We start from the raw sequence: 44,277 nt of genomic DNA on the forward strand, positions 1-44,277 counted from the left end.
CTTTCGCAACGTTGAAGGTTGCGAAAGTGGCTTTCGCAACCTCTGCGGCAGGCGGCACGAACGGCTGTCCCGATCCTGACGACGCTTGGCCCACCGGAGCCTCGCCGAAAGTACGACGCTCGCCGAACAATGGACCCATGCGAGCGATCAGCCAAAACCGCCTCGGCGGCCCCGAAGTCCTCGAACTCGTCGACGTCGAAAGACCCGTCGCCGGCCCGACCCAGATCCTGGTCCGGGTGCACGCCGCCGGCGTCAACCCGGTCGACTGGAAGACCCGCGAGACCGGCGGCATCGGCCCGATGGGCGATCCGCCGTTCATCCTCGGCTGGGACGTGTCCGGCGTCGTCGAGGAGGTCGGCGCGGGCGCGTCCCTGTTCTCGCCCGGCGACGAGGTCTTCGGCATGCCGTCGTTCCCGTTCCAGGCCGGCGCGTATTCCGAGTACGTCGCCGCGCCGAGCCGCCACTTCGCGCGTAAACCGTCCACTTTGGACCACGTGCACGCGGCCGCCGTCCCGCTCGCGGGGCTGACCGTCTGGCAGAGCCTCGTCGACACGGCGGATATCCGGCCGGGGCAACGGGTCCTGATCCACGCGGCCGCGGGCGGGGTCGGGCATCTCGCGGTCCAGATCGCCAAGGCACGCGGCGCGTACGTGATCGGGACGGCCAGCGCGGCCAAGCACGAGTTCCTCCGCGATCTCGGCGCGGACGAACTCGTCGACTATCGCACGACGGACTTCGCCGAGGAGGTCCGTGACGTCGACGTCGTCCTCGACACGATCGGCCAGGAGTACGGACCGCGGTCACTCAAGACGCTTCGCCGTGGCGGCAGGCTCATCCAGCTCACCCGCACGAACGACGAGCGGATGCCGGAACTGGCCGACGCCGCCGGAGTCACCGCCGGGTTCACCCTCGCCGAGCCGGACCGCACCGGACTGCTCGCGCTGGCCGAACTCGTCGACAGCGGGCGCCTCAAGCCGACCATCGACACGGTGTTCCCGCTGGAAGAGGCCGCGAAGGCCCAAGAACTCGTGGCCGCGGGCAAGACCACGGGGAAGGTCGTGCTGTCCGTCGCGGAGTGACGGTGGGGCGACCTCAGGCGGGGAGGTCGAATTCGCCGTCCCGCACGCCTTTCACGAACGCGTCCCATTCCGTCGGCGTGAACACGAGGATATGGCCGTCCGGATCCGACGCCTGGCGCATCGCGGTATAGGTGACGCCGTCGGTGTGCGTGACCAGCGCGTACTCGGCGCGGTCTTCGAGGTTCGCGCCCTCCGGTTCCGCCCGGATCCACACCGCGTCGCTCAGGTCCAGATCGGGCCTGACCTGAGCCTTGTCGTCCACCGGCTGCTCACTCATGGTGTCCACGCTATCGCTTTCCGATACGCAAAACGAAGGGGCCCTTCGCGATGAAGGGCCCCTTCGTGGTGACAACTAGGCGGTCTCGGTGATCGGCCGGTCCACCCACGACATCAGGTCGCGCAGCTTCTTGCCGGTCTCCTCGATCGGGTGCTGGTTGCCCTGCTCCTCGAGCTTGGTGAAGTTCGGCCGCCCGGCCTCGTCCTCGGCGACCCACTCGCGGGCGAAGGTGCCGTCCTGGATCTCACCGAGGATCTTCTTCATCTCCTCCTTGACCGCCGGCGAGATGACGCGCGGGCCGCGGGTCAGGTCGCCGTACTCGGCGGTGTCGGAGATCGAGTAGCGCTGACGCGCGATGCCGCCCTCGTACATGAGGTCGACGATCAGCTTCAGCTCGTGCAGCACCTCGAAGTAGGCGATCTCCGGGGCGTAGCCGGCCTCGGTGAGCACCTCGAAACCGGTCTGCACCAGCGCGGAGGCGCCACCGCAGAGGACGGCCTGCTCGCCGAAGAGGTCGGTCTCGGTCTCCTCGGTGAAGGTCGTCTTGATGACACCGGCGCGGGCGCCACCGATCGCGGCCGCGTAGGAGAGCGCGAGCGCCTGCGCGTTGCCGGAGGCGTCCTGCTCGACCGCGATGAGCGCCGGGACGCCCTTGCCGTCGACGAACTGGCGGCGGACGAGATGGCCAGGGCCCTTCGGCGCGACCATGGCGACGTCGACGTTCGACGGCGGCTTGATCAGGTCGTAGCGGATGTTGAAGCCGTGGCCGAAGAACAGCGCGTCGCCGTCCTTGAGGTTCGGCGCGATGTCCTGCTCGTAGATGAAGCGCTGCTTGGTGTCCGGCGCGAGGATCATGATCAGGTCGGCTTCGGCGCTGGCCTCGGCCGGGGTGAGCACGCGGAGACCCTGCTCCTCGGCCTTGGCCCGCGACTTCGAGCCCTCGGGCAGACCGATGCGGACATCGACGCCGGAGTCGCGCAGGCTCAGCGAGTGCGCGTGACCCTGGCTGCCGTAGCCGATCACGGCGACCTTGCGACCCTGGATGATCGAAAGGTCCGCGTCGTCGTCGTAAAAGATTTCCACTGCCATGAGGGGTACTACTTCCTTTCCTGACTTACAGACAAAGATTTCTATCGAGCGGAGGTGGCGGTGATGGACCGGGCGCCCCGGCCGACCGCGACCATTCCGGACTGGACCAGTTCGCGGATGCCATAGGGCTCCAGCATCCGCAGCAGGGCACCGATCTTGTCCGAGGTCCCGGTGGCTTCGACGGTGAGCGCCTCCGGCGACACGTCCACCACTTTCGCGCGGAAAAGCTGGACTGTCTCGAGGACCTGGCTGCGCACGGTGGCGTCGGCCCGGACCTTGACCAGCAGCAGTTCACGCTGCACGGCTGTGGACTTTTCCAATTCCACGATCTTGATGACGTTGACCAGCTTGTTGAGCTGTTTGGTCACCTGTTCGAGCGGTAGCTCCTCAACGGCGACCACGATCGTCATCCGGGACACCTCGGGATTCTCCGTGGGCCCGACGGCGAGGGATTCGATGTTGAAACCACGCCGGGAGAACAGTCCGGAAACCCGCGCGAGGACACCGGGCTTGTTCTCGACCAGAACGCTCAGGGTGTGCACGCTCATCGGGCGTCTCCTTCTGCCGCCGCCGCGATCTCCGCCTCGGCGGCGACTTCGTCGTCGTCGAAGAGCGGGCGGATCCCGCGCACGGCCATGATTTCGTCGTTACCGGTGCCCGCGGCCACCATGGGCCACACCTGGGCATCCTTCCCCACCACGAAATCGATCACGACGGGGCGGTCGTTGATCTCCATGGCGCGCCGGATCGTGGCGTCGACGTCCTCCTTGGTCTCGCAGCGGAGCCCGGCGCAGCCGAGCGCCTCCGCGAGGAGGGTGAAGTCGGGGATGCGGTGCTTGTGCGTACCGAGATCGGTGTTGGAGTACCGCTCGGAGTAGAAGAGGTTCTGCCACTGGCGGACCATGCCCAGGTTGCCGTTGTTGATGACGGCGACCTTGATCGGCGCGCCTTCGATCGCGCAGGTGGCCAGTTCCTGGTTCGTCATCTGGAAACAGCCGTCGCCGTCGATGGCCCAGACCTGCTTGTCCGGCACGCCGAACTTGGCACCCATCGCGGCGGGGACGGCGAAGCCCATCGTGCCGAGCCCGCCGGAGTTGATCCAGGTGCGCGGGTTCTCGTACTTCACGAACTGCGCGGCCCACATCTGGTGCTGACCGACGCCCGCGGTGTAGACCGCGTCCGGGCCGACGAGCGAACCGATGCGCTCGATGACGTACTGCGGGGAAAGCGTCCCGTCGTCGGGCCACTCGTAACCGGCCGGATAGTCGTCACGCCAGGCGCTCGCCTGCGTCCACCAGTCCTTCAAGTCCGGCTTCGCGGACTTGTCGGTCTCGGCGCGGACGGCCTCGATCAGCTCGGTGATGATCTCCGCGCAGTCGCCCACGATCGGCACGTCCGCCTTGCGGTTCTTGGAGATCTCGGCCGGGTCGATGTCGGCGTGGACGATGGCGGCGTCCGGCGCGAACGAGGACAGCTGCCCGGTGACGCGGTCGTCGAAGCGGGCGCCGAGGGCGATCAGCAGATCCGCCCGCTGCATCGCGGCGACCGCGGCGACCGAACCGTGCATGCCGGGCATACCGAGGTGCTGCGGGTGCGAGTCGGGGAACGCGCCGCGCGCCATCAGCGTGGTGACGACGGGGATCCCGGTCAGCTCGGCCAGTTCCATCAGCTGGCGCGACGCGTCGGCCTTGATCACGCCACCGCCGACGTAGAGGACCGGGCGGCGCGACTTGCTGATCAGCCTGGCGGCCTCGCGGACCTGCTTGCCGTGCGGGCGCAGCGTGGGCCGGTAGCCCGGCAGCCGCAGCTCCGTCGGCCAGGAGAAGGAGGTCATCTCCTGCAGGACGTCCTTGGGGATGTCCACCAGGACCGGGCCGGGGCGGCCGGTCGAGGCGAGATGGAAGGCCTCCGCGATGGTGCGCGGGATGTCGGCCGGGTCGGTGACCAGGAAGTTGTGCTTGGTGATCGGCATCGTGATGCCGCAGATGTCGGCTTCCTGGAAGGCGTCCGTGCCGATCAGCGCGCGGGACTGCTGCCCGGTGATGGCGACGACCGGGACCGAGTCCATGTTCGCGTCGGCCAGCGGGGTGACCAGGTTGGTCGCGCCGGGACCCGAGGTGGCCATGCACACCCCGACCTTGCCGGTGGCCTGCGCGTACCCGGTGGCGGCGTGGCCCGCGCCCTGTTCGTGGCGGACCAGGACGTGGCGGACCTTCGTCGAGTCGAGCAGCGGGTCGTACGCCGGGAGAATGGTGCCGCCCGGAATACCGAACACGACCTCCGCGCCCACCGACTCGAGCGAGCGGACGAGCGACTGCGCGCCCGTGACCCGCACCGGGGTCCCGGCGGGCGGCGCCGGCTTGGGTCGGGCACCGGAGGTACCGGAGTTCGCTTCAGCTCGCGAGGTGGCACTAGTCATCGCTGTTTGCCTCGTCTTGTCTAGTCACTCGTTCGGGTATTCATCGACTGGTCGGGCTGGTGAAACTCTATCCAGGCAACAAAAAACCCCCGCCGACCGGAGTGGTCGCACGAGGGTCGCGCGTCGACGCAGCGGAGACTTCCCTAAGCGTCGACGCGCTTGGGAAGTACGAGGCCGGTCTGCGTTGTCACGAGTGTGAAGCTAGCCGGTCGCCGTCAAGAGTGTCAACTCTGCGGGATGGCGATTCCGCATGCTGGACACCATCGGTGCGTCGCGCGACCCGCGTTCGGGGCCTCCGGGGCGGCGGTGCACCATCTTTGACGTGGCAGAAGAAAAGCAGCAGGAACAGGCGAACGAGGACCGCAAGGCCGTCTTCAAAATCCCGAACACGGCGTTGCTGGCGATCGCTTTCCTCGTCGTTTGTGTGACGCCTGTCGCGTTCGGCGACGTGCCGTATCTCCAGTGGCTCTACCTCTTCCCGATCGCGCTGGCGGTGTTCGTCATCCGGACCCGCACGACGGCGACGGCCAAGGGGCTGGAGGTCCGCACGATGTTCGGGCGGCGGGACCTGCCGTGGAACTCGCTCAAGGGCCTCGCCATCACCGACAAGGCGAAGGTGCAGGCGGTGCTGAAGGACGAGACCAAGATCCCCCTTCCCGCCGTGCGCACCCGTCATCTGCCGGTGATTTCCCTGGTCAGCGCGGGCCACATGGCCGATCCCTCCGGGCTGACCGACGACGTGGCCAAGGCTCCGGAAAAGCGTGACGATTCCGGGGAGTAGGATTGGTAGGACCAGTTTGGCGCTCGTTCGCCCTGGTCCCCATCCCGAACCTTGGAGTCAGCCGTGCCTCAACTCCGTTCCCGGACCACCACCCACGGCCGCAACGCGGCGGGCGCCCGCTCGCTCTGGCGCGCCACCGGAATGACCGACAGCGACTTCGGCAAGCCGATCGTCGCCATCGCGAACTCCTACACCCAGTTCGTGCCGGGGCACGTGCACCTCAAGGATCTCGGCGAGATCGTGGCCGGCGCGGTGAAGGAGGCGGGCGGGGTCGCCCGAGAGTTCCACACGATCGCCGTCGACGACGGGATCGCGATGGGGCACAGCGGAATGCTGTACTCGCTGCCCTCGCGCGAGATCATCGCCGACTCCGTCGAGTACATGGTGAACGCGCACCAGGCCGACGCGCTGGTCTGCATCTCCAACTGCGACAAGATCACCCCCGGCATGCTGAACGCCGCCATGCGGCTGAACATCCCGGTGGTGTTCGTCTCCGGCGGTCCGATGGAGGCCGGGAAGGCCGTGGTCGTCGGCGGGGTCGCGCAGGCTCCGACCGATCTGATCACCGCGATCGCCGCGTCGGCCAGCAGTGAGGTCGACGAGGACGGGCTGTCCATTGTGGAGCGTTCAGCCTGCCCGACATGTGGCTCGTGCTCGGGCATGTTCACCGCGAACTCGATGAACTGTCTCACCGAGGCGCTCGGGCTCTCCCTGCCGGGCAACGGTTCCACCCTCGCCACGCACGCCGCCCGCAAGGCGCTCTTCGAGGACGCCGGGCGCACGGTGGTCGAGCTGTGCAAGCGCTGGTACGAGCAGGACGACGAGTCCGCGCTCCCGCGCTCGATCGCGTCGAAGAAGGCGTTCGAAAACGCGATGGCCCTCGACATGGCGATGGGCGGCTCGACCAACACGGTGCTGCACATCCTCGCCGCCGCGCAGGAGGGCGAGGTCGACTTCACCATCGACGACATCGACGCCATCGGCCGCCGCGTGCCGTGCCTGTCGAAGGTCGCGCCGAACTCGGACTACCACATGGAGGACGTCCACCGCGCCGGCGGTATCCCGGCCATCCTGGGCGAACTGCACCGCGGCGGGCTGCTGAACACCGACGTCCACTCCGTGCACTCGCCGGATCTCGAGTCGTGGCTGTCCACTTGGGACATCCGCGCGAAGGAACCGTCGGCGCGGGCGATCGAGCTGTTCCACGCGGCGCCCGGCGGGGTCCGCACCACGGAGGCGTTCTCCACCGAGAACCGGTGGTCCTCTTTGGACACCGACGCCGCGGACGGCTGCATCCACGACGTCGAGCACGCGTACACCAAGGACGGCGGGCTCGCGATCCTGCGCGGCAACCTCGCCGAGAACGGCGCCGTCATCAAGTCCGCGGGCATCGACGAGGAACTGTGGCATTTCGAAGGCCCGGCCCGGGTGCTGGAAAGCCAGGAGGAGGCGGTTTCCGCCATCCTCAAGAAGGAGATCCAGCCCGGTGAGGTGCTGGTGATCCGTTACGAGGGTCCGGCTGGCGGCCCCGGTATGCAGGAGATGCTGCACCCGACGGCGTTCCTCAAGGGCTCGGGCCTCGGCAAGAAGTGCGCGCTGATCACCGACGGCCGGTTCTCCGGTGGCTCGTCGGGCATCTCGGTCGGGCACATCTCGCCCGAGGCCGCCGCGGGCGGGACGATCGGCCTGGTCCAGAACGGCGACCGGATCCTGCTCGACGTCCACGAACGCCGTCTCGAACTGCTCGTCGACGCGGACGTCCTCGCCGAGCGGCGCGCGAAGATGGAGGCGAGCGAGCGGCCGTGGCAGCCGGTCTCGCGGGACCGGCCGATCACCGCCGCGCTGCGGGCCTACGCGCGGATGGCGACTTCGGCCGACACCGGCGCCGTCCGGGACCCCAGCAAGTAGCACGCATTCAGAGGACTAAATGCGCTCGTTGCGCATTTAGTCCTCTAAATGCGAGACCTCAGCGGCAGAGGACGATCACCACGACCGAAGCGGCGGCCGCCAGCAGCAGCCCGATCAGCCCGAACGAAAGCGGCCGCTTCCGCCACGGGGTGTTGACGTCCAGCGCGATCCGCCCGGAGCCCGCGAGCAGCACCGTCAGCGAAGCCGCGCCCAGCAGGAGTTCGAACTCGAAGCCCTGCCCCTGCCGCTGGAAGAACCCACCGCCGAACTTGACGTAGACGATGTTCGCGCAGACCCCGAGGAGCGCCGCGGCACCGATCGGGGTGAACAGGCCCACCAGCACGAGCGCGCCGCCGACCACCTCGCTGATCCCGGTGATCCACGAAAGCAGCGTGGTCTGGCTGGTGTAGCCGAAGCCGCCGAGCACCTTGGCGAAACCGCCGACCCCGGGCCCGCCGAAGGCGCCGAAGAGGTGCTGGAGCCCGTGCGCGCCCATGGTCACGCCGAGCACCACTCGCAGGACGAGCAGACCGAGGTCGATCCCGCCCCTGGTCTCCACCGGAGCCGGACCGTTGTCGGGCTCGGCCACGTCCGAGATCATGCTGGTCTGGTAGTCATCGCTCACGCGCGAAGGGTAGGCGAAACCGGCCCGTCAGGCGACCGAACCGCCGGACCGGCTCAGAACAGGGTCGCGGGTTCGACCGGTTCGGGCTCGGGCAGCGCGTCGAGGCCGGGCACCAGGGCGCGCACGTCGTCGTGGAACCGCCGGGCGAGCGCCGGGGCGTCGTCGTTGTCGGGGGTGTGCACGAAGATCGTCGGCGACCGGCCCTCCCGCAGCCATCCGGCGACCACCTCGGTCCACGGTTCCCATCCCCGCGCGGTCTCCTCGGCCGAATCCCGGCCGAGGTACCGCACGATCGGCCGGTCGGTCAGCGCCCGCGTCCGCCGCGGCAGCCGGGGTTTCTTGGCCCAGGCGTCCTGTTCGGCCTCGCTGACCGGCGGGCTCCCGAAGAAGACCGTGGTGTCGAACGGCACCCACTCGGCGTCCGCGATGGCGAGGGCCCTCTCCAGCAGCGACGTCGCGTGGGTATCGGTGTAGAACGCCGGGTGGCGCACCTCCACGGCGCGCCGGAGTCCCGCGGGAAGACGGCGGAGGAAGCGGCCGAGGGCGTCGGCGTCCGGCGGGCCGAACGAGCCGGGGAGCTGAGTCCACAGGACCGCCCGGTCGCCGAGGGGTTCGATCGCGTCCAGGAACGCCCGCATCTCGGTCTCGACACCGGTGAGCCGTCGCTCGTGCGTGACGACCTTGGGCAGCTTCACCACGAACCGGAAGCCGGGATCGGTCTGTCGCGCCCAAGTCGCGACGGTGTCCCTGGTCGGGGTCGCGTAAAAGGTCGTGTTGCCCTCGACCGCGTTGCACCAGCCGGCGTAGGCCCGCAGGCGCTCCCCCGCGGGCAGCGACCGCGGCACGAACCGCCCGGCCCACGCCTTGTGCGTCCACATCGCACAGCCGACATGAAGATTCGCCACGCTGCTCAGTATTCGCCGTGGACCAGGTTCTTCGGCAGCTCCCCACCCAGATAGTGGCTCAACTCCCGGACCACCACCGCGTAGGCGCGCTGCCGCCTCCCGCTCACGGAGCCCGCGACGTGCGGTGTCAGCAGCAGTCCCGGACAGTCCCACAACGCGTGCCCGTCGGGCAACGGCTCCGGATCGGTCACGTCGAGCGCGGCCCGCAGCCGCCCCGACGCGAGTTCCGCGACGAGCGCGTCGGTGACCACGACCGCGCCCCGCGAGACGTTCACCAGGATCGCGTCGTCCGGCATCGCCGCCAGGAACTCCGCGTCGACCATGCCCCGCGTGTGCGGCGTGAGCGGCACCATGAGCACCGTGACGTCGTGCTCGGGCAGCAGGACGGGGAGTTCGTCGGTGCCGTGGACACCTTCGCGGGCGTTCGCGCCCACCATCGTGCAGCGCACGTCGAACGTCTCCAGCCGGCGGCGCAGATGCCTGCCGAGGTCGCCCGCGCCGATGATGAGGACCCGCTTGCCCTGCAGGGTGTCGGTGGTCCGCCGTTCCCAGTGCTTCCGCCGCAGTCCTTCGGCGAAGCCGTCGAGACCGCGGTAGATCGCCAGCAGTACCGCGACGACCCACTCGGCCGAACTTCCGCCGTGCGCGCCGCGGCAGGTCGAGAGCAGGACACCGTCCGGCACCTTGCCGACCCAGTCCTCGGCACCCGCCACCAGCAGCTGCACGAGTTTGACGTTCGGCAGTTCGCGCCAGAGTTCGTCGCTGGGCCGGTCACCGGTCACAAGGACCTCTGCCTCGGCGGCTTCGGGCGGCGCCGGCTCGCCGTGGCGGTACACCACGGGACGCACGCCGTCGATCTCCGAAAGCGCGGCCACTCCCTCTTCGTCGGGCACGAGAACGGTCACAGTCATGATCACCACGGTATCCAGTGCCTCTTACCCGTGGCTCACGTACGCCCACCTAGGCTTGCCCCGTGCGTACCCGGTACCGGCGGAAATGGACCGCGCCGCTGGCCATACTGGCCTGCGGCGCGCTGATGCTCTCCGGGTGCGCCGAATTCGACAACACCGCCGCCGGGCAGAAGTTCACCCCGGTCAACCCGCCGTCCCCCGAGGTCCCGCCGCATGTCGGGCCCGGCGGTGAAGCGGGCGACTCCGGTCCCGGCCGCGGCAACGGGCGGAACCAGACGCCGACGCCCGTCCCGCCGCCGCAGGGATGCAAGGACTTCGACAAGGCCGTCATCGCGACCTGTCTGGACACCGTCGCCGCCGTCGCCGCGATCCCCGGTGACGGCACCGCGCCCAGCGCGCTCGCGGGGGAACGCAAGAGCGGCCGGATCGTGCTCGCCGCCGCGGAGAAGGACCCGGCCGACTGGGCGACCGTCCCCGTGGACGGCTCCGGCGACGGCGGCCTCACCTCGCTCGCCCTCTCCCCCGGCTTCGCCGAAGACCAGCTCGTCTTCGCCTACATCACCACCCCGAACGACAACCGGGTCGTCCGGCTGGCGAAGGGCCAGGCGCCGAAACCGGTGCTGACCGGCATTCCCAAGGGCGCCACCGGCAATCGCGGCGCGATCACCGCCGACGCCAAGGGCGCGCTCCTGGTCGCCACCGGCGACGCGGGTAATCCCGGACTCGCCGCGGATCCCGCGTCACTCGCCGGGAAGGTGCTGCGCATCGACACTTCCGGCAAACCGGCCGCGGGAAACCCCACCCCGGGTTCGGCGGTCTTCTCGACCGGCGTGCACTCCCCCGGCGGGATCTGCCGCGACCAGACCGGTTCCCGCGTGTGGCTGACCGACAGGCTGGCCGACAAGGACGTCCTGTACCGGCTTCGGGGCGGCCAGCCGCTGACCACCCCGGCCTGGAGCTGGACCGACAAACCCGGGGTGGCGGGCTGCGCGGATTTCGTCGGCGCCACCGGCTATCTCTCGATCTCCACGTCGATCGCGGGCAACCTGCAGAACCTGCCGGTCACACCGGACGGAGCGGTGACCGGCAAGCCCAACGTCTTCATGGACGGCAAGGTCGGCAAGCCGCCGAAGACCTTCGGCAGGTTGTCCGCGATGAGCATGGTCAATCCGCAGATCGCGCTCGCCGGAACGGTCAACAAGGACGGCGGCACCCCGGTTTCGAGCGACGACCGCGTCGTCATCATCACGCCGTCGGCCAGCTCCGGCGGGGGCGGCAAGGACTGAGCGGCCCTTACCTCGACGGCCTCGGGTGAGCAGGCGGGGTGAACCGGGTGAACAGCGGCGCCATGGCCTTTTCCTTACCCTGCGGGTCGAACAGGTCCAGCACGAGCCGATACGCGGGGCCGAGATCGGTCGCGGCGGCGGTGAGCCGGCGCGGATCGGTGGACGGCCAGTGGCCGGAGTCCGCCCGGGACAGCAGGGTGCGCAGCAGGACGATCTCCTCGGCCGCGTTGAACGAGCAGTGGCCGCCTCGGCTGACGTAGGTCTGCCGCAGCAGACCGGGATCGCCGTTCCGCCGGACCTGGTCGCCGTACCACCGGGCCTGCCCCGCGACGGCGCCGCCGTCACCGGTGGTGTGCGCGGTCAGCACGGGTGACGGCGTGGTTCCGCGCGCCACCATGTAGCGGTGCATGTAGGCCTGCGCCTTCGGATCCGCCGAGATCCGCGGTGCCGCGGCGAGCCGGTCGAGATCGGCTTCCAGATCCACACCTCCGGCGCGGTAGGCGTGCCGGACCAGGTCGAGCCCGCTGGAACGGGCGAGCTGACGCCGATAGTCGATCCCGGTGTTCGAGGACGGGTTCCCGCCTGCCCGGCCTTCGATTTCGGGGCGTGCGGACGGTCCGTAGCCGTACACGTAGGCCGTGGTGATCCACAACGCCTGCTGCGCGAGACGGTCGGCGAGCAGCGTCGGCTCCGGTTCGTGCGCGAGCGCCCAGCCCGGGATGGTGCCCAGTGCCCCGGCCAGCGCGATCCGGGCCCGGCCGGCCTCGGTCTTCTGCGCTTCGGCGACGACGGCCTGGAGCGCCGCCTGCGCGGCCTGCGGATCGCGAGGCCGGACCAGGTCGATGTCCGCGTGCGGAGCCAGCAGGGTCTTGAGCGCGAAAAGGATGTCCAGAGCGCTGTTCCACGTGCCGTTCGCGTCGTACTCGCCGCACTGAGTCAGGACGCCGTCGAACCGGCCCGGGTTGTTCTCGGCCAGCTTCAGGGAGATCACGGCGCCCATGGACATCCCGCTGGTGATGGTCCGCCGCGGTTTCCCCACCTTGGCCTCGAACCAGTCCAGCAGCGCGATCTGGTCGGTCAAGGCCTCCTCGATCGCGTGGCCGAAGACGCCCTTGTAGTTCGACGCGGCCAGCGCGTAACCCTGATCGAGCAGCCATTCCTCGGTCTCGGGTCTGGTGGCCAGCATGATCTGCTCCGGCTTCCCCCACTCCTTCACATAGAGCCCGTGGCTGTAGAGCACCAGCGTGCCGTTCCAGCGTTTCGGCACTTTGACCAGGAAGTCCGCGCCGTCGATCGTCCCTTCATGGACGTGCGGGCGTTCGTCGGCGGCCGCCGGCGTGGCGGTGAACAGTGCCCCGAAGAGGAGCGCGACGAGAACGATGACGAGTGTCCTGCGTGGCTGGGTCATACGAGAAAAATAGGTGACCATATGGTCACATGTCAAGGGAGTACTCCGTCCGGCGGCCGCACATGCCGTAACCGTCCTCCTTGACCGGAGCCGCGACCCGGACACCCGATCGCTCGAGATGACTCGCGTCGCCGTTCGCGAGCGCCTTCAACTGCTCCCCGGTCAGCTCGGCGGCGGCCAGCGCCCCGGATCGCCAGCGCGACACCCACGCGCCGACCTTCGGCGCGACCAACGCGACGGCGGCGCGATGGAAATCCCTCAGCGGACCGGGATCTCCCGCGACGAGCGCGTCCCGGATCGGGAGGTAGCCCTCGATCGCGAGATCACGGCGACGGCGGGCCGCCTCGTCGTCCGAGGGCATCGCGGCGGCCTCCGCGTACGCGGCCGGATCGGCGAGGATCGGCGGCGGGAAGGTGAAGACGGCGTCACCCGCTTCGGGCAATCCGCTGTTCTGCATGAGCACGGTGATCCGCAGGTCTTCGCGTTGCACCATCCGATGGACCGTGCCGGGCGCGAACCACGCGACGACACCGGGTTCGAGTTCGGTTTCGCGGTAGCCGCCGACGTCGAGCGTCTGCACCGCGCCGCGTCCGCCGGTGACGACGTAGGCCTCGGTGCACGCGAGGTGCAGATGCGGGCTGCCGCCGCACACCCCGTCCGCTGCTTCCCATTCGTAGGCGCACAGATGGGAGAGGCCGATGCCTCCGGGTAGGGGGAACACGGGGACCTCCTCGAAAGAAAGCGCTTTCTCGTCGCATTCAGAGGACTAAATGCGAAAAGGGGGCTCAGGGGCGCCGGGTGCGGGTCTCGGCGCGGAGGAGGCGGACGTCGAAGAACGCGACGACCGCGGAGACGACAGCGGCGAGCAGGCCGAGGTAGCGGCCGAGCCCGGTCCCGATCTCGATGCCGGCGGCGGAGAAGATCCCGCGCTGGTCGGCGTCGAACTGCCAGTCGAGGGTGGTCCAGCCGAGCACCATCAGCAGCAGCGCGCCGACGGCCGCCATCAGCCACAGATGCGGCAGTCCCGCGCGGCGGACGGCGTCGACGCGGCCGAACAGCACGACGGCCACGCCGGGCAGGAACAGGAGGAAGAGCGGCGCCCAGGCGAGGAAGCCCGAACGCCACGCGTCGCGCGTGACGTCGTCGGCGGGCAACGTCGTCAGCGCGTCCTCGATCTCCGGGCGCGAGGCGGTCAGCGTCGTCCACGGAAGGAACAAGGCCACCAGCGCGAGCAGCCCGGCCGCGAGGCCGAGCCACTCACGCCAGGTGACCTTCTTCAGAGCGAGATCAGGCACCGACTCGCTCGACGATCAGTTCGCGCACGCGTTTGGCGTCGGCCTGGCCCTTGGTGGCCTTCATGACCGCGCCGACGATCGCCCCGGCCGCGGCCACCTTGCCGCCGCGGATCTTCTCGGCGACGTCGGGCTGCGCGGCCAGCGCCTCGTCGACCGCCGCGATGAGCGCGGAGTCGTCGGAGACGACCTTCAGGCCGCGCTTCTCGACGACCTCGGACGGCGAACCCTCGCCGGCGAGCACGCCCTGCACGACCTCCTTGGCCAGCTTGTTGGTCAGCTCGCCGGCGTTGACCAGCGCGATGACCTCGGCCAGCTGCGCCGGGGTGATCGCCAGCTCCGCCAGTTCGATCTCGCGGGAGTTGGCCTCCTGCGCCAGCGTGTTGACCCACCAGCTGCGGGCCTCGTCCGGGGTCGCGCCCGCCTCGACGGTGGCGGCGACCAGATCGACTGCGCCTACGTTGAGCAGGTCGCGCAGCGCCTCGTCGGTCAGGTTCCACTCGCGCTGGATGCGCTTGCGGCGTTCCGACGGCATCTCCGGCAGCGTCTTGCGCAGCTCCTCGACCCATTCGCGCGACGGCGCGATCGGGACCAGGTCGGGCTCCGGGAAGTACCGGTAGTCCTCGGCGGTCTCCTTGGTGCGCCCCGGCGACGTGGTGCCGTCGGCCTCCTGGAAGTGCCGCGTCTCCTGCTTGATCGTGCCGCCCTCGGCGAGGATCGCCGCCTGGCGGGTCATTTCGTAGCGCACGGCGCGCTCGACGCTGCGCAGCGAGTTGACGTTCTTGGTCTCGGTACGCGTGCCGAACTCGGTCGCGTCCTTGGCCATCAGCGAGACGTTCGCGTCGCAACGCAGGGAACCCTGGTCCATGCGGACGTCGGAGACATCCAGCGCGCGCAGCAGATCCCGCAGGGCGCTCACGTACGCGCGGGCGACCTCGGGGGCACGGCCGCCGGTGTGCTCGATCGTCTTGGTGACGATCTCGATCAGCGGCACGCCGGCGCGGTTGTAGTCGAGCAGCGAGTGCTCGGCGCCGTGGATCCGCCCGGTGGCGCCGCCGACGTGCAGCGACTTGCCGGTGTCCTCCTCCATGTGCGCGCGCTCGATCTCGACGCGCACGACCTCGCCGTCGTCCAGCGTCACGTCGAGGTAGCCGTTGAAGGCGATCGGCTCGTCGTACTGCGAGGTCTGGAAGTTCTTCGGCATGTCCGGGTAGAAGTAGTTCTTCCGGGCGAACCGGCACCATTCGGCGATCTCGCAGTTGAGCGCGAGACCGATGCGGATCGCGCCCTCGACCGCCTTGCCGTTCACGACCGGCAGCGAACCGGGCATGCCGAGACAGGTCGGGCACACCTTGGTGTTCGGCTCGCCGCCGAACTCGTTGGCGCAGCCGCAGAACATCTTGGTGTTCGTGTTCAGCTCGACGTGCACCTCGAGGCCCAGCACCGGGTCGAACCGCTCGATGACGTCGGCGTAGTCCATCAACTCAACCACGGCGGTCACTTCTTTCCTCCCAGTTCCGGAACCTGGTGCACCAGCGAGCCACCGTTGGCGGCGTCGCGTGCGACCTCGTAGGCGGCACCGACGCGGTACAGCCGGTCGTCGGCCATCGCGGGGGCCATGATCTGGAGGCCGACCGGCAGGCCGTCCTCGTGCGACAGTCCACTCGGGACACTCATCGCGGCGTTGCCGGCGAGGTTCGACGGAATGGTGCAGAGGTCCGCCAGGTACATCGCCATCGGGTCGTCGACGCGCTCGCCGATCTTGAACGCCGTGGTCGGCGTGGTCGGCGAGACCAGCACGTCCACCTTTTCGTACGCGGCCTCGAAGTCGCGCGTGATGAGCGTGCGGACCTTCTGCGCCGAGCCGTAGTAGGCGTCGTAGTAGCCCGAGGAAAGCGCGTACGTGCCGAGCATGATGCGGCGCTTGACCTCGGGGCCGAAACCCTTCTCGCGGGTCAGCGACATGACCTCTTCGGCGCTGTGCTCGCCGTCGTCGGACACGCGCAGGCCGTAGCGCATGGCGTCGAACCGGGCGAGGTTCGACGAGCACTCGCTCGGCGCGATCAGGTAGTACGCGGGCAGCGCGTAGGTGAAGTTCGGGCACGAGACCTCGACGACCTCGGCGCCGAGTGCGCGCAGCTGCTCGACGGCGGCCTCGAAGGACCGCAACACGCCCGGCTGGTAGCCGTCGCCCGCGAATTCCTTCACCACGCCGACGCGGACGCCCTTGAGGTCACCGGTCAGGCCCTGGCGGGCCGCGGCGACCACCGGCGGGACCGGCGCGTCGATCGAGGTCGAGTCCATCGGGTCGTACCCGGCGATGACCTCGTGCAGCAGGGCGGCGTCGAGCACCGTCCGCGCGCAGGGACCGGCCTGGTCGAGCGACGACGAGAAGGCGACGAGACCGTAGCGGGAGACGCCGCCGTACGTCGGCTTCACGCCGACGGTGCCGGTGACCGCGCCGGGCTGGCGGATCGAGCCACCGGTGTCGGTGCCGATCGCGATCGCGGCCTCGAACGCCGCGATGGACGCCGAGGAACCACCGCCGGAACCGCCGGGGATACGGGCGTGGTCCCACGGGTTGTGCGTCGGGCCGAACGCGGAGTTCTCCGTGGAGGAGCCCATCGCGAACTCGTCCATGTTGGTCTTGCCGAGCACCACGACACCGGCCTCGCGCAGCTTGCGCGTCACGGTGGCGTCGTACGGCGGGATCCAGTTCTCCAGGGTCTTCGAACCGACCGTGGTCGGGATGCCCTTGGTGGTCAGCACGTCCTTGAGCGCCAGCGGCACCCCGGCGAGCGGCGACTTCGGCGCCTTGCCCTCGGCGACGTCGGCGTCCACCGCGCGGGCCGCGTCGAGCGCGCCCTCGGTGTCGACGTGCAGGAACGCGTGGATGTGGTCGTCGACCTCGGCGATCCGGTCCAGGTGGGCCTGTGCGACCTCGACGGCCGAGACCTCACGGGACTGGATCTTCTCCGCCAGCTCGGCGGCGGTCAGCTTGATGAGTTCGGTCACTGTTCTTCTCCCAGAATCCGCGGCACCCGGAAACGACCCTCTTCGCTGGCAGGCGCACCGGCCAGCGCCTGCTGCTGGGTCAGCCCCGGTCGGACCGTGTCCTCACGGAACACGTTGGTCAGCGGCACGGCGTGCGACGTGGGCGGGACATCCTCGCCTGCGACCTCGCTCACCTTGGCCACCGAGTCCAGGATCTGGTCGAGCTGGCCTGCGAAGACGTCCAGCTCCTCTTCGGTGACGGCAAGCCTGGCCAGCTTGGCGAGGTGTGCGACCTCGTCGCGGGAAATGTTGGGCACGCGGGTGACTCCCGGGGTGTGCTGTGCGGGTTCTGTCGGAAGCTGCAAGTCTATGGTGGCGGCGTCGGCGGACTCGACTGGGTTATGCCGCGGCCTGCGCTCCCATGTCGGGTAAGGAGTGCCTGGTTCGTTATCCCGCGCCCCGGACGTCGGTCCCCATTACCTCGTCCGGTCTGTCACAATCGGCGCCCGGCGTAGCGCGTTCCACGGCGAGGCTGGGACGCCTGAGGCGAGAGGGGCGCGTGTGTCGTTCCTGATCCGGGTCCAATTACCGGACACCCCGGGGACCCTCGGCGCGGTCGCCACCGCGCTCGGCACCGTCGGCGCCGACATCCTGAGCGTCGACGTGGTCGAACGCGGCGGCGGTGTCGCCGTCGACGACCTCGTCGTCGAAATCCCGTCCGGCAGGCTGCCGGACGCGCTCATCACCGCCGCCGAAAGCGTCGACGGGGTCGAGGTCGACGCCGTCCGCCCGTACGCCGGGGTCCTGGACACCCATCGCGAGCTCGAACTGGTCGAGGAGATCGCCGCGAAGCCCGCTTCGGGGCTGGAGATCCTCGCCGAAGGCGTGCCGCGGATCATCCGGGCGGGCTGGGCCGTGGTCGTCGAGCACGCCGAGGCCGGCGCGATCCGGCTCGCGTCGTCCAACGCCGCTCCCGAGACGCCGATCACCGACCTGCCGTGGCTGCCGCTGGAACGCGCGACCATCCTCGACGCCGAGGAGGCCTGGGTGCCGGAGACGTGGAAGGAACTGGGGACCGAACTCGCGGCGACGCCGCTGGGGAAGCCTGGGAAAGCGCTGCTGGTCGCCCGGCCGGGCGGGCCGAACTTCCGGGCCGCCGAGGTGGCGCGGTTGGCGCACTTCGCGGGCATCGTCGCCGTCGTGCTGGACAGCTGAGCTCTCGCTGCTCTTGGCCCACCGGATGTCGCGAAAGGGTCGTTCAAGACATTTTTGTCTTGAACGACCCTTTCACGACATCCGGAACAGGCGTGACTCACCCGTCACGCGTGCTATGAAAGGTCCTTTCCTTGCGAAATTTGCCAGGAAGGGACCTTTCATAGCGTGCGGAGGGCTTAGGCGAGTTCCAGGCGGTAGGCGATCAGGGTCACGCCGGGATGCGGCTCCCAGTCCCGCTCGGGCAGCCGCACGAAGCCGAGCCGCTCGTAGAGCCGGTGCGCCCGCTCCATTGTGACCAGGCTGCACAGCACCACCCGTGCCGCGCCGAGTTCCCGGGCCCGCGCGATGACCGCCCTGGTCAGCGCTTCGCCGATGCCGCGCCCGGTCGCCGACGGCAGCACGCCGAGCATCCGGAACTCCAGCTCGCCCTCCTGGGACAGCTCGGCGAAGGGCGTCCCCGGCCGGGCGATGGTGACCGTGCCGACCAGGGTGCCGTCCCCGTCCACCGCGACCAGGAGTTCGGCCAGCTCCGCCCGGCGGGCGGCGTCGAGGAGTTCCGCGGCGTAGCCGACGCCGTCGACAAGGCTTCGCTCCGCGGAGTACGCGGCCAGCGTGAGCTCCCCGACCGCCGTCAGCTCGTCGGGCCGGGCGGGCCGGATCTCCAGGTCACTCACCACTTTCCTCCTCGGTCGGCAGAGCCAGTCCGGCCGCGGCCTCGGGACCGCTCTCCAGCAGCACGCGGAAACCGTTCTCGTCGAGCACCGGCACCTTCAGCTGGACGGCCTTGTCGTACTTCGTGCCCGGAGCGTCACCGACGACGACGAACGCCGTCTTCTTCGACACCGAACCGGCCGCCTTCCCGCCGCGGGCCATGATGTATTCCTTGGCCTCGTCGCGGGAGTAGTCGTTCAGCGAACCGGTGACGACGATCGACAGGCCTTCGAGGTTGCGCGGGATGGACTCGTCGCGTTCCTCTTCCATCCGCACGCCGGCCGCGCGCCACTTCTCGACGATCTCGCGGTGCCAGTCGATCTCGAACCACTCCTTCGTCGCGCGCGCGATGGTCGGGCCGACGCCGTCGACGCTGGAGAGCTCCTCCTCCGAGGCGTTCTCGATCCGTTCCAGGGAGCCGAATTCCCGCGCGAGCGCCTGTGCCGCCGTCGGGCCGACGTGCCGGATCGACAGGCCGACGATGACCTTCCACAGTGGACGGTCCTTCACCGTTTCGAGGTTGTCCAGCAGTTTGCGCCCGTTGGCCGACAGCTCCCCCGCCTTGGTGCGGAACAGCTCCACCTGGAGCAGTTTTTCCTCGTCCAGCTCGAAGATGTCGCCCTCGTCGTGCACGACACCGGCGTCCAGCAGCGCCACCGCGGCCTCGTAGCCGAGCACCTCGATGTCGAACGCGCCCCGCCCGCCGAGATGGAACAGCCGCTCACGCAGCTGCGCCGGGCAGGACCGCGAATTCGGGCAACGGATGTCGATGTCGCCCTCCTTCTGGTACGCCAGCTCGGTGTCGCAGTTGGGGCAGCGCAACGGCATCACGAACTCGCGCTCTTCGCCGGTGCGCGCGTCGGCGACCGGGCCGAGCACCTCGGGGATGACGTCGCCCGCCTTGCGGATGACGACCTTGTCCCCGATCAGCACGCCCTTGCGTTTGACCTCTTCCTGGTTGTGCAGCGTCGCCATCGCCACCGTGGACCCGGCCACCTTCACCGGCTCCATCACCGCGAACGGGGTGACCCGCCCGGTGCGGCCGACGTTGACCTGGATGTCCAGCAGGGTCGTGATCGCCTCTTCCGGCGGGTACTTGTAGGCGATCGCCCAGCGCGGGGCCCGCGACGTCGTGCCGAGACGGCGCTGCAGCGCGACCTCGTCGACCTTGATGACGACGCCGTCGATCTCGTGCTCGGCGTCGTGGCGGTGCTCGCCCCAGTATTCGATGTGCTCCAGCAGTTCCTTGCCCGAACCGAGCACCTTGCTGTGCGGCGAGACCGGCAGGCCCCACGCGGCGAGCGCGTCGTACGCCTCGGACTGGCGCTTCGGCTCGAAGCCCTCGCGTTTGCCGAGACCGTGGCAGATCAGCCGCAGGTTGCGCGACTTCGTGATCTTGGGGTCCTTCTGCCGCAGCGATCCGGCGGCGGTGTTGCGCGGGTTCGCGTACGGATCCTTGCCGGCCTCGACCATCTTCGCGTTCAGCGCCAAGAAGTCCTCGACGCGGAAGAACACCTCACCGCGGACTTCGACCAGCGCGGGCACCGGGAACTCGTCCGTCCCGGTCAGCCGCTCGGGCACCTGCTCCAGCGTGCGGACGTTGAGCGTGACGTCCTCGCCGGTGCGGCCGTCGCCCCTCGTCAGCGCTCGGGTCAGGCGGCCGTTCTCGTAGAGCAGGTTGATCGCGAGCCCGTCGATCTTCAGCTCGGCGAGGTACCGCGTCGCGCCGATCTCCTTCTGGACCCGCTCGACCCAGGCTTCGAACTCGTCGGTGTCGAAGACGTTGTCCAGGCTGAGCATGCGCTCGAGATGGTCGTGCGCGACGAACTCGGTGGAGAACGTGCCGCCGACGTTCTGCGTCGGCGACTCCGGCGTCACCAGCCCGGGGTGCTCGTCCTCGATGGCCTGGAGTTCGTTGAGCAGCTCGTCGAACTGGCCGTCGGACACGATCGGTGAATCCAGCACGTAGTACCGGAACTGGTGACCGCGGATCTCCTCCGCCAGTTCGGCATGCCTTTCACGGACGTCGGCTGGGACGTCCGTGACATCCTGCACGGGCTCGGGGTTTTCGGGAAGTTCGCTGCTCACGGGGGTGACTCTAGTCGGAGGCACCGACATTTTCGGACAGCCTGCCGACCACCTCGCGCAGTTCCAGGAGGGTCAGCTGCCCCTCCTGGGCCTCGGTCACCAGCTCGACCTTTCCCAGCCGTTCGGCCGCGACCCGCTCACCCAGCGTGGCGTCCAGCGGCAGGAAGGTCATGGTCGTCCGGGTCTCCGGCGCGAGCTCGTCGATCAGCGGATGGAACACGGTCACGTCCACCCGTCCGGCTGATTCGTCCACCTTCGCGGTCACCCGCACGTCGGCGAGCGCGATGCGGGTCTCGCCGAGGTTGACGGTGACCTCACTCGGATCGGGGACCGGTGGCACGGAATCGTGGTACTCCCAGATGGCGTCCTCCGGCGGCGCCGCGGCCTTCCACGCGTCGGTGTACGGGCGCAGTTCCGGATCCTCCTGGCCGGTCAGCACCAGCGAGTAGATCGCGCGGTGCCCACGATCGAGGGAGAAGTGCAGCCGGGGATGCAGTGCCTCCACGATGGTGCAGAGGTCGTGTTCCACCCGATGCGGTTCACGATCGCCGAGGGCGGCGCTGACCTCCGGCAGGAGCGCGAACCACGCCTCCCAGAACGTCGCCGCCGCGGCGGCCGCGTCCTCGGGGACCGGCTGCTCCGGCCAGGCGGTGCGGGGGTCGGGAACGTCCTCGGTTTTGCGGGAACGGCGGAACAAACGCATGACGGGCACGCTACCGCGCCGCTCACCAGCCTTCAGGCGGTTCGGTGAAAGCCTTGCCCGCCTCCCGGCTGAGCGTGAGCGCGCGGCGCATCCAGTCGGGGGTGGCGGCCGCGAGGCCGCACGCGGGCGTCGGCACGACGCGCTCGGCGAGGATCTCGCGGCGGAAACCCAGCCGGTCGACGAGTTTGAACACCGGCGTGACCACGTCGCGCAGCTCCACCGGGACACCGGGATCGGTGGTGGGGACGAGTCCGAGCATCAGCGTCGTCCCGGAGTCCAGGGTCTCGCCGATCTCGTCGAGCTGCCCGGGCGAAGCGCCCCTCAGCAGGGTGAAATCGAAGGCGATCGCCTGGGCCCCCGCCGCGCGCAGCAACGAGATCGGCGGCTTTTCGGCGCAGCAGTGCACCGCGACCGGCTGACCGGTGACGCGCTCCGCCCCGGAGATCACCGTCGACAGCAGTTCGCGCGCCTCCGCCGCGGGCACGGCGGGGACCGTGCCGTAGCCGGACGCCGTCGGGAGATCACCGGCGAGGACCTCCGGCAGCGACGGTTCGTCGAACTGGATCACCACCGGCGCGCCGATGCGCGACTTCAGTTCCGCGACGTGTTCGGCCAGCCCGTCGAGCAGCGACGCGGCGAAATCGCGCAGCGCGCCCTTGTCGGTGAGGATCCGGTGCCCGCGCGGGAGCTCGACGTTCGCGGCGAGCGTCCACGGCCCGGCGACCTGGATCTTGAAGGCCGGCGGCGCGGCGCCCGCCTTTTCCCGCGCCTCCTGGACGGCGTCGAGGTCCCAGTTCATCAGGTCGACGGCCCGGCGGTGGTCGTGCCCCGGACGGGCGGCGACCCGGTAACCGCTCGGCACCACCTCGACCGCGAGGTCGACCAGCAGCGCCGCCGTCCGGCCGATCATGTCGGCACCGACGCCACGGGCGGGAAGTTCGGGCATACAGGGGAATTCGGGCAGTTCACCGAACACGATCGAAGCGGCCTCGACCGGATCGGTACCGGGCAGGGAACCGATCGCGGTGGCCGCGCCAAGGGGCCAAGGTCGTTCGTTCACACCCGGATTCTCCCCTTGGTCCGACCTGGCGGGGCGGCGGGGCGGCGGAGGACACGGACATTCGACGCAATTGCCGTCGACGAGCCCGATCCGGCTCCCGGCGCATTACGCTGACCTGCCATGACGAGCTCCCCACAGCCCGCCGGCTGGTATCCCGACCGGCAGAACCCCCGGCTGTACCGGTGGTGGGACGGGCAGGCCTGGACCGCGAACACGCGGCCGTCGCACGACGCCGAGATGATCGAACTGGACGTCGAAGGCGCGCACGACCCGCACAGGATCCGGGCGCAAGCGGCGAAGGCCACCCAAGGCCGCGGCAGTGGTGTCACCGGCGGCGGGACGCTGTTCTCCGAACCCGTGCTGGTGGTCAACCAGCGCGCGAAACTCATCGAGATGGCCAACGAGTTCGGGGTGTTCGACCAGAACGGCAACCGCCTCGGCGGCGTCGTCCAGGTCGGGCAGAGCACGGTGAAGAAGGCCATCCGGCTGCTCACGAACTACGACCAGTTCCTGACCCACCGCTTCGAAATCCGCGACGCGAACCACAGCACCGTGTTGAAGGTGACGCGGCCGGCGAAGGTGTTCAAATCCCGGTTCCTGGTGACGAAGGCCGACGACTCCCCGATCGGCGAGATCGTGCAGGAGAACGTCTTCGGCAAGATCCGGCTGGGTTTCGTGGTCGACGGGCGGAAGGTCGGCGGGATCTTCGCGGAGAACTGGCGGGCGTGGAACTTCGCGATCAAGGACCACGCGGACGTCGAGATCGCGCGGATCACCAAGACCTGGGGCGGTTTCGTGAAGGCCGCGTTCACCACCGCCGACAACTACGTCGTCGAGATCCACCGGCCGCTGCGGGATCCGCTGGCGTCGATGGTGGTGGCCTCGGCGCTGACCATCGACACCGCGCTGAAGCAGGACGACAAGGGCTGACGCGACGCATTCAGTCCTCTGAATGCGGCATACGAGTGACCGGGGTCTCACCTCACGGAAGTGGACACTCGGCTTCCGGCGGCTCAAGGTGGAGTGACTGGGGCGGCACGCTGGAGTGCGTCCGGGACGGAGGTCACCATGGAGCCGTTGCCCGAAGACCGCGAACGGGACTGGGCCGAGCCAGGCGTCTACACGGTTTCGCCCGGGATCCACCGCATCCCGCTCCCCCTGCCGCACGACGCGTTGCGCGCGGTCAACGTCTACGTCGTCACCGACGGAACCCACCTGGTCCTCGTGGATTCGGGCTGGGCACTGGAGTCGGCCCGCGAGCGACTCTCGCGCGGGTTGAAGGCGCTCGGCGCCGATCTCGGCGACATCGACGAATTCCTGATCACCCACGTGCATCGCGATCACTACACCCTCGCCGTGGAACTGCGCCGCGAGTTCGGCGGCAGGCTCGGACTCGGGAAGCGGGAGGAGCCGTCACTGGTCCGCTCCGGCGACCCGGACCGCTTCCCGATGGAGGCGCAGGTCGGCCTGCTCGAACGGTGCGGCGCGGGGCCGGTCGTCGAGGAACTCGCCAAGGCCTTCGGCGGGGTCCGGCACACCGAGGCGCATCTGTGGGAACAGCCCGACGAATGGCTCATCCCCGGCAAACGCCCGATCGTGCCCGGCCGCGAGTTCGACATCGTGCACACGCCCGGGCATACGGACGGGCACGTCGTGTTCGTCGACGACGAGGCCAGGCTGGTGTTCTCCGGCGACCACGTGCTGCCGCACATCACGCCGTCCATCGGCTTCCAGCCGGTGCCCACGGAGCTGCCGCTGAGCGACTACCTCGACTCCCTGCGCCTGGTTCGCGAGATGCCGGACCGGCGCATGCTCCCCGCGCACGGTCCGGTCACCGACAGCGTCCACGCCCGCGTCGACGAACTGCTGGAGCACCACCGGGACCGGCTCGAAGTCATGGGCGCCGAGATCACCGCGGACGTCACGACCGCGTACGAGGTCGCGCTGCGGCTGGGCTGGACGCGCAAGCAGCGCAAGCTTCCCGACATGGACCCGTTCAACCAGATGCTCGCCGTGCTCGAGACCGGCTCGCATCTGGATCTGCTGGTGGCCCAAGGGAAACTCACCGCGGCCGAGACCGACGGGGTGCGACACTACGCGCCATGATCATCCGTCAAGCGCGCCGGGAAGACGTCGCGGCGATCGTCGGGATGCTCGCCGACGACCAGATCGGCGGCACCCGTGATTCCGCCGACGACCTCACGCCGTACCTCGCGGCCTTCGAACAGATCGACGCCGATCCGGCGCACCTGCTGATCGTCGCCGACGACGGCGGGGAGGCCGTCGGCACACTCCAGTTGTCGATCATCCCCGGCCTGGCGCGGAAAGGCGCGCTGCGCGGGCAGATCGAGGCGGTCCGGGTGCGGGCGAGCCATCGCGGCTCCGGCCTCGGCGGCGAGCTGATGCGATGGGCGATCGACGAATCCCGGCGGCGGGGCTGCGCCCTCGTCCAGCTGACGTCGGACGTGAAACGCGAGGACGCGCACCGGTTCTACGAGCGCCTCGGTTTCGAGGCCACGCACACCGGCTTCAAGCTGAAGTTCTGACCTCTTCCCGCTTTTAGTCCTCTGAATGCGGGAAGGGGTCAGCGGGTTCCGGAGATCTTCGCGCTGCCGAGTACGAGGTCGCCTTCGGCCGCATCGGTGCGGTAGAGCACGACGACCTGCCCCGGCGCGACGCCGCGCAGCGGCTCACGAAGCTGGATCGTCACGTCTTCACCGGAAACCTCCGCGACGGCCTCGACGATCCCGCCGTGCGCGCGCACCTGCACGACGCATTCGGTCGGGCCGTCCAGCGGCCGCTCGCTCGGCCAGATCGGGCGGTCCGCCTCGATCACGTTCACGCCGAGGTCCCGCGCGGAACCGACCTTCACGGTGCCCGAAACCGGCTCCAGCGAGAGCACGTAGCGCGGCCGCCCGTCCGGTGCCGGCGCCTCGATGCCGAGCCCCTTGCGCTGGCCGACGGTGAAGCCGTGCACCCCGGTGTGCTCACCGAGCACGGCGCCGGTCTCGGCGTCGACGAGCTGCCCGGGACGCTGGCCGAGCCGCTTCTCCAGGAAGCTCTTCGTGTCCCCGTCCGGGATGAAGCAGATGTCGTGGCTGTCCGGCTTCTTCGCCACCGACAGGCCACGGCTCGCGGCCTCGGCGCGCACGTCGGTCTTCCACGAATCGCCGAGCGGGAACAGCGAATGCCGCAGCTGCTCCGGCGTGAGCGAGGCCAGCACGTAGGACTGGTCCTTGCCGGTGTCGACGCTGCGCCGCAGCTCCGGCACACCGTCCACTAGGGACAGACGGGCGTAGTGCCCGGTGGCGACCGCGTCGAAGCCGAGCGCCATCGCCTTGTCCAGCAACGCTTCGAACTTGATCTTCTCGTTGCAGGTGACGCACGGGTTCGGCGTCCGGCCCGCGGCGTACTCGCCGACGAAGGTCTCGATGACCTCTTCGGTGAACCGCTCGGCGAAGTCCCAGATGTAGAAGGGGATGCCGAGGATGTCCGCGGCGCGCCGCGCGTCGCCGGAGTCCTCGATCGTGCAGCAGCCACGGGATCCGGTGCGCAGCGTGCCGGGCTTCGCCGACAGCGCCAGGTGCACCCCGACGACCTCGTGCCCGGCGTCCACGGCGCGCGCGGCGGCCACCGCCGAGTCCACTCCCCCGCTCATCGCGGCCAGTACGCGCATCTTCCTCACACCTCTTGCTTCTGCGTCTGCTTGCGCATTCCGGCGAGCCCCGCCTGCCTCGCCCTGTCGACGACGCCCGCGATCTCCCTCGAAACCGCTTCAACGTCTTCCGGCGCCGAGGTATGCCCGAACGAGAACCGCAGCGACCCGCGCGCGGCCGCGGGTTCGGCGCCCATGGCCAGCAGTACGTGGCTCGGCTGCGCGACACCCGCCGTGCACGCCGAACCGGTGGAACATTCAATGCCCTTGGCGTCCAGGAGCATCAACAGGCTGTCACCCGCGCAACCGGGGAAGGTGAAATGGGCGTGCGTGGGCAGGCGCTCACCCTCGCCACCGTTGAGCACCACGTCCGGCACCTCGCGCCGGACGGCCTCGATCAGGTCGTCCCGCAGTTCCGCGACGCGTTTGGCGTACTCCTCGCGGCCTTCGACCGCGACCTTCACCGCCGTCGCGAACGCGATCACCGCGGGGACGTCGAGCGTGCCCGAACGCACGGCGCGCTCCTGGCCCCCGCCGTGCAGGACCGGCACGCACGCGGTGTCGCGGCCGAGCAGCAGCGCGCCGACACCGTACGGGCCGCCCAGCTTGTGCGCGGTGAGGGTCAGCGCCGCGGCGCCGCTCTCGGCGAAGTCGACCGGCACCGCGCCGACGGCCTGGACGGCGTCGGTGTGCAGCGGGATGTCGTGTTCGGCGCAGACGGCGGCGAGCGCGGCGATCGGGTTGACCGTGCCGACCTCGTTGTTCGCCCACATCACGGTGACCAGCGCGACCGTCTCGGGGCTGTCGCCGATGGCGGTGCGCAGCGACTCGGGAGTCACCCGGCCCGCCTGGTCGACCTCGACCCAGACGATCTCGGCGCCCGCGTGCTGCTCCAGCCACTCGACGGACTCGAGGACGGCGTGGTGCTCGACGGTGCTGCACAGCACCCTGGTCCGCTTCGGGTCCTCGCCGTTGCGGGCCCAGAAGATGCCCTTGACGGCGAGGTTGTCGCTCTCCGTGCCACCGGCGGTGAAGATCACCTCGGACGGCCGGGCGCCCAGCGCCTCCGCGATCACCTCGCGGGCTTCTTCGACCCGGCGGCGCGCCCGGCGCCCCGAGGAATGCAGCGCGGAGGCGTTGCCCACTGTGGACAGCGCCTCGGACATCGCCGCTACGGCTTCGGGCAACATCGGGGTGGTCGCCGCGTGGTCGAGATAGGTCATCGCTACACCAGGGTAGACCGCTCCGGGGCGTGACCAAGCCCACCCTGGTCAGCGGGTGGCGGCGCTCATACCCGACGGCCACCGGCCGGTCAGCCGCACCCCCAGGAGCGCGATGCCGGTCAGCACCACCGAAAGCACCAGGATCGCCACCGACGGCTCCTTCGCCGACGCCAGCGAAGCGAGCAGAACGCCGCCCAAACCGATGGTCAGAGCCGATCCGACCCAGTCGCCGAGCTGCAGCGCGGACGTGTTGAACCCGCGTTCGGACTCCGGCGAGTAGCGGAGCAGCAGTACCGAGATCGCGGGCATCGCGATCCCCATCCCGGAGCCGCCGACCGCCGACGCCACGAACGCCATCCAGCCGGGGAACGAGGGCAGCGGAACGAAGACGAAGATCGCCAACCCGGCAGCGACCAGCGCGAACCCGGTCCGCAGCGACGCTTCCCGCGACCAGTCGAGCATGCGGCCCTGCAGCATCGACCCCGCCGACCAGCCCAGCGCGGTCACCGTCAGCGGCAATCCGGCCAGCGCCGGGCTGTAGCCGTGGACTTCGGTCATCGTGAGCGGCAGATAGGCCTCCATCCCGGCGTACGCGCCCGCGATCAGCGCGCGCGAGGCGATCACTGTCGGCAACCCCGGCCGCGACGTCAGCGTCCCGGCGGGCAGGAGTTTGCGGAGCGCGTACCCGAGGGCGACGAGACCGGCGCCGCCATAGGCCAGCGCCGCGAGGGACGGGTGCTGCGCCGCCCAGGTGAGCGCGGCGACGCCGAGGGCGGCGACCACCGCGGGTACGACCCCGGCGCGGACGGCGGATTCGCCGGGTACGTGGGACGGCAGCCTGCGCGTGACGACGACCAGCAGCGCGAGCCCGATCCCGGTCAGCGGGATCAGCCCGAGGAACACCCAGCGCCAGCCGACGCTCACGGTCACCACGCCCGCGATCGAAGGCCCGATCACCGCCGGCAGCACCCACGCGGCGGCGTTGGCGGCGTAGATCACCGGACGTTCGCGGTCACTGAAGGTGAGCGCGATCAGCAGCGACACCGAGACCAGCAGGAGTCCGGAACCGAAGCCCTGCAATCCCCTGCCGAGCAGGAGCAGCGGCATGTCGTGCGCGAGCCCCGCGACCAGCAGCCCGGCGGCGAACAGCGCGGTACCGGCGAGCAGCGCGGGCGCCGGGCCCTTGCGGTCGCCGAGGCGTCCGGAAAGGACGGTCGCGACCACGCTGGCGACCAGGAACGTGGTGAACGGCCAGGCGTACAGCGCGAGACCGTCGAGGTCGGCCACCATCGTCGGCATCGCGGTGGCGACGCCCATGCTCTCGAACGCGATGAGCGTGACCATGAGCAGCAGCCCGCTGGTGGTCACGCGGTGCTCAGGAGTCCAGAGCACACCCTTCGGTTTGGCCTCGTCCCCAGTGATCGTCATACGACGAGCCTGCAACCTCCAGCCCGCTGGAGGTCAAGCTCACGACACGGACTCCAGACGCAGCTCACGCGCCAGCACGGCGGCCTCACCGCGCGACGTGACTTCCAGCTTGCCCAAGATCTTCCGCACGTGGAACTTCACCGTGTGCTCGGTCAGCGCCAGCTCTTCGGCGATCTGCCGGTTGCGTTTCCCGCGCGCGATCCCGGCGAGGACTTCGAGTTCGCGCGGGTTCAGCCGGTCGAGCGGGCGCAGTTCCGGTGTTTCCTGGACGCCGAGCGGCAGGACCGCGGTGATCGTGGCACCCCAGCCGGGAACGGCGTCGACCTCCCACCGGCCACCCAGCGGGGTGATCCGCTCCGTCAGGCCGGTGGCGGGCACGGCGCGGGCGACGTCCGGGCCGTCGTCGCGCACGGTGACCCGGAGCTGATGCCCGTCGATCCGCCAGGACGCCCGGACCCGGCCGCTGTCCCGTTCCAGCGCGGCGAGCACGAGTCCGCGCGAGACCGTGCGCGCGGTGTGCGCGATGTCCTGCGGGAGCGGCCGTTCGTCGTCCGGCCCGGCGAGATCAATGGTCACGTCGTTGTGGCGCACCAAAGGAGCCAGCTGCGTGACGAGGGTGCCGAACGCCTCCGACGCGGGCTCAGCCGAGAGTTCCTGATCGCGGTCCGCGATCGAGCGCAGTTCGACCAGCGCGGCGGCGGCGAGGTCGGTCGCGGTCTGCCGGGCGGCGGCGTCGCCGAGCCGGCGGGATCGCAGCACCGAAAGCAACGAGGTCAACGTGGTCGCGTGGGTCTGCCCCAGATCGGTGATCGCCCGCGCCCGCGCGGTCGCCGCCGCGATGTTGCTCTCCAGGACCGCGGGCTCGGGGTCGGAGGCGCGCTGGGCGGCGTTCACGCTGACGATGTCCCACAGCTTGGCGACGAATTCGAGCGAGCTGTCGGCAGGCTCGTCTTCGGCAGGGACGAGCGCGATCATCGCGCCCTTGCCGATCACCGGGGCCGAGGTCAGGACGACGAGTTTCCGGCGCTTCCCGCCGAGTGTCTCTTCGGCCACCACCGCCCGACCAGGGACGCCGAGCGCGGCGAGCCGCTGGAGCTCGGCGCTCGTGACCGCGCCGGTGATCTCCGGATCGCCGTGGACCTTGATCGGCAGACGGGAACAGTCACCCGTCTCCATGGCGGCGGCGCGATGCGGCAGCACGGCCGCGGCCGTCGCGGAAAAGCGCGGCAGGAGTTCGGGGCGCGGAGCGGCGAGCATGTACTCGACCTGGCTCAACACGTGCAGCGGGTCCATGACCCCACAGTAAGCGCGGCCCGCCGCGGGGACGCTGCTCTCCCGGCTAGTGAACACTGCTCGTCCGGCTGGTTCGGACGAGGTCCCGGCGCCGGTTGACTGATCGCAGCGAAGACATCCGATAGGAGTGAACATGCGAGCGATCACCATCACCCAGTACGGCGAACCGGACGTCCTGCGGCTTGCCGAGGTCCCGCTGCCGGAGCCCGGCCGGGGTCAGGTGCGGGTCGCGGTCAAGGCCGCGGGCGTCAACCCGATCGACTGGAAGATCCGGTCCGGCGCCATGGCGGAGGTCCGCCCGGTCGAATTCCCGCACATCCTCGGCCTGGAACTGGCGGGCGTCGTGGACGCGGTGGGCGAAGGCGCCGATTTCGCCGTCGGTGACGAGGTCTTCGGCTGGTCCGACACCGGCACGTACGCCGAGTACGCGCTGGCGACCAACGTCATCCGCAAACCCGCCGGACTTTCGTGGGCCGAGGCCGCCGCGCTGCCCATCGCCGGTGAGACGGCGTTGCGGGTGCTGGGCGAACTCGAGGTCAAGCCGGGCGAGACGGTGGTGCTCCACGGCTCGAGCGGCCAAGTCGGCCGGATCGCGACGCAGGCCGCCGTCACGCTGGGCGCCACGGTCATCGGGCTCGCCGGCGCTTCGTCACTCGACGAGGTGAAGGAGCTCGGCGCGGTGCCGGTGCAGTACGGCGACGGCTGGGTTTCGCGGGTCCGTTCGGTCGCGCCGGACGGCGTGGACGCGGTGTTCGACGCGGCGGGCTTCGGTGTGCTGAGTGAGTCGGTGGAACTGCTCGGATCACCCGACCGGCTGATCACGATCGCGGATCCGGCGGCTTATGCGCAGGGGCTGAAGTTCTCGGCTTCCGGTTCGGAATCGCCCGCGATACTCGAGGATCTGGTGGCGCGGGACTTGAAGCTGAAGCTGGGCTCCGGCTACGCGCTCGCCGACGCCGCCGAGGCGCACCGGGAGAGCGCTACGGGGCACGCGGGCGGGAAGATCACGCTGGCCTTCGACTGACGGCCGCGCGAGCCCCACCGGCGGCTGCAATGAAAGGACCTTTCCTTGCAAATTTTGCAAGGAAAGGACCGTTCATAGCGCGCGAGCGACCGAAAGGGTGTTCACAGCCGAGGGGCGAGGCAGGCCAATGGTGTGGGTGGTGTGAAGGGGACTTTCGCCGCTTCGGATGCGGGCAAAGTCCCCTTCACCCAGACCCCGCAGGTACAGAAGGAGCGACCGCCGCGCGCCGCCGCCGCTGCACCGGGATCTGCACCCGCCCGAGCGCCGCCTGCACCGCGGATTCCGCCAGCGCGGCCAGTTCCCGCCGGTCCGAAGCGCGGCCCGGCGCGATCTCCGGGCACACGTGCACCTCCAGCACCAGACCGCGCAAGGCCGCGACCCGCCGCAGCGAGGCGATGAGCGACTCCGGCCCGATGAACGCCGGCTGGGTCGTCTCCCGCCCGTCGGCGAGCCGGAAACGCAACGCGAGCGGCCGCACCGGGACACCGCCGTCGATCGCGGCCTGGAACGTCGCGGGACGGAACCGGCCGGAGCCGAGACCGCACCAGGTGGTGCCTTCCGGTGTCACGCTCACGAGTGATCCGCCGCGCATCGCGTCGGCGAGTTCGTCCATCGTCGCGGGCAGGCTCCGCAGGTTCTCCCGGTCGAGGAAGATGCTGCCGCCTCGACGCACCAGCAGGCCGAGCACCGGCCAGGCGCCGACCTCCTTCTTGGCGAGCGCCCGCATCGGCTGGACGGCGTTGACCGCGATGATGTCCAGCCACGAGATGTGGTTGTTCACCACGAGCGCGCCACGGCCCGGCACGGCGCGGAAACGCTCGTCACCCAGCACGCGCAGTTTTACCCCGAACGAGCGAAGGATCCCCACGAAAAGCAGGCGTACCAACCGTTCCCTGGGCATGCCGCGCAGCACGAGCACCAGCGGCGCCGACAGGAAGGCACCGAAGATGACGCCGATCGCCGCGGTGAACCGCAGGACGCGCCGCGGGAACGCCACCGTCGGCGCCCCTTCGGTCAGGCAGCCGTCGCCGCACGGCGACTTCGGCATCCAGGCGTGAGTCATCCCTGCACTCCCAGGAAGAACTTGAGGTACCGCTCGTCGACGTTGTGCAGATCCAGCAGGACGAAGAAGTCCGCGACGCCGAAATCCGCGTCGAGCGCGGGCGGGCCGTAGATCTTCGCACCCAGGCGGGTGTAGCCCTTGATCAGCGGCGGGAGGATCGCGCGGGCGGGCCGCTCGACACCCTCGGCCCGCCACGGGTTCAGCGGCGTCACCCGAAGGGATTCCTCCGCGTAGTGCTTGGCGCGCAGGACATCCCAGACGCCCGCCGCGTAAACCCCGCCGTCGGTCAGCGGCACGGAGGCGCAGCCCGCGAGATACCGGTGGCCCGCCAGCAGCATGTAGCGCCCGATCCCCGCCCAGACGAGGCTCACCACGGCGCCGCTGCGGTGATCGGGATGCACGCACGAACGCCCCGTCTCGACCAGCGAAGGCCGTAGCGAATCGAGCGCGGTGAGATCGAATTCGCTGTCGGAGTACAGCTTTCCCGCCCGCGCGGCCCGATCGGGCGGCAGCATCCGGTACGTGCCCACGATCTCGCCGGTGTTGTCGTCCCGCACCACGAGGTGGTCGCAGAACTCGTCGAAGTAGTCGACGTCGAGGCCCGGTTCGAGGGAATTGAGCGTCGCCCCCATTTCCTCGGCGAACACCTGATGGCGAAGACGTTGCGCGGCAACGACTTCTTCGTTCCCGTTCGCCACGAGAAGGGAGTAACGCGGCGCATCGGCCGGGAGTTCGACACCTGCCTGGTCAGTACTGACGAGGAGCTGTGACGTCGTCATGACCCAGGTCTACCCCTCAGGGGGTACCAACGACAATGCGCCCGATGGCCGAATAGTGCACGTTCAGTTAATTGCGGGTTCTCAGGGTTCTCTCAGGCTGGAAGATCACTTTCGGATCACAGAAAAGGGGCCGCCCGGGAAAGAAATCCCGGACGGCCCCTTCACGAAACGAGGGACTCAGCCCTTGCGCTTCTGGACCTCTTCGGTCAGCTGCGGCGCGACGTTGAACAGGTCGCCCACCACACCGAAGTCGGCGATCTCGAAGATCGGCGCCTCGGCGTCCTTGTTGACCGCGATGATGGTCTTCGAGGTCTGCATCCCCGCGCGGTGCTGGATCGCGCCGGAGATGCCGAGGGCGATGTACAGCTGCGGCGAAACCGTCTTACCGGTCTGGCCGACCTGGAACTGCGCCGGGTAGTAGCCCGAGTCGACGGCGGCGCGGGAAGCACCGACGGCGGCACCGAGCGAGTCGGCGAGCGCCTCGACGACGTCGAACTTGTCGGCCGAGCCGACACCGCGGCCACCGGAGACGACGACCGAGGCCTCGGTCAGCTCCGGCCGGTCGCCGCCGACGATCGGCTCGACACCGGTGATCCTGGCGGACTTCGCCGGGTCGCCCGCGGGGACCTCGACGGTCTCCTCGGCGGCCGCGCCTTCGGCCGGGGCGGCCTCGACCGCGCCGGGGCGGACCGAGATGACCGGGACACCCTTGGTGGACTTGGACTTCACGGAGAACGCGCCACCGAAGATGGACTGGTCCACGGTGCCGTCGCCGTTCACGCCGACGGCGTCGTACAGCAGACCGGAGCCGAGGCGGACCGCGACACGGGCGGACACCTCCTTGCCCTCGGCGCTGGCCGCGACGAGCACGGCGGCCGGGGAGGTCCGCTCCGCGAGCGCGGTGAGGACGTCCACCTTCGGGGTGACCAGGAAGCCGGTGGCGTTGTCGCCCTCGGCGACGTACACCTTGGCGGCGCCGTGCGCGGCGAGGGCTTCCTTCGCCTTGGCGGCGGTGCCGGTCGGGCCGACGACGACCGCGGACGGCTCACCCAGTTCACGAGCGGCGGTCAGCAGCTCGAGCGTGACCTTCTTGACTTCACCGTCGACGTGGTCGACGAGGACGAGTACTTCAGCCATTTCCCTATTCCTCCTCGAAACCTGTCTCAGATGAGCTTCTGCGCGACCAGGTAGGCGGCCACCTTGCTGCCGCCGTCACCCTCGTCCTCGACGCGCTCGCCGGCGGTGCGCGGCGGCTTCGGGGAGGCTTCGAGCACGGACGACCAGGCGTTGCCGAGGCCGACCTCGCCGGCGTCGACGCCGAGGTCCGCGACGGTCAGCGTCTCGACCGGCTTCTTCTTCGCGGCCATGATGCCCTTGAAGGAGGGGTAACGCGGCTCGTTGATCTTCTCGCCGACGCTCACCACCGCGGGCAGGTTCGCCTCGAGGTGCGTGACGCCGTCCTCGGTGTAGCGGTCGGCCTTGATCGAGGTGCCGTCGACGGTCAGCTCGTTCACGTGGGTCAGCTGCGGCAGGCCGAGCAGCTCGGCGATGATCGCCGGCACGGCGCCACCGCGGCCGTCGGAGGCCTCGTTACCGGTGATGACCAGGTCGAAGCCTTCGACCTTGGAGATCGCGGCGGCCAGCACCTTGGCGGTGGCGATGGCGTCGGAGCCGTGAAGGGCCTCGTCGGAGACGTGGATGGCCTTGTCGGCGCCCATGGACAGCGCCTTGCGGATCGCGTCGGTCGCGCGGTCGGGACCCACCGAGACGACGGTGACCTCGCCCTCGCCGGCTTCCTTGATCTTCAGGGCTTCTTCGACGGCCTTCTCGTTGATCTCGTCGAGCACGGCGTCGGCGGATTCGCGGTCAAGAGTGTTGTCGGCACCGGAGAGCTTCCGCTCCGAGTAGGTGTCCGGTACCTGCTTGACCAGGACAACGATGTTCGTCATGGGTCTACTTCGACCTCCCGTTGGTGGCCGGCGTCGGCCACGGGGCAACAGCTCTACTGGCCGGTAGATTAGGGCCATTTCAGTGCCGCGGCCCGCCGAGGTGACCTCATTCACCTGGATGCACGTTTTAGTGGGACCATCGTCCAGGTAATTCACCCGGAAGTGAGTGTTACCGGCCGACTAACCCGAACGGCCGTATTCCGGGGTACTCGCGCCGGGAGTGAGGCGATAGCCTGCCCGACCATGCGTTCCATGCCCGGCCCCGTCGCCGTGATCACGGACTCGACCGCCTGCCTTCCCGCCCCGGTCGCCGAACGCTGGGGAATCGGCGTCGTTCAGGTGCAACTGCAGGTCGGAGAGCAGTTCGACGAAGAGAACCGCTACGACCGCGAGGAGATCATCGGTCATCTGCGCGCCGGGACCCCGGTGCAGACGGCGCCGCCCGAGGTCGCCGCGTTCTTCTGGGCGTTCCAGGACGCCGCGAGCAAGGGCGCCTCCGCGATCGTCAGCATCCACATCTCGGGCCGCATGTCGGAGACGGTGAACGCCGCCCGCGAGGCCGCCCAGCAGGTGAACGTCCCCGTGCACGTCCTCGACAGCGGGACCACCGGGATGAGCCTCGGTTTCGCGGCGACCTCGGCGGCCAAGGTCGCCGCGGCGGGCGGGCAGGCCACCCGGGTGATCGACGCGGCCGAACGCCGGTTCCGCGGCAGCCGGGAGATCCTCTACGTCGACACGCTGGAGTTCCTGCGCCGCGGCGGCCGGATCGGCGCCGCGCAGGCCTTCCTCGGCTCGGCGTTCTCGATCAAACCCCTGCTGACGGTGAAGAACGGCGAGGTCGCCCCGCTGACCCGGGTCCCGGGCCAGCGGCGGGCGCTCAACAAACTCGTCGACCTCGCGGTGGAGTGCGCGGGCGATCAGGACGTGGAGGTCGCCATCACCCGGTTCGGCCCGGACGAACGCGATCTCGAGATCGGCGGGCGGTTGCGGGCACGGCTGCCGCATATGGTCGACAGCACGCTGGTGGACGCCAGCATGATCCTCGGCGCCCACCTCGGCCCCGGCGCCATCGGCATCACGGTGTCGCCGGTGTGACCCGCTTCGAGGGGAGCAGCGCCAGCACCACCGGGAGCACCGCGCCCAGCGCCGTCGTCACGATGATCAGCACCTGGTCCACCGGCTCGAAATGCGAGACGTGGCCTAGGTGGTAGAGGAAGTGCGGCAGTCCGAAGCAGAAGGTGGCGAGCGCCGCCAGCCTGGCAACGGCGGTCGTCCCGATCACGGCGGCGCCGATCAGGATCGCGGAAAGCGCCAGGTTGAGGCCGCCGAAGTCCTGGATCAGGTGTTCGTTGAAGGGTCCGTCCATCGCCACCCAGCCGGTGCGGAACCCCGGGAAGTCCCGGTAGAAGCCGTCCGGGCTGAACAGCGGCCACAGCCCGACGGGCAGTTCGATGAGACCGAAGACGGCGAGCAGTACGCGGGTGAATGTCCTTTGCATACCTCCTGGACTGCGCAGCGCCGCGAAACGTGACACACGGGCCGAAGTGACCGGCCGGTAGGGTCGCGGCGTGACCACCCCAGCCACCAGGGCCGAAGCGCTGCACCTCACCGGTGAACGCACCGTGCCGGGCATCGCCGAGGAAAACTACTGGTACCGCCGCCACGAGGCCGCGTACCAAAAGCTCCTGTCCCTGTGCGAAGGCAAGACCGTCCTGGAGGCCGGGTGCGGCGAGGGCTACGGCGCCGGGCTCATCGCCACGGTCGCCGAGCGGGTGCTCGCGCTCGACTACGACGTCCCCACCACCGAGCACGTCGCCCGCCGCTACCCCGCCATCGGCGTGGCCAGGGCGAACCTCGTGTTCCTGCCGCTGCGGGACGCCTCGGTCGACGTCGTCGCGAACTTCCAGGTGATCGAGCACCTCTGGGACCAGGCCGCCTTCCTCGCCGAATGCCGCCGCGTGCTCTCCCCCGGCGGACGCCTGATCGTCACCACGCCCAACCGGCTGACCTTCACCCCGGACAGCGACACCCCGCTCAACCCGTTCCACACCAGGGAACTCGCACCGTCCGAATTGGACGAACTGCTGCGTGACGCCGGTTTCGAGGTCGAGACGCTCCACGGTCTCCACCACGGCGAGGGCGTCGCGAAGCTCGACACCAAGTACGGCGGCTCGATCATCGACGCGCAGCTCGACGTCGTCATGGGGCAGTTGCCGGGGCAGGCGACCTGGCCGGCGGAACTGCTCGCCGACGTCGAAGCCATCCAGGCCGCGGATTTCGCCATCCACGGTGAGAACCTCGACGCCAGCCTCGACCTCGTGGCCGTGGCGGTGCGCCGATGAGCGACTACGAGGGCACTTTCTGCCTCGTCGTGCACAGCCACCTGCCGTGGCTGCCGCACCACGGATCCTGGCCGGTCGGCGAAGAATGGCTCTATCAGGCGTGGGCGCATTCCTACCTGCCGATGGTCGACCTCCTGCGCCGCTTCGCCGACGAGGGCCGCGAAGACGTCCTCACCCTCGGCATGACGCCGATCCTCGCCGCCCAGCTCGACGACCCGTACTGCATCGACGCCTTCCATGACTGGCTGGGGCATTGGCAGCTGCGCGCCTGGCACGCGTCCACGCTCTGGCGCGGCGACCCGCTGCTGCGCGACCTCGCGGCGAGCGAGTACCGGACAGCGGTGAAGGCCTCGGAAGAACTCGAAACGCGCTGGCGTCACGGTTTCTCGCCGATTCTCCGGTCCTTTGTGGACAATGGGACGATCGAGCTGCTCGGCGGTCCGCTGGCGCATCCGTTCCAGCCGCTGCTCGACCCGGCGGTCCGCGACTTCATGCTGCGCGGCGGGCTGGCCGACACCGCGCTGCGGATCGGGCGGCGTCCCGAGGGCATTTGGGCACCTGAATGCGGTTACGCGCCCGGAATGGAAGCCGGATACGCCGCCGCGGGCGTCCGGCGGTTCATGGTCGACGGGCCTTCCCTGCACGGCGACACGTCGGCGGCGCGGACCGTCGGTGATTCCGACGTCGTCTGCTTCGGCCGCGACCTCGAAGTCACGTACCGCGTCTGGTCGCCGAAGGCCGGCTACCCCGGTCACGCCGCCTACCGCGACTTCCACACCTGGGCGCACGAAGTCGGCCTCAAACCTTCGCGCGTGACCGGCAAGACCGTCGAGCCGCCGGACAAGGCGCCGTACGACCCGGCGATGGCGGCGGCCACCCTCGGCGGCCACGTCCAGGACTTCGTCGACACCGTCGTCGCCCGCCTGCGTTCGCTCAAGGCCGAGCACGGCCGCGAATCGCTCGTCGTCGCCGCGTACGACACGGAACTGTTCGGGCACTGGTGGCACGAAGGCCCGGCCTGGCTGGAAGGTGTCCTGCGCGCGCTGCCCGAGGCGGGTGTCCGCGTCACCACGCTCAAGGGCGCGCTCGAAGCGGGTCACCTCGGCGGGAAGGTCGATCTCCCGGCGTCGTCGTGGGGCTCGGGCAAGGACTGGCGGGTCTGGGACGGCGAGCAGGTCGCCGACATGGTGCGGGACAACACCGCGCTGCAGCACCGGATGCTCGACCTGGTCACCGGGATGGACACGACGACCCGCGACGCCGTCCGCGACCAGGCCGTCGCCGAGGCGATGCTGGCGCTGTCGAGCGACTGGGCGTTCATGGTCACCAAGGATTCCGCCGCCGACTACGCGCGGCGGCGGGCGAGGGTGCACACCGAACGGTTCGACACGCTCGCCGGACTGCTCCGTGAGGGAGCGCTCGACCGCGCGCGGGAGACCGCGGCCGCGTTCCGGTGCGACGACGGGCCCTTCGGTCACGTCGACGCGCGTGATCTGCTGAGGAAATGACGAAAGGGAGAGCATGGGGATCCACGACATTCCGCTGAAGACGCTCGCGGGCGAGGACACGACGCTCGGCGCGCTCGAGGGCAAGACGCTGCTGGTGGTGAACGTGGCGTCGAAGTGCGGGCTGACGCCGCAGTACACCGGGCTGGAGAAGCTGCAGGAACGCTACGCGGACAAGGGTTTCTCCGTCGTCGGGTTCCCGTGCAACCAGTTCGCGGGCCAGGAGCCGGGCACCGCCGAGGAGATCCAGACCTTCTGCTCGACGACGTACGGCGTTTCGTTCCCGCTGTTCGAAAAGCTGGACGTGAACGGCGAAACCCGGCACCCGCTCTACGCCGAACTGACCAAGGCGGCCGACGCGGAAGGCGCCGCCGGCGATGTGCAGTGGAATTTCGAGAAGTTCCTCGTCGCCCCGTCCGGTGAAGTGGTGGGACGATTCCGCCCGCGCACCGAACCCGAGGACGAAGTGATCACCAAAGCGATCGACGCCACGATCGGCTGAACCGCGCTTTCCACCGAACAGGCCGACTCTCCGGAGTCGGCCTGTTTCCTTTTCCGGCGATCCGGTGACCAAAGTCCTCGAATATCCCCGCCACTCGCGCGATGGCCGGTTGCTCGATCACAAACCCTTGCCACACAAGGGAAATATTGACATTCCCCGGTGAAGCGACGTACCCGATTGCACTATGGCGCCGCCCCGCCGACAGGGGAACACTCTTTCGTCGGGAGTCCCGCACTTCGTCAACGCCGACAACCAGAAAAGTGTGGCCGACATGATCGAAAACAATATGATCCCGGACGATTTCCTCTCCCTCGCGAGCGTGCAGGCGGCCGAAGAGGAGTCGTTGCTGAACCGGCAGAACGTGGTGGGTGTCGCGCTCGGTACCAAATGGTCCGGGGGCGCGGACACCGGCGAGAAGGCGATCACCGTCCTGGTCGACACGAAGATGCCGCACGAGATGCTGCGTGACGACGACCTCGTCCCGGCGACGCTGGCGGGTGTGCCCACCGACGTCCAGGAGGTCGGGGTGCTCCAGGCGGGCCGCAGCATCGCCGCGCCGAAGGTGAACGGCGCCGCCACGATGCTCGACGAGCCCCAGGCGCCGACGCTCGCCCGCCCCGACGAGCTCGCCCGTGAGCAGGTCGGTCCGTTCACCCTGGCCAAGCGGTTCCGCCCGGCGTTCGGCGGGCTGAGCGTCGGCCACTTCAAGATCACCGCCGGCACCTACGGCACCGCGGTCTACGACGCGACGGCACTGCCCGGCAAACCGCCGAGGTACTACATCCTGAGCAACAACCATGTGCTGGCGAACTCCAACGCGGCCGCCATCGGCGACCCGATCCTGCAGCCCGGCCCGTTCGACGGCGGCGTCGTCCCCACCGACGTCATCGCCAGGCTCAGCCGGTTCGTGCCGATCAAGTTCATCCAGCCGGGGCAGCCGGTGCCGGTGAACTTCGTCGACGCCGCGATCGCCGAAGGCCAGTTCCACGACCTCGACCGGCGGATCTTCTGGGTCGGCGAGCTCAAGGGCACCAACGTGGCGCCCGCGGTCGGCACGCTCGTGCAGAAGACCGGCCGGACCACGAACTGGACGACCGGGCGGATCACGAACATCAACGCCACCGTCGACGTGAACTACGGCGGCGGCAGGGTGGCCCGGTTCGCGCAGCAGCTGCTGACCACCGACATGTCGGCCGGTGGCGACTCGGGCAGCCTCGTGGCGGACCTGAGCGAGAACGCCGTCGGCCTGCTGTTCGCCGGCTCGCCGGTGGTCACCGTGATCAACCGGATCTCGCTGGTCGAAGCGTCGCTCGGGATCCGGGTGCATCCGTAGTGGCCGACATCGACGCCGCGCTCGTGGCGGCGTCCCGGTGGCTCGACGACGTCCCCGGAGTGGTCGGCGTCGGGCAGGGCGAGGCCGAGGGAACACCCACGATCGACGTGTGGATGAACCCCGGTCACGACCACGGGCAGCTGCCTTCTCGGCTGCTCGGGGTGCCCGTCCGGATCCGGGACGCGGGCGGCCCGGTTCAGGCGCAGCCGGACTGACCGGCCTCGATGACCGCGCGATTGCGGGCCGCGACGGTCGCCGCGTCGGCCTTCACCACCCGCCGGTCGTAGGTGAGCAAGCCGTTGACTTCGTTCTCGACGTCGGTGGTCTGGGTGTAGATCGCGCCGGAAAGGCCGGTTCCGGCGACGACCTTTTCGAGGTGCTCGCTGACCTCGGCATAGCGCTTCGTCAGTTGTGCCGAGGTCAGCGTCATCTCGTAGGCCTGGGGCTCTCCCGGCCAGCGGTGGTCGTCGAGGACCAGACCGAGCCCGCCGTACTCGCCGTCGACGATCACCCTGTCGTCCTTCACCGAGGGCTTTCCCGGCCCGACGTAGGTGTGGTCGTCGTAGACGTCGCCCGCGCCGGTGTCCGGCCGCGAGAAGCAGCAGTTCACCCCGCTGTTCGCGACGACGAGCCTGGCCGGGTCGAGGTCCTTCACCAGTTTCGCGATCCGCGCGGTGTCGAATTCGCCCCAGCCCTCGTTGAACGGCACCCACCCGACGATCGAGGTCACCCCGCGCAACTGCTCGATCATCTCGATCAGTTCCGCCTCGAACCGGGCCTTCGCCTCCGGCACCGGATCGGGCGCCGTCCCTGGCGGGCCGTCGAAGGAGACGGTGAGCGAGGGCATGTCCTGCCAGACGAGCAGGCCCAGCCGATCCGTCCAGTGGTACCAGCGTTCCGGCTCGACCTTTACGTGTTTGCGGACGAAGTTGAAGCCGAGTTCCTTGGTCTTCTCCAGGTCGAACCGCAACGCCTCGTCGGTGGGGGCGGTGTGGATCCCGTCCGGCCAATACCCCTGGTCGAGCGGGCCGTGGAGGAAGGTGATCCGGCCGTTGAGCGCGATCCGCGGCCTGCCATGGGCGTCGGCGACCGTCCCGATCGTACGGAGCCCGGTGTAGGAGTCGACGACGTCGAGCGCGTTGCCGCTCTCGTCGAGCAAACGGACCTGAAGGTCGTAGAGATACGGATCGTCGGGTGTCCAGAGGCGCGGCGAAGGGACCTCCGCGCGCAACTGCTGTCCTGCCTCTCCCTCGACGCGTGCCACTTCCGGGCCATCGGGTTCGCTCACGATCAGCTCCACCCAGGCGCCGCCTGTGACCTTGGGCACAACCGTCACCCCTTCGAGATCCGGCGTCACCTGGAGATCCCGGAGGTGTTCGAACGGCACGGGCTCCAGCCAGACGGTCTGCCAGATCCCCGACGCGGCGGTGTAGAAGATCCCTCCCGGGTCGTTCCGCTGCTTGCCGACGGGGTGCGTCGAAGCGTCGGTGCGGTCCGTCGCGCGGACGGTCAGTTCCTGTGATCCCGACGGGCGCAGCACGCCGGTGATGTCCGCGCTGAAGGCCGTGTACCCGCCTTCGTGGACGGCCACCTTCTGGTTGTTCACCCAGACCGTCGCCGACTGGTCGACGGCGCCGAAGTGAAGCAGCACCCGCTGACCGTCCCAACCGGACGGGACCTCGAAAACCTTGCGGTACCAGAGGGTTTCGTCGCGCCGCACGATACCGGAGAGCGCCGACTCCGGCGGGAAGGGAACCAGGATCCGCTCGCCGTACCCGTCGCGGCCGGGCGAGCCGCTGCCCGCGTACTCCCAGACGCCGTTGAGGTTCAGCCAGCGTTCGCGGACCAGCCGCGGACGCGGATACTCCGGCCGCGCGTTACCGGGCCCGACCTGCGCGGACCACGGCGTCGAGAGCACCGGTTCGACGGTTTCGAAGGCCGGTCCGGCCGCGTTCACCGAGGACGTCATCAACCCGATGGTGGCAAAGATCGTCGCTCCTGTCGCGCTCGATCGGGTTCACCGGGAGGGGTGATCGCCCCGTCCCGGTGACGACCGACTCACGAGTAACCTCCACCCATGCGCGTGCTGATGTTGTCGTGGGAGTACCCACCCGTGGTCGTCGGCGGACTCGCACGGCACGTCCACGCCCTGGCCAGGCATCTCGCCCGGCAGGGGCACGACGTGGTCGTCCTGTGCCGTCACACGGCGGGCACCGACGCCGAGACCCACCCGAGGACCGATCGCGTGGTCGAGGGCGTCCGGATCATCCGGGTCGCCGAAGACCCGATGCACGTGACCTTCGAACGGGACCTCGTCGCGTGGACGCTGGCCATGGGGCACGCGATGGTCCGCGCCGCCACCGACCTGCTGCGCACCTGGCAGCCGGACGTGGTGCACGCGCACGACTGGCTGGTCACCCATCCCGCGATCGCGATCGCGGAGGCCGCGCGGGTGCCGCTGGTCGGCACGATCCACGCCACCGAGGCCGGACGGCACTCCGGCTGGCTCTCGCATCCGCTGAACCAGCAGGTTCACTCGGTCGAATGGTGGCTCGCGAACCGCTCGGACGCGCTGATCACCTGTTCGCAGGCCATGCGCCGCGAGGTGGCGCATCTGTTCGAGGTCGACGGCGACGCGGTCACCGTGATCCACAACGGCATCGAGGAACGCACCTGGCAGGTGCCCGCGGAGGAGGTCGCGCACGCGCGCGAGGTCTACAGCCCCTCCGGCGCGCCGCTGCTGCTCTACTTCGGACGGCTGGAATGGGAGAAGGGCGTGCAGGACCTGCTCGCCGCGCTCCCCCGGATCCGCCGCGCCAAACCGGGGACGCGGCTGGTCGTCGCCGGCAAGGGACGGCATCTGGAGGAACTGGTCGACCAGGCCCGCAAACTTCGCGTGCGCCGCGCGGTGGACTTCGTCGGGCATCTGTCCGATCGCGAACTGCGCGCCGTACTGGCCGCGGCCGACGCCGTCGTGCTTCCCAGCCGGTACGAGCCGTTCGGCATCGTCGCGCTGGAGGCGGCCGCCGCGAAGGCACCGCTGGTGGCTTCGACCGCGGGCGGGCTCGGCGAGGTCGTCGTCGACGGCGAGACCGGCCTGGCGTTCAGCCCCGGCGACGTCGACGCCCTCGGGGACGCCGTCGAGGCGGTGCTGGACGACGAGGTCGCCGCAGCCCGGCGGGCGCTGACCGCGCAGTCGCGGCTGGCCGCGGACTTCGACTGGGGCCGGATCGCCGAGGCGACCGTGGCGGTCTACCGGCGGGCTCGCGTCGGGGAGCCGGTGGAGCTGGGGCGGCCGAAGATCGCGACGGGGAACGCCTTCGAGCCCTGATCCCGCCTGGTGTTTCGTGGTGCGAAAGCCACTTTGGGCACGTTGTAGGTTGGGTAAGTTGGGTTGGCAACGGGGGGGGGGTGTGCGGGCGGGCGGGTC

At 69.6% G+C, this 44,277-nt stretch carries 43 protein-coding genes; 16 read left to right on the plus strand and 27 right to left on the minus strand.

Going from position 1 to position 44,277, the window contains the following annotated elements; genetic code table 11:
- The first annotated feature begins 137 nt into the window (after positions 1–137).
- A complete protein-coding gene (locus ACFVM3_RS29015; protein WP_378443142.1) occupies positions 138–1,079 on the plus strand; it encodes an NADP-dependent oxidoreductase in 942 nt (313 codons plus the stop codon).
- A 13-nt stretch (positions 1,080–1,092) separates the two neighbouring features.
- On the opposite strand, the gene ACFVM3_RS29020 is transcribed toward ACFVM3_RS29015, so the two are convergent.
- The 4 genes from ACFVM3_RS29020 to ACFVM3_RS29035 form a co-directional block, all read right to left on the minus strand.
- Complete coding sequence (locus ACFVM3_RS29020) at positions 1,093–1,356, minus strand: DUF397 domain-containing protein (protein ID WP_378443143.1); 264 nt, start codon at positions 1,354–1,356, stop codon at positions 1,093–1,095.
- Between the two features lie 75 nt (positions 1,357–1,431).
- Entirely contained in the window at positions 1,432–2,445 is a 1,014-nt protein-coding gene (gene ilvC / locus ACFVM3_RS29025) for a ketol-acid reductoisomerase (RefSeq protein WP_016336537.1), read from the minus strand.
- A 41-nt stretch (positions 2,446–2,486) separates the two neighbouring features.
- Positions 2,487–2,993, minus strand: a complete 507-nt coding sequence (gene ilvN / locus ACFVM3_RS29030; RefSeq protein ID WP_076162709.1) for an acetolactate synthase small subunit — start codon at positions 2,991–2,993, stop codon at positions 2,487–2,489.
- Positions 2,990–4,864, minus strand: a complete 1,875-nt coding sequence (locus ACFVM3_RS29035) for an acetolactate synthase large subunit (RefSeq protein WP_378443144.1) — start codon at positions 4,862–4,864, stop codon at positions 2,990–2,992. Before ACFVM3_RS29035 ends, ilvN begins: the two co-directional genes overlap by 4 nt.
- A 322-nt stretch (positions 4,865–5,186) precedes the next feature.
- On the opposite strand from ACFVM3_RS29035, the gene ACFVM3_RS29040 reads away from it, so the two are divergent.
- Together ACFVM3_RS29040 and ilvD are read left to right on the plus strand one after the other, a co-directional pair.
- On the plus strand, positions 5,187–5,645 hold the full coding sequence (locus tag ACFVM3_RS29040) for a PH domain-containing protein (RefSeq protein WP_378443145.1): 459 nt from the start codon (positions 5,187–5,189) through the stop codon (positions 5,643–5,645).
- A 63-nt stretch (positions 5,646–5,708) separates the two neighbouring features.
- Positions 5,709–7,553 (plus strand): dihydroxy-acid dehydratase, encoded by a 1,845-nt coding sequence (gene ilvD / locus ACFVM3_RS29045; protein WP_378443146.1) that lies wholly within the window; start codon positions 5,709–5,711, stop codon positions 7,551–7,553.
- Between the two features lie 58 nt (positions 7,554–7,611).
- Here ilvD and ACFVM3_RS29050 read toward each other — a convergent pair whose 3' ends face one another.
- From ACFVM3_RS29050 to ACFVM3_RS29060, 3 genes are all read right to left on the minus strand, one after another.
- Positions 7,612–8,154 carry a DoxX family protein gene (locus ACFVM3_RS29050; RefSeq protein WP_378443176.1) on the minus strand — a complete coding sequence of 181 codons (543 nt, stop codon included), beginning with the start codon at positions 8,152–8,154 and terminating at the stop codon, positions 7,612–7,614.
- A 77-nt stretch (positions 8,155–8,231) separates the two neighbouring features.
- Positions 8,232–9,056 carry a DUF72 domain-containing protein gene (locus ACFVM3_RS29055; protein ID WP_378443177.1) on the minus strand — a complete coding sequence of 275 codons (825 nt, stop codon included), beginning with the start codon at positions 9,054–9,056 and terminating at the stop codon, positions 8,232–8,234.
- Between the two features lie 32 nt (positions 9,057–9,088).
- Positions 9,089–9,994: a 2-hydroxyacid dehydrogenase gene (locus ACFVM3_RS29060; RefSeq protein WP_378443147.1), complete on the minus strand. Its 906-nt coding sequence runs from the start codon at positions 9,992–9,994 to the stop codon at positions 9,089–9,091.
- Between the two features lie 62 nt (positions 9,995–10,056).
- Between ACFVM3_RS29060 and ACFVM3_RS29065 the strand changes: the two genes are divergently transcribed.
- Complete coding sequence (locus ACFVM3_RS29065) at positions 10,057–11,280, plus strand: PQQ-dependent sugar dehydrogenase (RefSeq protein ID WP_378443148.1); 1,224 nt, start codon at positions 10,057–10,059, stop codon at positions 11,278–11,280.
- A gap of 7 nt (positions 11,281–11,287) precedes the next feature.
- Here the strand turns inward: ACFVM3_RS29065 and ACFVM3_RS29070 are convergent, their stop codons facing one another.
- The 6 genes from ACFVM3_RS29070 to gatC all read right to left on the minus strand — a co-directional run bounded on the left by ACFVM3_RS29070 (position 11,288) and on the right by gatC (position 17,291).
- The gene (locus ACFVM3_RS29070) at positions 11,288–12,688 is read right to left on the minus strand and encodes an alpha/beta hydrolase family protein (RefSeq protein WP_378443149.1); all 1,401 of its coding nucleotides are present in this window, start codon (positions 12,686–12,688) and stop codon (positions 11,288–11,290) included.
- A 25-nt stretch (positions 12,689–12,713) separates the two neighbouring features.
- Positions 12,714–13,409 carry a cupin gene (locus tag ACFVM3_RS29075; RefSeq protein ID WP_378443150.1) on the minus strand — a complete coding sequence of 232 codons (696 nt, stop codon included), beginning with the start codon at positions 13,407–13,409 and terminating at the stop codon, positions 12,714–12,716.
- A 64-nt stretch (positions 13,410–13,473) separates the two neighbouring features.
- The gene (locus ACFVM3_RS29080; RefSeq protein WP_378443151.1) at positions 13,474–13,983 is read right to left on the minus strand and encodes a hypothetical protein; all 510 of its coding nucleotides are present in this window, start codon (positions 13,981–13,983) and stop codon (positions 13,474–13,476) included.
- Complete coding sequence (gene gatB / locus ACFVM3_RS29085; protein ID WP_378443152.1) at positions 13,976–15,481, minus strand: Asp-tRNA(Asn)/Glu-tRNA(Gln) amidotransferase subunit GatB; 1,506 nt, start codon at positions 15,479–15,481, stop codon at positions 13,976–13,978. Before gatB ends, ACFVM3_RS29080 begins: the two co-directional genes overlap by 8 nt.
- Positions 15,478–16,995 carry an Asp-tRNA(Asn)/Glu-tRNA(Gln) amidotransferase subunit GatA gene (gene gatA / locus ACFVM3_RS29090; RefSeq protein WP_378443153.1) on the minus strand — a complete coding sequence of 506 codons (1,518 nt, stop codon included), beginning with the start codon at positions 16,993–16,995 and terminating at the stop codon, positions 15,478–15,480. The genes gatB and gatA overlap by 4 nt, the downstream gene beginning before the upstream one ends.
- Positions 16,992–17,291: an Asp-tRNA(Asn)/Glu-tRNA(Gln) amidotransferase subunit GatC gene (gene gatC / locus ACFVM3_RS29095; protein ID WP_005162012.1), complete on the minus strand. Its 300-nt coding sequence runs from the start codon at positions 17,289–17,291 to the stop codon at positions 16,992–16,994. The genes gatA and gatC overlap by 4 nt, the downstream gene beginning before the upstream one ends.
- Positions 17,292–17,535: 244 nt before the next feature.
- On the opposite strand from gatC, the gene ACFVM3_RS29100 reads away from it, so the two are divergent.
- A complete protein-coding gene (locus tag ACFVM3_RS29100; RefSeq protein WP_378443154.1) occupies positions 17,536–18,189 on the plus strand; it encodes an ACT domain-containing protein in 654 nt (217 codons plus the stop codon).
- A 176-nt stretch (positions 18,190–18,365) separates the two neighbouring features.
- Here ACFVM3_RS29100 and ACFVM3_RS29105 read toward each other — a convergent pair whose 3' ends face one another.
- The 4 genes from ACFVM3_RS29105 to ACFVM3_RS29120 are packed head-to-tail and all read right to left on the minus strand — an operon-like array spanning position 18,366 to position 22,751.
- Positions 18,366–18,863: a GNAT family N-acetyltransferase gene (locus ACFVM3_RS29105; protein WP_378443155.1), complete on the minus strand. Its 498-nt coding sequence runs from the start codon at positions 18,861–18,863 to the stop codon at positions 18,366–18,368.
- Positions 18,856–20,988: an NAD-dependent DNA ligase LigA gene (gene ligA, locus ACFVM3_RS29110; protein WP_378443156.1), complete on the minus strand. Its 2,133-nt coding sequence runs from the start codon at positions 20,986–20,988 to the stop codon at positions 18,856–18,858. Before ligA ends, ACFVM3_RS29105 begins: the two co-directional genes overlap by 8 nt.
- A gap of 10 nt (positions 20,989–20,998) precedes the next feature.
- A complete protein-coding gene (locus ACFVM3_RS29115; RefSeq protein ID WP_378443157.1) occupies positions 20,999–21,691 on the minus strand; it encodes a hypothetical protein in 693 nt (230 codons plus the stop codon).
- Between the two features lie 22 nt (positions 21,692–21,713).
- Positions 21,714–22,751, minus strand: a complete 1,038-nt coding sequence (locus ACFVM3_RS29120) for a methionine synthase (RefSeq protein ID WP_378443158.1) — start codon at positions 22,749–22,751, stop codon at positions 21,714–21,716.
- A gap of 120 nt (positions 22,752–22,871) precedes the next feature.
- On the opposite strand from ACFVM3_RS29120, the gene ACFVM3_RS29125 reads away from it, so the two are divergent.
- From ACFVM3_RS29125 to ACFVM3_RS29135, 3 genes are all read left to right on the plus strand, one after another.
- Positions 22,872–23,681, plus strand: coding sequence for a phospholipid scramblase-related protein (locus ACFVM3_RS29125; protein WP_378443159.1), 810 nt, complete (start codon positions 22,872–22,874; stop codon positions 23,679–23,681).
- Between the two features lie 138 nt (positions 23,682–23,819).
- Positions 23,820–24,857: an MBL fold metallo-hydrolase gene (locus tag ACFVM3_RS29130; RefSeq protein WP_378443160.1), complete on the plus strand. Its 1,038-nt coding sequence runs from the start codon at positions 23,820–23,822 to the stop codon at positions 24,855–24,857.
- A complete protein-coding gene (locus ACFVM3_RS29135) occupies positions 24,854–25,297 on the plus strand; it encodes a GNAT family N-acetyltransferase (RefSeq protein ID WP_378443161.1) in 444 nt (147 codons plus the stop codon). The genes ACFVM3_RS29130 and ACFVM3_RS29135 overlap by 4 nt, the downstream gene beginning before the upstream one ends.
- A gap of 38 nt (positions 25,298–25,335) precedes the next feature.
- Here the strand turns inward: ACFVM3_RS29135 and mnmA are convergent, their stop codons facing one another.
- Genes mnmA through ACFVM3_RS29155 form a run of 4 tightly spaced genes read right to left on the minus strand, consistent with a single transcriptional unit; the run spans position 25,336 to position 30,350 of the window.
- A complete protein-coding gene (gene mnmA / locus ACFVM3_RS29140) occupies positions 25,336–26,427 on the minus strand; it encodes a tRNA 2-thiouridine(34) synthase MnmA (RefSeq protein WP_378443162.1) in 1,092 nt (363 codons plus the stop codon).
- Between the two features lie 5 nt (positions 26,428–26,432).
- Positions 26,433–27,629, minus strand: a complete 1,197-nt coding sequence (locus tag ACFVM3_RS29145) for a cysteine desulfurase family protein (RefSeq protein ID WP_378443163.1) — start codon at positions 27,627–27,629, stop codon at positions 26,433–26,435.
- 48 nt (positions 27,630–27,677) lie between these two features.
- The gene (locus ACFVM3_RS29150) at positions 27,678–29,072 is read right to left on the minus strand and encodes an MFS transporter (RefSeq protein ID WP_378443164.1); all 1,395 of its coding nucleotides are present in this window, start codon (positions 29,070–29,072) and stop codon (positions 27,678–27,680) included.
- Positions 29,073–29,096: 24 nt separating this feature from the next.
- Positions 29,097–30,350: a LuxR C-terminal-related transcriptional regulator gene (locus tag ACFVM3_RS29155; protein WP_378443165.1), complete on the minus strand. Its 1,254-nt coding sequence runs from the start codon at positions 30,348–30,350 to the stop codon at positions 29,097–29,099.
- A 133-nt stretch (positions 30,351–30,483) separates the two neighbouring features.
- Between ACFVM3_RS29155 and ACFVM3_RS29160 the strand changes: the two genes are divergently transcribed.
- Positions 30,484–31,374 carry an NADP-dependent oxidoreductase gene (locus ACFVM3_RS29160; RefSeq protein ID WP_378443166.1) on the plus strand — a complete coding sequence of 297 codons (891 nt, stop codon included), beginning with the start codon at positions 30,484–30,486 and terminating at the stop codon, positions 31,372–31,374.
- Positions 31,375–31,558: 184 nt separating this feature from the next.
- On the opposite strand, the gene ACFVM3_RS29165 is transcribed toward ACFVM3_RS29160, so the two are convergent.
- From ACFVM3_RS29165 to ACFVM3_RS29180, 4 genes are all read right to left on the minus strand, one after another.
- Complete coding sequence (locus tag ACFVM3_RS29165; RefSeq protein WP_378443167.1) at positions 31,559–32,437, minus strand: lysophospholipid acyltransferase family protein; 879 nt, start codon at positions 32,435–32,437, stop codon at positions 31,559–31,561.
- Complete coding sequence (locus ACFVM3_RS29170) at positions 32,434–33,216, minus strand: GNAT family N-acetyltransferase (protein WP_378443168.1); 783 nt, start codon at positions 33,214–33,216, stop codon at positions 32,434–32,436. Before ACFVM3_RS29170 ends, ACFVM3_RS29165 begins: the two co-directional genes overlap by 4 nt.
- Before the next feature lie 177 nt (positions 33,217–33,393).
- Complete coding sequence (locus ACFVM3_RS29175) at positions 33,394–34,353, minus strand: electron transfer flavoprotein subunit alpha/FixB family protein (RefSeq protein ID WP_340683521.1); 960 nt, start codon at positions 34,351–34,353, stop codon at positions 33,394–33,396.
- 26 nt (positions 34,354–34,379) lie between these two features.
- Positions 34,380–35,165 carry an electron transfer flavoprotein subunit beta/FixA family protein gene (locus ACFVM3_RS29180; RefSeq protein ID WP_016336566.1) on the minus strand — a complete coding sequence of 262 codons (786 nt, stop codon included), beginning with the start codon at positions 35,163–35,165 and terminating at the stop codon, positions 34,380–34,382.
- 243 nt (positions 35,166–35,408) lie between these two features.
- On the opposite strand from ACFVM3_RS29180, the gene ACFVM3_RS29185 reads away from it, so the two are divergent.
- Complete coding sequence (locus ACFVM3_RS29185; RefSeq protein ID WP_378443169.1) at positions 35,409–36,260, plus strand: DegV family protein; 852 nt, start codon at positions 35,409–35,411, stop codon at positions 36,258–36,260.
- Here the strand turns inward: ACFVM3_RS29185 and ACFVM3_RS29190 are convergent.
- Positions 36,241–36,663, minus strand: coding sequence for a hypothetical protein (locus ACFVM3_RS29190; protein ID WP_378443170.1), 423 nt, complete (start codon positions 36,661–36,663; stop codon positions 36,241–36,243). The genes ACFVM3_RS29185 and ACFVM3_RS29190 overlap by 20 nt on opposite strands.
- 70 nt (positions 36,664–36,733) lie before the next feature.
- On the opposite strand from ACFVM3_RS29190, the gene ACFVM3_RS29195 reads away from it, so the two are divergent.
- From ACFVM3_RS29195 to ACFVM3_RS29215, 5 genes are all read left to right on the plus strand, one after another.
- The gene (locus ACFVM3_RS29195; protein WP_378443171.1) at positions 36,734–37,507 is read left to right on the plus strand and encodes a methyltransferase domain-containing protein; all 774 of its coding nucleotides are present in this window, start codon (positions 36,734–36,736) and stop codon (positions 37,505–37,507) included.
- The gene (locus ACFVM3_RS29200; protein ID WP_378443172.1) at positions 37,504–39,015 is read left to right on the plus strand and encodes a 1,4-alpha-glucan branching protein domain-containing protein; all 1,512 of its coding nucleotides are present in this window, start codon (positions 37,504–37,506) and stop codon (positions 39,013–39,015) included. Before ACFVM3_RS29195 ends, ACFVM3_RS29200 begins: the two co-directional genes overlap by 4 nt.
- Before the next feature lie 13 nt (positions 39,016–39,028).
- Positions 39,029–39,514, plus strand: a complete 486-nt coding sequence (locus ACFVM3_RS29205) for a glutathione peroxidase (RefSeq protein WP_126734526.1) — start codon at positions 39,029–39,031, stop codon at positions 39,512–39,514.
- A gap of 271 nt (positions 39,515–39,785) precedes the next feature.
- Complete coding sequence (locus ACFVM3_RS29210; protein WP_378443173.1) at positions 39,786–40,847, plus strand: serine protease; 1,062 nt, start codon at positions 39,786–39,788, stop codon at positions 40,845–40,847.
- Positions 40,847–41,062 carry a hypothetical protein gene (locus ACFVM3_RS29215; protein WP_378443174.1) on the plus strand — a complete coding sequence of 72 codons (216 nt, stop codon included), beginning with the start codon at positions 40,847–40,849 and terminating at the stop codon, positions 41,060–41,062. Before ACFVM3_RS29210 ends, ACFVM3_RS29215 begins: the two co-directional genes overlap by 1 nt.
- Here ACFVM3_RS29215 and ACFVM3_RS29220 read toward each other — a convergent pair.
- Positions 41,044–42,816, minus strand: a complete 1,773-nt coding sequence (locus ACFVM3_RS29220) for a glycoside hydrolase family 2 protein (RefSeq protein ID WP_378443175.1) — start codon at positions 42,814–42,816, stop codon at positions 41,044–41,046. The genes ACFVM3_RS29215 and ACFVM3_RS29220 overlap by 19 nt on opposite strands.
- Positions 42,817–42,924: 108 nt before the next feature.
- On the opposite strand from ACFVM3_RS29220, the gene ACFVM3_RS29225 reads away from it, so the two are divergent.
- Positions 42,925–44,178 (plus strand): glycosyltransferase family 4 protein, encoded by a 1,254-nt coding sequence (locus ACFVM3_RS29225; RefSeq protein WP_240600501.1) that lies wholly within the window; start codon positions 42,925–42,927, stop codon positions 44,176–44,178.
- The last annotated feature ends 99 nt before the right edge of the window (positions 44,179–44,277 follow it).

The sequence above is a fragment of the Amycolatopsis sp. NPDC057786 genome, assembly GCF_042797905.1.
Taxonomy (GTDB): domain Bacteria; phylum Actinomycetota; class Actinomycetes; order Mycobacteriales; family Pseudonocardiaceae; genus Amycolatopsis.

Coding starts and splice junctions, on each gene's coding strand:
- ACFVM3_RS29165 (WP_378443167.1), bottom strand. CDS start 32,437: ATGACTCACGCCTGGATGCCGAAGTCGCCGTGCGGCGACGGCTGCCTG.
- ACFVM3_RS29225 (WP_240600501.1), top strand. CDS start 42,925: ATGCGCGTGCTGATGTTGTCGTGGGAGTACCCACCCGTGGTCGTCGGC.
- ACFVM3_RS29190 (WP_378443170.1), bottom strand. CDS start 36,663: ATGCAAAGGACATTCACCCGCGTACTGCTCGCCGTCTTCGGTCTCATC.
- ACFVM3_RS29050 (WP_378443176.1), bottom strand. CDS start 8,154: ATGATCTCGGACGTGGCCGAGCCCGACAACGGTCCGGCTCCGGTGGAG.
- ACFVM3_RS29180 (WP_016336566.1), bottom strand. CDS start 35,165: ATGACGAACATCGTTGTCCTGGTCAAGCAGGTACCGGACACCTACTCG.
- ACFVM3_RS29035 (WP_378443144.1), bottom strand. CDS start 4,864: ATGACTAGTGCCACCTCGCGAGCTGAAGCGAACTCCGGTACCTCCGGT.
- ACFVM3_RS29170 (WP_378443168.1), bottom strand. CDS start 33,216: ATGACGACGTCACAGCTCCTCGTCAGTACTGACCAGGCAGGTGTCGAA.
- ACFVM3_RS29145 (WP_378443163.1), bottom strand. CDS start 27,629: ATGACCTATCTCGACCACGCGGCGACCACCCCGATGTTGCCCGAAGCC.
- ilvC (WP_016336537.1), bottom strand. CDS start 2,445: ATGGCAGTGGAAATCTTTTACGACGACGACGCGGACCTTTCGATCATC.
- ACFVM3_RS29220 (WP_378443175.1), bottom strand. CDS start 42,816: ATGACGTCCTCGGTGAACGCGGCCGGACCGGCCTTCGAAACCGTCGAA.
- ACFVM3_RS29155 (WP_378443165.1), bottom strand. CDS start 30,350: ATGGACCCGCTGCACGTGTTGAGCCAGGTCGAGTACATGCTCGCCGCT.
- ACFVM3_RS29020 (WP_378443143.1), bottom strand. CDS start 1,356: ATGAGTGAGCAGCCGGTGGACGACAAGGCTCAGGTCAGGCCCGATCTG.
- ilvN (WP_076162709.1), bottom strand. CDS start 2,993: ATGAGCGTGCACACCCTGAGCGTTCTGGTCGAGAACAAGCCCGGTGTC.
- ACFVM3_RS29060 (WP_378443147.1), bottom strand. CDS start 9,994: ATGACTGTGACCGTTCTCGTGCCCGACGAAGAGGGAGTGGCCGCGCTT.
- ACFVM3_RS29055 (WP_378443177.1), bottom strand. CDS start 9,056: ATGTGGACGCACAAGGCGTGGGCCGGGCGGTTCGTGCCGCGGTCGCTG.
- ACFVM3_RS29070 (WP_378443149.1), bottom strand. CDS start 12,688: ATGACCCAGCCACGCAGGACACTCGTCATCGTTCTCGTCGCGCTCCTC.
- ACFVM3_RS29205 (WP_126734526.1), top strand. CDS start 39,029: ATGGGGATCCACGACATTCCGCTGAAGACGCTCGCGGGCGAGGACACG.
- ACFVM3_RS29160 (WP_378443166.1), top strand. CDS start 30,484: ATGCGAGCGATCACCATCACCCAGTACGGCGAACCGGACGTCCTGCGG.
- mnmA (WP_378443162.1), bottom strand. CDS start 26,427: ATGCGCGTACTGGCCGCGATGAGCGGGGGAGTGGACTCGGCGGTGGCC.
- ACFVM3_RS29210 (WP_378443173.1), top strand. CDS start 39,786: ATGATCGAAAACAATATGATCCCGGACGATTTCCTCTCCCTCGCGAGC.
- ACFVM3_RS29125 (WP_378443159.1), top strand. CDS start 22,872: ATGACGAGCTCCCCACAGCCCGCCGGCTGGTATCCCGACCGGCAGAAC.
- ACFVM3_RS29015 (WP_378443142.1), top strand. CDS start 138: ATGCGAGCGATCAGCCAAAACCGCCTCGGCGGCCCCGAAGTCCTCGAA.
- ACFVM3_RS29135 (WP_378443161.1), top strand. CDS start 24,854: ATGATCATCCGTCAAGCGCGCCGGGAAGACGTCGCGGCGATCGTCGGG.
- ACFVM3_RS29185 (WP_378443169.1), top strand. CDS start 35,409: ATGCGTTCCATGCCCGGCCCCGTCGCCGTGATCACGGACTCGACCGCC.
- ACFVM3_RS29200 (WP_378443172.1), top strand. CDS start 37,504: ATGAGCGACTACGAGGGCACTTTCTGCCTCGTCGTGCACAGCCACCTG.
- ACFVM3_RS29175 (WP_340683521.1), bottom strand. CDS start 34,353: ATGGCTGAAGTACTCGTCCTCGTCGACCACGTCGACGGTGAAGTCAAG.
- ACFVM3_RS29130 (WP_378443160.1), top strand. CDS start 23,820: ATGGAGCCGTTGCCCGAAGACCGCGAACGGGACTGGGCCGAGCCAGGC.
- ACFVM3_RS29115 (WP_378443157.1), bottom strand. CDS start 21,691: ATGCGTTTGTTCCGCCGTTCCCGCAAAACCGAGGACGTTCCCGACCCC.